We start from the raw sequence: 57,671 nt of genomic DNA, 5'->3' as shown, positions 1-57,671 counted from the left end.
CTTGACTTTGTCCAAACGCATTGTTGGATTTACTACTATTTAACCTTGTATCAAAGTTACTTTGTGCAGTTGTTTTTCTTGCAGTACCCTGACTTCACTTCTAGTCCTATATTTCTTCCTGAAGGACTTACTGCAACTCCATCATAAACCCTTAATTGACCGGTAGCATCTCGAACACAAACACGCCACTTAATTTTGATTCCCAATAAAAAACCTTGAAAGGCATTTAGCCAATCAAGGTTGATAAATCTTATTATTTCAAAAATACGAAAGTCAGGTACTTAAGTAAACGATATAAAAGCATCATTCTTAATATAATAATGAAATGCTTGAAACAACTCTAATTCTGAGCATTCTAAAAGTTGTTGCTGTGCATTATCAACAATATCTTGAACATCTGCTATAGATAGCACATACTTAAAACCATTATCTAATGCAAATTTAGGAAGTTCTTCATCATCCTCTAAATCATCTAAGTTAAATAAAAAGACTGAGAGCTTAGAGACCATTCTTCACTACTAGAAAGAAATAGTGAATCTTCCCAATTGAAATCCGTCGTATTCAATAAAACCTCTCTCAATTCTATTAATTTTCCCATAATTAATTCCTCCAATAAATTATCGTCCACCACCCCAGTTTTCCATTCCACCACGTCCGCCTGGATGGAGAATTTGCTGTATTGGACCTTTTGCTTGATGTTGGTTCCTAGGTACTAATTGTAACACTCCTTCACGGTCTGCATAATGGTGCCAAGTTACCTCTTTTGTAGGTGCATTACGTGAAAATTTCCCTCTGCTACCTGGTTGTACCCCTTTATTAATTCCTGGGTATAATCCTTCCATTGGTTGTGCAAATTTTGAATCCTTCTGAAATGCATTATAAAGTTGCTCATTAGCATTTTGAAAGTGTCTTGGCGAACTTAAATTAGGGTACATATCTTTTGGTAAATTCACTTCATACGCAACAGAGTATACCGCTTTATCAGAAGACCACTTACTACCCTTCGCCAACATCTTCGCACCTTTGGCGGCATCTCCCCAAAAAGGGACCATCGCAATGGCGTTGATTCCTGCATTTGTATAGTCGCCATCAGACAGATAAATTAAGGCGTTGATTCCGTCCGCGACTGTTCCAATGGCAGGTGCAAAACCTAGGTAATCCAAGCCAGTTTGAATCCAGGATTTGACAGAAGATTTTTTCTTCTTATTGTCCGTCTTCGCTGCTGGTTGTTTTGTTGAGCCTTTATCTATGGTGTCTTTATTAATATAGCTAGTAGGGCCTCCACCAGGACCTGCCATGAAGTGAGCCACATGTCCAGTTGGATCAATAAAATTAGTAGGGCTGTTCATGGTGTAGGTGTACAGGTGCTGGGTCCATGGGTCGTGGGCCTCGCCTTTGTACGAGTCTTGCGAGATGAATCTGCCTGTTTCCGGCTGGTAGTAACGTGCATACATGTAGAACAGGCCGGATGAGCTGTCGTGAACGGCACCTGTGAACTTCACATCATTTAGGAAGCTTGAGGAACCGACTTCCTTGGTGTTTCCGAACTCGTCATAGGTGTATCCTTTGACGCGGGTTGCTTCGGAATCAATGATGCTGGTTACGCTGTTTCTGTTATCGTAATGATAGAAGAAATAGTTGTTGTCGTATACCCCGTCAAAGCGCTTGGAGGCAACGATGGTTCCGTTTGGTGTTAGGATGTTCTCTGTTCCCTTGCTGTTGTTGGTATAAGTGGAATAGAGAAGGTCAACGCTATCGTAATAATATTTCGTCTTAAGACCATTTACCTCTTGTTAAACACGCTGCCCGGCACCATTATAATAATTTTTTGAGATGGATTTGGTGCCGCCGGAAACATCTCTGATGACTTTTTCCAGATGGTTTGCAAGGTCGTAGGTGTAGGTAGTTGTTACGTCTTTTGCTTGGACGTTGTTGGTTTCTTATTTTCACATTCCATTTAGTAGCTCCTATCTCCTCTTTTTCTCGGATAAACAATTGGAAAAATGTTCATACTATCCTTTCGTAATCACAAGTTTCAAAGGTAACAAACACCATTTCACCCAATATTATTAAAATTTTCTGCATATTTCTTTTTATTTAGTCGATTATTTATTATAATTACAATGTAAGAATTGATGTTGTCTCATTTTGTAGATTCGTACGTTGTAAGGCAGGTTTGTGTGCTATTGACTCTTCTAAAACAGAAAGGGGAAAAGATGTATGGACAATGAGAACGTTGGAAAGTGCCCGTTTACGGGGGAAAGTAGTTCTGAGAAACCGATTAGAGGAACGAAGAACAAGGACTGGTGGCCGAATCAGCTAGATATAAATGTGCTTCACCAGCATGACACGAAGACAAACCCACTTGGGGAAGATTTTAATTATGCAGAGGAATTTCAAAAGATTGATTATGCAGCCCTGAAAGAGGACCTACATAATCTAATGACAGATAGCCAGGATTGGTGGCCGGCGGACTATGGTCATTATGGACCGTTCTTCATCCGCATGAGCTGGCACGCGGCTGGTACATACCGACAAGCAGACGGACGCGGGGGCGGCGGAAGTGGCTCGCAGCGCTTTGCTCCGTTAAACAGCTGGCCGGATAACGGAAACTTGGACAAGGCGCGCCGCTTGCTTTGGCCGATTAAAAAGAAATATGGCAACAAGCTGTCTTGGGCTGACCTGCTCGTTTTTGCAGGGAATGTTGCGATTGAATCGATGGGTGGCAAGACGATTGGATTTGGTGGAGGCCGTGAAGATATTTGGCAGCCTGAGGAAGACGTGAACTGGGGTCCAGAGAAAGAGTGGCTTGGTGACAACCGCTATTCTGGTGAGCGTGACCTTGAAAATCCGCTTGCTGCTGTGCAAATGGGATTAATCTATGTGAATCCGGAAGGACCGAATGGTGAGCCAGATCCGAAGAAGAGTGCCTTTGATATTCGTGATACCTTCAAACGAATGGGAATGAACGATGAGGAAACCGTGGCACTAACTGCTGGTGGACATACCTTCGGGAAAGCCCATGGTGCAGGTGACCCATCTCATGTGACAGAAGAGCCAGAAGGTGCAGGCCTTGAGCACCAAGGTTTCGGCTGGAAGAGCAGCCATGAAACTGGTCATGGTGCATTTACGATTACTAGTGGAATTGAAGGTGCATGGACACCAACACCAACAAAATGGGATATGAGCTATTTTGACATGCTGTTTGGGTATGAGTGGGAGCTTACCAAGAGTCCGGCTGGCGCTTACCAGTGGGCACCAATCAATCCAGATGACGAGCATTTAGCTCCGGATGCCGCTGATTCCTCTAAAAAAGTGAAAACAATGATGACGACTGCGGACATGGCGATGCGCATGGACCCAGAATACGAAAAGATTTCTCGCCGCTTCCATCAGAATCCGGACGAGTTTGCTGATGCCTTTGCACGCGCCTGGTTTAAGCTACTTCACCGTGACATGGGGCCGCGCGACCGCTATTTAGGACCTGAAGTGCCAGAGGAGGAATTCATTTGGCAGGATCCAATTCCAAAGGTTGACTACACCTTAACCGATGCGGATATTGAGGACCTAAAAGGGAAACTTCTGAACTGCGGACTCTCTGTTAGCGAGCTTGTAAAAACAGCTTGGGCTTCTGCCAGCACCTACCGTCATTCGGACAAGCGTGGTGGCGCAAATGGTGCCCGCGTTCGCCTCTCCCCGCAAAAGGACTGGGAAGCAAACGAACCAGAGCAGCTTGCAAAAGCACTAAATGTTTTAGAAGACTTGCAGCATAGCCTGGATAAACAAGTCAGCCTCGCTGATTTGATTGTGCTTGGCGGAAGTGCAGCGGTTGAAAAAGCAGCTAAGGATGCGGGCTTTGACGTGAAAGTTCCATTTACGCCAGGTCGCGGGGATGCCACTCAGGACCAAACCGACGAAGAAAACTTCGAAGTGCTAGAGCCAGTGTCGGACGCATTCCGCAACTACCATAAGAAGGATTACTCCTTGAAACCAGAAGAGTTCATGGTCGACAAAGCGCAGCTCATGGATCTTTCTGCAAAGGAATTGACTGTTCTTATTGGAGGCTTACGTGTTCTTGGCGCCAACTACGGCGACACTAAGCACGGTGTCTTCACAGAACGAGTAGGTACACTCACAAATGACTTCTTCTTAACCCTGCTTGATATGGGTGTAGAATGGAAGCCGGTTGAAGGAGAAGGCTACTACGAAGCACGTGATCGCCAATCAGGTGAACTCGTTCGCACAGGTACAAGAGTAGACCTTGTCTTCGGTTCTCACTCCGTCCTTCGTGCCCTTGTTGAAGTGTACGCACAAGATGACAGCCAGGAGAAGTTTGTGAACGACTTTGTGGCTGCTTGGGTGAAGGTGATGAACGCAGATCGCTATGATGTGAAAATGAAAAAGTAAGACCTCATAAAAAATCCGGATGAAGCTCCACACTTCATCCGGATTTTCTCTTATTTAGCGGTCTTTTTTTCATACAGCTTGATGGAATCACCACCAACACCATATACGATTCCACTATGTTTCCAGCCGTATTGCTCATAATAGTTTTCTAGATCTGTCGTTAGATACAGATTTTCATAGCCATTTTCGGCCGCCACGCTTAATCCGTGTTCCAATAGCTTAGCGCCTATGCCCTTCCCTCTATACTCTTCAGCCACATAAAGGCAAGCTAACCATGGACATAAATCCTGCCGACTATTCAAGTCATTTCTCAAAATCGCATAGGTACCAATGATATTTCCTTCTTTGACAGCCACATAAAACCTCGGGATATCTGAAGACGTTGTTGTAGAATGACGTATCGCATCTTCATAAAACGTAACATTCTCCTCACTCCCCCACTGCTGCCAAAATACTTGTATTGCCTGATCAAGAAGTTGATCTTGCCCTCTTAGTTCGATGATTTCCATTGTTTTGCTCCATTCTCTCTTAAGATATAATACTATTTCAATGTAACAGGGCGGAATCCTGCCTAAATATGGTACATAATCTCTTATAACAACAAAAAAACACACGTTGTTCAAAATCTAAAACAACGTGTGTGTATTTCTATCATTTAGTTTTTTGCTTCCTCATTATTTTAAGAATGCATGGTAATACCTAGTCATCGCGACTGCGAAATCTCCTCGCTTAACCATTGCATTTGGCTCAAATGATGCCTTCACAACAGGTTGAAGGTCGTATGGACCTTGCTCGGTAGTAAAGTAGGCATTCAATATGTTTAAATCTAGCGCTAGTTGTACATATCCTTTTAAGTCGGACGGAACATTGGATGCATCAGCAATCGCTACTCTTTCGTCTTTATATTGTACTGTTAATTCTCCTTCAAACTGTTCCGCTTCTTCTTGTAGTCCAAGTGCTTGAACAAGAGAATAGGCTAGCTCCGCACGAGTGACCCCAGCGTTAGGGAGGAATTTTTTATTCTCTCCACCTGCTCGCATGACTCCGTTTTGATGATGGGTGACATCAGCGAAGGCTCCTCCTTTGGCAGTTGCCGCTTCGACAAAGGCTCTATCCGCACTTTTGACATCACTAAATGTGCTTGTAGTTCCAGTTGGTAAGGATTGGCGAACTTCAGCCCCCATCACCAAGTACCTTGCAAGATGTTTTCTTTCCAGTTTGGCATCGGGACGGAAATCTCCACTGGAGAGTCCATCGAATAGACGCTCGTTAATTCCTAACTGAATAGCAGATGCGGCTGGGTGGCCGTTAATATCATTAAGTCCTGTAAATCCGCTAACTTTTGTATAAGCTAAAGACCCCTTCACCATCTCAGGAAAACTTATGCCAAGTGGATTCGCACTATTCCCTTTTAGACCTCTTAGCTCCGCCTTCCAAACACCAGGCTGAGGAGAGTTAACAGAAACAGTACGATCAGTATAAAGAGGAAAAAGCAAGCTGATTCCTGAGCTGTATTCTTCCCCGTCTGGTGAAATCAAGACGAGATTGACAGGGTTTCCTGTTTCTTCTAAAATTCCTTTTGCGTTTACCTTAGCTGTAAGAGTGGAGATTCCTTCTTCGACAGTAAATTCATGCTGATTTTTCGATACAAGGGTTGTAGAATCATAGTCAATTTCAAAATCTTCTCTCGTTGTTTCTGATTCTACACTACTGTTGAACGCTTGGTTCGCTAGTAGAGTCTTCCCGTATTCCTTGTTATGGTAAATTGCATCGAGAGCCGCATACGCATTTACATATCCAGCGCCGACTTCCCATGTCTCATAACCAGGCATATTGGTTGCTGTCTGTTCTAGAAGAGCCTTGATTTCATCTGGTGCCAATGTTGAATTTGCTTCTAGCATTAGGGCTACAATCCCCGCTACGTGAGGGGTGGCCATAGAGGTACCACTCATGTTTGTATAATATGGGATATGGGCAGGGTCAATTGTTTCCGCATCCTGATCCACTCCTAGGCTTGAAACGGGAGCCAATACTCTCGTGGAGACAATATCGACTCCAGGAGCGGTGATGGTTGGCTCATCTTTCCATGTCCACTCTTTTCCATCCATTGAAAATGTGCCGCCAACTCCCTTTGTTCCTCTGGAGGAGAAATCCGCAAGTGTGCCGTCTTTCACACCAGCAGCTACGGATATAACCCAAGGTGCCTTAGCGTAAGGATTATGCGTGTTTTCCCCAGGCCCCTCATTTCCTGCAGCAAATAAAACAGTGATTCCTCTATCATAGGCTTTTTTACTGGCAATATTAATGGGATGGTTCGGATCAAAGTCACCGGAAGATCCCCAGGAGTTTGTGATAACTTTGATACCATATTGCTGTTGATGGATAATGGCATAATCAAAGCCACCGATGCCATCTAACACAAAGAGTGCTGCTCCTGATCCATACCCAATTAAGTCCGCTCCTGGTGCTGCACCTTCATACTTCCCAGATGACATCGCACCTGTTCCCCCAACTGTTCCTGCCACGTGTGTTCCATGACCAGAGTTTGTATCGGTGTTCGGGACATTTTCTTGGTAAGTAATCGGTAATAATGATGGCTCCAAAGCATTTAAATTTAAAGAAGCCATTACATTTTGAACTAGATTTCTTCCTAATTCATGATCTTTGTGCGTACCATCCACACCACTATCATTTACAACAACACCCACTCCTTCTCCTGTTACAGGAAATCCTCCATTTGATTTTTGGAAGGATTGGTCGGCTCTTGCTTTATCTACACCTGTAATAGCAGTAGCGTCCGCATTATAATATTCTAGCTTTTCATTTAAGTAGATGGACTGAACTCCTGAAATGTCTGCTAATTTTGTGATGGCAGATTGGTTTGCAATTACTCCTGCCATAGGTAAGGATTTCATTGTCACACCAGTCGTTACACCCGAAGCTTGCAGAAGGTTTAGCTGATCCGCATTTAATGGACCGTCTCCTTCAAATGTAACGATGACTTCCACTGTAGCTTTGTTTTCCAGAGCTTTCTCTATGGACGGATCAATAGACGCTTTGGAAACTGTGGGGCTTTGAGCAACCGCACCACCATTAAAGCTGGAGGAAATGACTAGCAACAACGCCATTAACATAAACATGATTTTCTTCATGAGTTTCTCCTCTCGTTTTTCCATTTTTTAATTTTGTGCATGTTGGAACGCTTTTTCTACGGAACGGAACGCGTCGATATAGCCCGCACCCGTTTCCCATACTTCGTAATCTTGCATGGACTTTGCTGTCGTTTCTAAAATATTTTTTACCTCTAAAGGGGTAAGAGTTGGATTTGCATCAAGCATCAGTGCAATTACACCAGCAGCATGTGGGGCAGCCATCGACGTGCCACTCATCGTGGTATAATATGGAATATGTCCAGGGTCAATAGCCGCTGCATCCTTGGTTGCACCAAGAAGTGGTAATGGGGATAATACCCTAGTAGAAATAATATCCACGCCAGGAGCGGTAATGGTCGGTTGGTCATTCCACGTCCATTCTTTTCCGTCCACCATCACCGTGCCTCCCTTCCCTTTTTCTCCTCTTGAGGAAAAGTCAGCAAGCTGATAGCTATCATCACCAGCAGCTACTGTAATGACCCAAGGTGCTTTTTTGTAATTACCGGAAATGGTCGCTGCATCAGGTCCGGAATTCCCAGCTGAAAAGACCGTAATAATTCCTCTGTCATATAGTTTCTTTGTAGCGATATTGATAGGATCGAAGGGATCAAATTCTTTTCCAGCTTGACTCGTATCTCCCCAAGAATTGGTGATTATGCGAATGTTGTACTCTCTCTGATGAGTTAAGGCATAATCAAATCCTCCAAGGGTATCTAGAATAGCGAGTGATGCACCTGAACCATATCCAATTAAGTCCGCTCCTGGTGCTACCCCTTCGTACTTACCACCTGACATTGCGCCTGTACCTCCAACAATTCCTGCAACATGGGTCCCGTGCCCTGAGTTATTATCGGTATTTGGAACATTCTCGATATAGGTAATAGGAAGAATAGCATCTATAGCATGAAGGTTGGTTGAACTGAGGACGTTTTGAACAAGATGATTGCCATATTCTAAATCCTGATGCGTTCCATCTACTCCGCTATCATTGATGACGACTCCAATTCCTGCCCCAGAAACGGGTAATCCACCATTTTGCTTTGTCATTTGGGAATTGGTTCGCACCTCATCCACTCTAGTGTTAGAAGTAGCATCTTCATTTTCGTACTGAAGCTGTTTATTAAGATAAATGGAAACAACATCTGGAGCTTGTGAAAGTGTTTTTACTTGATCATGAGTGGCAAGAACACCTGCCATTGGCAAGCTGTTTAAGAAAAGACCTTTCTGAATTCCAGCATCGTGTAGAATGTCTTTTCGACTGTCCATGGTTCCATCTTGGAAGGTAACAATGACCTCCACGGGTTCTAATGAGGTGGAAAATGCTTCTAGCAAGCTTTCGTCTACCATTGCCTTTTTTTCCGTGGAACTACCTGATGCGATATTCATGAAAAAAGAGGAGGAAAACATCGCCATAATTAAAAAACCTGAAACAAGGATCGCTTTTAGCTTCATAGGTTCATCTCCTTTCTATTTATTTCATTTTCTCACGTTCTTAATTTTCGAACTATTAAGCAAGCGTATTAAATGTAAAAGTCAGGAGTAATATTTTGCTACGACTTTGGTAGTATGACGGAGTAGTACCCAAAAAAAAGAGCTCCCCTAAAGGAACTCTTTCTTTTCCATATTTCCCCCCTCCCATCAAGAGCTAGGAGGTAAAGGAACTAGCTTATGTTGCACTGCGTAGATGACAACTTGTGACCGGCTCTTAACGTTTAGCTTTTTAAAGATTTTACTCACATGGATCTTGACGGTTTTGTCACTAACAAACAATCGCTCCCCTATTTCTTTATTGGTAAGACCTTCAACTAGACAACTAAGGACTTCTTTCTCTCTTTCTGTCAGGGAATTTTCATCCTTCTCTTGCTGTTGATGAAAAGTTAACAATTTTCTAGTCAAGGATGGATGGATGACCGCTTCTCCATGATAAACAGTCCTCACAGCATCTACAACTTGATTAGAAGGAGCATCCTTTAATAAATATCCATCTGCGCCCTCCTTAATTGCCGCCATAAAATATTCTTCATGGCTATGCATCGTTAACATCAACACTTTGATGTGAGGATATTCCTGTTTTAGAATCCTTGTGACCTCCACGCCATTCATATCTGGCATATTAATATCCATTAAAATGATGTCAGGCTGCAATTCTGCTACTTTTTTCAACGCTTCTTTACCTGATACCGCTTCTCCTACTATTAAAATATCTTCTTCCGACTCAATAATTGTTTTCAACCCATCACGTAGTACGGCATGGTCATCCACTAGTAACAATTTGATCATGTTGATTTCCTCCTTCCAATCCCTTCTTAGGGACGATAATGGTTACTTCTGTCCCTTCCCCTTCTTTACTATCAATTTGAAGAGATGCCTGAATTTTTTCCGCTGAATCATTGATTTGCAGAATACCAAAATGAGGGCGGTCCCTTGCCTCCAGCATCGCTTGGAAAAGGGAAAAGCCTACTCCGTTATCTCTAATCCTTAGCAATATATTCTCTGATTGATAGCTTAATAGGACATCTACTTTAGAAGCTTTCGCATGTTTAATGACGTTTTGTAAGCATTCCTGAAAAATATCAAACAATTCCTTTTCTACTATAGAATTTAACTCAATTTCTTGTCCTCTCAATTCAAAGGAAATAGGAAGGGAGAATTCTTTCCTGACAGTCTCCACTTTTACTGCAATTGCTTTTGACAAGCCAACTCTTTCTGTTGGATACGGTCGCAATGCATAAATAGATTCTCTTACTTCACGTAAGCTTTCTCGCAACCTACCTACACTCTCGTCCAAGAGCTTTAGGGTTTCTTCCGGTTTCTTATTGAATCTCTTCCCAGCTGTTTCTAATTTCATAACTGCTCCAGCCAGCGTTTGTGCAATTCCATCATGAATATCCCTAGCGATACGATTTCGCTCTTCAAGCAAGATTCGTTTTTCCTTCTCTTTAAAAAGCATTCTCGTCTTTATGGTGACCGCCAGCTGATTAGATAGGGTCGCGATCGATTGAACATCTTCATCTGTAAAGCTTTTGGTTCGGTTTTTCGCAGCTACCAGCATCCCGACCGTTTCATTCTCTACCCGAAGAGGCGAATAGACAAATGCCTTTAACCGCCCTTTAAATAAAGAAGTTGACTTTAATTCCCTTGACCGTATATCAGGATAGCAAATGGGTTCCTTCACATTTTCAAATTCCTCAATCATTTCTGGTTCCAATTCTTCACTTGAGCCATTACTTTGGAACTGCCTATACCACTTTCCATCTTCCTTAATCCATAACGAAAAAGCATCGGCGATAATATAGCTGTCGAGACTAGGCTTTAAGTCATTCATCCACTTTTCTCCAGGAACTAACTGATTTAGTTGCGAGGTAATGTAAAAGAGGTATTTTAACCGTTTCTTTTCTGAACGCAGTCGGACAATTGCGGAGCTTAGAAGCGACAGCCCCACCAAGGGAGAAAAGAAAAAGAAATAAGAAAACACATCTATTTCGCCTCTGTTCTGGCTTCCAAGTATGTACAACATTCCTCCATAAAGAAACGAGATTAACATACAATTTAATTCGGTCATCGTTTTCATTGCCCACGATTTGAGCGTATAAGCCTGTGGTCTAAGTAACAGCACGATATCTACAATGACATTGTTTATAATGAGAAAACATAGCTGGAGAAAGCAATACTGAATAATTCCTTGTAAAAAGGGAGCTTCTACTGCTTGCTGGATATAGGGGTCCACCATCTTGAGAAAATAGGCAGACACAAACAAACTCATGACTAGCTGAGCAGGATTAAATATGATAGCCCTAATTGGCCGGTGATGCTTAATATTCACTAATAGAACAGCCGCTGCATAAACAATAGCTGTGACCGAAAAGTCATATAAAAGAAAGATAACATAAACAATAGGAAAGGAAATGGCAGTAAACCCCCGCCAAACAGGCATGGGATAATATTCACTGACAATTAACAATACGAATAACAGGAAAAGTACATAAAGGTTGTCAACCGATTTAATTGATAGGAAAGCTGAAAAAATTGTAAACCAGCCAAGGAATGAAATAACAGACAAATAAACCTTCGAATACCATTCCCTCTTAGTTGGTAATGAGATTGCCATCTTATCACCTCTATTATTTGTAATATTCTATTAATTTTACCTTCAAATCATACAGAATACAATCCGTACACAGGACATGGAGATGCTTTCCAATGCTAATCTTCCGTTATTTTTTGAATGAACGAAAAGCTACTTCCTGAATCACATACCCTACATTATACCTAGAAAATGTAATAATCCTGTTATCCTCTTGTAAATCAATCTTAACTTCGTCTTAAGGGTAGCTTAATAGTTTCTCTATATAATTACTTCTGAAAGATTCATAAACTTATCATTCAGGAGGTTATTATGTTTTCTAAAAAACTATTAACTGTGACCATGGCTGCTACTCTTGCAGTTAGCGGTGTTGCTATAAATCAAGCTTCTGCTGACAAAGAAGATGATCGTAACAAAAAAGGAGAAATTCGAAACGTTATCTTCCTAATTGGAGATGGAATGGGTAATTCTTACACATCTGCGTACCGTTCCCTTAAAGATGACCCGAACACTCCAGAGGTGGAAGACACTGCGTTCGATCGTTATCTTGTAGGCATGCAGTCCACTCATTCTTCTGATGAAGAGGAAAGCGTAACTGACTCCGCAGCAGCTGCAACTTCCATGTCTGCTGGTATCAAAACGTATAACGGCGCAATTGCTGTGGATATGGAAAAGAAAGACGTAAAAACCGTACTGGAGCAAGCAAAAGAAAACGGCAAATCTACTGGTCTAGTAGCAACCTCCCAAATCAACCATGCCACTCCGGCAGCATTCGGAGCGCATGATGAATCTCGTAACAACTACAATCAAATCGCCGATGATTACTATGACGACCTAATCAACGGTAAACATAAAGTCGACGTTCTTCTCGGCGGTGGAACAAGCTATTTTGTCCGTGAAGATCGTGACCTTACAAAAGAATTCAAACAAGATGACTATTCTTACGTAACCTCTCGTGAGGATATGCTAAATGATGATAACGAGCAAGTTCTTGGACTATTTGCACCAAAAGGGTTAGATAAAATGATCGACCGTACGGAAGATCAACCTTCCCTTAAAGAAATGACCAACTCTGCACTAGGCCGTCTTGATAACAACAAAAAAGGCTTCTTCCTAATGGTAGAAGGAAGCCAAATTGACTGGGCTGGCCATGATAATGACGTTGTAGGTGCCATGAGTGACATGCAAGACTTTGAGGAAGCATTCCAAGCTGCAATTGACTTTGCGAAAAAGGACAAGCACACCCTAGTCATCGCGACAGCCGACCACTCTACTGGTGGAATGGCAATGGGGCGTGACGGAGAATACAAATGGGATCCAACTGCCATCAAAGCTGCCAAGAAAACACCTGACTTCATCGCTAAGAAAATTGCAGAAGGTGCACCTGTTGAAGAAACATTAAAGGAATACATTGACCTTGAATTGACGCAAGAAGAAATTCAATCTGTAAAAGAGGCAAAAGAATCAAGTGGCGAGGTTACTGAAATCGACAACGCCATCGAGAAAATTTTCGACCTTCGTACCGGAACTGGCTGGACAACAGACGGTCACACTGGGGAAGACGTTTCCGTGTATGCATACGGACCTGGAATGGAGAACTTCACAGGGAAAATTGATAACACCGACACGGCAAAAGAAATTTTCAGCATCCTGAAAAAAGCGCGAAAAGGGCATGACGACCACGAACGCGAAGACGACTAAACCCAAAAAGCATTCCGATCTCCTCGGAATGCTTGATTTTTAGGAGGGAATGTAGATGGTCTACAAACGTTATTTTATCTTAGGAATGACGGCCTTGCTTTTAAGCGGCTGCTCGATAGAAAATACAGCAAAAGAACAGAACGCACAAGAAACCGTTTCAGCATCAGAACACTCAACTAAGGGAGAGTCCACTAAGCCCTCTCCCAAAACCTTCCTAGATAGCCCACAAGCACCTGACGATTTAACGCTTAAAAAGGTGGGCGAAACACTCGAGGATGAGGACGGCATTATCACACTTAAGCAATATGCTGAACCTAACGAAACGAAACAACTAGGAGATATCACGATGACCATTGCCGAAGTGAAGGTAATGAACTACCGCCCATCTCCCGATCTTGTGGACTATTTTCACGGACTTACCCATGAGGAAGTCGAGTTTCCATATGTAAGAGTGAATGTAAAGCTGAAAAATAACAGCGATGAGCCTCTTCACTTTGCTCCTGTCGCCAAGCTTTCTACCGACCAAGGAGAATCCGTGACCTGGGAAGACGATTTCTATCTTGAAGAGCTAAACGGCGAAATAAAGCCAGGTGAAGAAAAAGTGGGCAGCCTTGGCCTAATTATCGACGAAAGCAATCCAGAAGAACTGAAGAACCTGAAGATCCAAACGAGTGAAGTAATCAATGGCGAGAAAAAGAAGGTGGAAGAGGCACAAGAGTTTTCTATTGATTTTAAGTAACAAGGAATAGGTTAAAACGGAAAAACCCTGTTGTATGATTATACAACGGGTTTTTTTCATCTATGTACATCTACATTCATTCTGCTATAGTATAACTAAAGGTAAATATTAACTATTCGAGGTGACCTTGATGAGAAAAATAAATTGGGCCATCATGATATTTTTTTTCATTTTAGTATCATGTGATACCAGTGAAAAATTAGATAGTGGTATCTCTGAGAACAGCCATTCAGTCATGCAAGAAAACGTCCCTGATGGTTATGCTCGATTCTCTACAGCAGAAACTTCACTTATAACGGGAACATATTCTTGGATTGATATTGAAGCTGATAGCGGTTCACCTAAAGAATTGACCGATCAAGTGGAGCCTCTAGAAGTTAAGCCAAATGGAGAAGTTCAAATTTATTTTAAGGGTAACAAAAGAAAACCCATTGATGTTAAATTATTCAGATGGGAAGAATTAGATAAAGGGAACCAAATAGAATTACAAGAAAACCATACATTTATAGCACCGAGTGAACAGGGCGAGTATGTATTTGGTTTGGTAACTAAATGGGTAGAAGGAAATGTATATTACGCATTGAAAGTGAAGGTGAATTAACTTTTCTTATAGATAAAGCCAGACAGCACTTAGATTTCAGCCACTCATAAAAAAGATTGAGTTAAAATTTCCACTCAATCTTCTTAATTGGTCATGTGCCTATTTGGTTCTCCTTTAGATTCATCCAATAAAAACCTTTCGCCGTTCATAGGCACAGAGAATCATCACCACACCTAAAATAGCACATATCTGATACATCGTTGAATATGAGAAGATGTCAGCTATCGGCCCCATTATGACACCACCAAGTGATACACCTAAATCAGCCATTGCGATAAATAACCCGAGTAGCACATTGCGGTTCAATTTAGGTAGGACAAAACTTAAATATGTGGTTAATGTTGGGTAGAGAATTGCCTGAGCTACTCCCAATAAGATTGCACCAACGTAGAAAAAAACGGATCCCCCGGTTATGGAATAGCTTACACATTGTGCCCCCAATGCTAATAGAAGCATCGTCCCCATCATAAAGTTTGCGTGCCATTTGCCATCAGAGGGAATCCTTTTTCTTAACGTAAATCGAGAGATTACAACAGTTGCCGCCATAAGCATCAAATAAATTCCGGCGTTCCCGTTTTGCATCTGTTCAGCATAAAGAGGGATGAAGACAGTAATGGCTCCAAATACAATCGAACCAACTAACATCAGTACACTGCATTTAAATAAATGTGGGTTTTTCACTAATTGACCAAATGAATGAAACATATTTACACCCTGCTCAGCACTTTTTGTACGATGCTCGGCTTCGGATTTGTCCATTTTGGCACTATAGCCAACCACCCCAGTAAAAATGGCAATTGCTATCATGAAAATTGCAAAGTATTCCATTCCCCCTTGCCAGATGCCTAACGCTAATAAAGGTCCAATAATGCCTGGTATATACGAAAATAAGGAATAAAGTGAAATTCCCTGAGAACGGTCTTTTTCTGGTAGTGCATCAATAATGCCAATCTGTAAAGCCATTGAAAAGAAAGCTGTTGATACCCCTTGTAACATACGAGCAACGAGGTATCCTCCTAGCCCAGTTACCGTATATAAGATTAAAGCGAAACCATTAATAATAAGAATAATGCGTAACACTTTTATCGGTCCATGCTTTTGAATAATCTGACCTGCCCATGGTCTAAAAAACATGGTTGTAAACAAATATGCCCCCATTATTAAACCTATCGTTGTATTGGTGGCTCCCAACGCTCCCCCTTGCAATGGGATAATAACATTTAGTATAGCGTTGGCACTGAAATAAAGTAGTACTAATAGATACAAACGTAGAAAAGGCCAGGACAAAGCTCCACTCACATGTTTTCCTCCATAAAAATTAATTCTATTACTTTAAGAGTTTAGTTAAAACGTTATCAATGATTGTAGTAATTTTCTTGCATAAGCAGACTGAACATCCTTTAATTGTTCCAATTCAACCATCTCTTCCATTTGTCCATCCCTAAAAATAATGATTCTATCGCAAATATAGGCAGCAGCCTGTATATCATGTGTGATAAAAATGTAACTCATGTTGTAGATTCTTTTTAACTCCTTAAGTAAATCAAGCACTTGCGTTTGCACAGATACATCTAATGAACTGATTGCTTCATCTAATATGATACATTTTGGTTCAGTTGAAATGGCCCTTGCAATACACACTCTTTGAACCTCTCCCCCTGATAACTCATGAGGATATTTCTTTCGATAAGAAGCTGGCAACCCTACTTGAGTTAACAGTTTTAAAACCTTGTCTTTATTTTCTTTTCTACTCTTTTTCTGTATTTTCATTGGTTCCAAGATTGCATCTTCAACAGTATAGAAAGGATTAATGGAAGATTTATAGTCTTGAAAAACAGCACTAATGCTACCTAATCTTATTTTTCTATCGTCTACATTCTTTCCCTCAAATAAAACCATTCCACTATCCGGCTTTTCAATTCCTAATAACAAACGTCCTAACGTTGATTTTCCACTTCCACTTTCTCCGATAATGCCCAGACATTCTCCATTCTTGCATTCAAAACTAACATTTTTTAAGACGTTCTGTCTCTCTGAAGAAAACAATCCACCTTTTTTATAAGCTTTCCCAACACTATCAACCTTTAGCAACTAGTAGCCCCTCCCCCATTACTTTCTTGAAATGATCACTCAGCGCAAGTCTAGTGGATACTAAATATTTTGTGTACTCGTGTTGCGCCTCTGAAAAAATGGCTTCCGTTTTCCCTTGTTCTATTATCTTCCCGTCCTTCATCACCAGGACTTCCTCTGCAATCTTTCTTACCACACCTAAATCATGGGAAATAAAAATCATCGAACATCCCATTCTTTCTCGCAACTTAATAAATTGCTCGACAACTTCATATTGTGAGATAGTATCAAGTGCTGTTGTCGGTTCATCCGCAATAATAATATCAGGCTCTAAGACAATGGCCAATGCTATCATTACTCGTTGCAACATTCCACCTGATAACTGATGAGGATATTTGTTCATAATATCTGTGGGATTTTTCAACATGACACTCTCCATCGCACTTGTCATTCTTAATGAGATTTCGTTTCTACTCCAATCGAAGTGCTCAGCAAGTGTTTCTCTTAAATGAACACCAACCACACAGGAGGGATCGAAGGCACTCATCCCATTTTGAAGAATCATGCAGAGGTTTTTCCCCCTCTTCTTTCTCATCTCTTTTCTAGAAAGTTTGCTAATGTTTTCCCCTTTAAAAAATATATCTCCTGATTGGTGAAGAGTGGGCCTGTTTAACCTCATGAGCGCTCTACATGTGACAGACTTTCCACTTCCACTTTCTCCTACAATCGCAAGACAGCTCCCTGCCTTTAAATGAAATGAATTATCATGAATAATTTCTTTTCCAGAATGGCTATCCCACACCTTTAAATTTTTGACTTCTAATATATTCATCATCTAATTGGCCACCTCTTTTTCTTGCACCCTTGTTTTCGAAAGTGGGAAATTATCCTTATGCTTGTTTTTAGAGCTTGCAAGTTTAGGATCTAGAGCAACTTGAAGCGAATCCGATAAAAAGTTGAATGCTGATACCACGATAATAATGGCTAAGCCGGGAGCTAACATTAACTCTGGTCTTGTAAACATTACTTCCCTTGCTTCATTTAACATCATCCCCCATTCAGCATTTGGGGCTTGAATTCCTAAGCCTAAAAATGAAAACCCTGAAATTTGCAATATCATCGATCCAATAGAGCCGCTAGAAATGACTGCAATATCAGAAAAGGTGACGGGAACAATGTGATTATAAATTATTTTCATATCACTAATACCTGATGCTTTTGAGAACTTCACATAATCTAATTCAGCATACTGCATGACAGAAGTCCTGATTACTCGAGCAAACCATGCCCATTTTATCAAGGCAAATGCAAGGAGAATGTTTTCAAGACCAACACCTAAAACCCCAATAATCGCTAGCGCCATAACGTATCCTGGAAAAGATAGCATCGTATCACACATTCTCATGATGACCGCATCTACTTTCCCTCGAAAATAGCCAGCAAAAAACCCTAAGATAGCTCCTATGAGAACAGAGATTAAAAGAACAACTAATACCCATAATACACTTGGTCGAATTCCATAGATGATTCTGGATAAAATACATCTACCAAGATGATCATTACCTAATAAGTATTCCCACGAAGGAGAAGCATATCGAAGACTCATCTTGACTTCATTAGGATCAGATGGGGCAAATAATGGCGCGAAGATTCCAACGATAATTGTGACAACAATGATTAATAAAGATATAGTACCTATTTTATCTTTACTTAAGTTTTTCCATATTCTCATTTAAAGATCATTCCTTAACTTAGGATTCATCGCAGCATTTATAATGTCGGAAATCATATTAAACAAAACAAAGGCTGCTGCTAATATAAGAACGTAGGCCTGTATAATTGGAAAGTCTCTGCTTAGAATTGCTTTAACACTTAAAGTACCTAACCCTGGCCATGCAAAAACGTTTTCTATAACAACGGTGCTTCCCAATATGATGGGTATAGACATACCAAATATCGAAATGGCAACCTGTAATGAATTTCTTAGGATATGCTTCGTAATTTTTAATTCTGATAATCCAGATGCCCTTCCATATAAAACATAATCCTCATGTAAATTGTTTATCATAGAGGTTCTAACATTTCTAAAATATAGACCAGCATAACTAACCGTGATGATAATAACCGGTAAGATATAACTTCTATACGACTCCATCCCACTTGTTGGTAATAAATCTAATTTAACCGATATGTACCAAATCATAATTGATGCCAACCAGTATGATGGCATTGCGGTTAAGAAAAACGAAATTCCTCTTACCGATCTATCCAATATTTTTCCTTCATTTAACGCACAAATTACCCCTAATAATATCGATATAAAGATAATAGAAAGCGATGAAACCAACGTTAACTTGAATGTATTCAAAAATGCCGGACCTATTAACGACCACACTGGTTTGCCATTAATATATGATTCTCCAAAATCCAACTGCAAGGTAGCATAAAGCCAGTCAAAGTATTGTAAAATAAATGGCTTATCCATCCCAAGCTGCTCTTTTGTTTGTTCTAATAAATCTTCTGTTATCTCTGGGACACCTTGAGCTTGTAATACCACTTCTGCTGGGTCTAAGGGAGACAGATTTATTAAGATAAAGGTCAAAAATGAGATGGTTAATAGTAAAGGGACTGAAATTAATATTCTTCTAATGATATAACTTCCCATAGATATTCTCCTTCCATTGCCATATCAAGTCTTTAGACGTTTATACTTCCTCAAAAGAACAAAAGCGCAATGCGCCCGTTTTGCGACGTACAAACTTTGTCTAGTTGCAGCGGCTAGCTCCTCGAGTCATAAGCCCTCTTTCCTCCGGAGGCAAGAACAGCCTCCTACAGAAAGCTGTCTTATGCTTGTCGGAGCTAAACGAGCCGCTTCACTTTTCGTGGCACTGAGCCGTATGAGATAAAGAAAACACGAAGAGCGATAGCGATTCGATGTTGCCTTATCGTAAGGAGGCGAGGGAAGTTTGCTAGTCGCTGGCGCATGGAGCTGGACGTTGCTACTTTTGTTCCAGATATCCACAGACATATTATTTATAATTTCCTAAACAAATAAAAAGGGGAAGATTCCCCTTTTTATTTTGTTTCTATTTGAAGTTCATTAATTCAAATGGCAGCTCAAATTGAGTTTGTTTGAATGATATTTCGTTTACATTTTTGGAGGCTACTACAGTAACACTTCCATTTGTAATTGGAATAAAAACCGCTTCTTCATGAACCATCGTCAGAATATCAGCGTACAAAGCTTTTCTTTTTTGCTCATCTGTAGATACCATCACTTGCTCAATTTTATTGTATAGTTCATCTGCTTTGTCCATGCCTTTTGTCGTATGCAAATAAGAAGCCTCTGATGTAAAAGCAGCAATGGTGCTCTGTGGATCATACGCTAGACCCCATGTTTGGTTGAATAATAAATCATAGTCACCCGTTGATCTTCTATTAGCGATGGAAGTTGACTCCTCACCAATAATGTCCAGTTGAAGACCAATCTCTTTTACTGAAGCTTGAATAAATTCAGCCTGTGTTTTTTGAGAAGAGGAATTGCTATCATAATAAAGCTCCATGGCTAATGTTTTGCCACCTTTAGTTCTAACTTTATTACCCTTCTCTAATTTCCAGCCATTCTTTTCTAGAATTTTCTTCGCTTTTTCTACATCATAACCTCTCTTCTTTAAGTCAACATCTGCATAATTTACATTAGGTGAAAATAGTGTATGAGCAACCGATTCTGTCCCACTAAAAATATCTTTACTAATTGTTTCTCTATCAATCGAGTACCAAATGGCTTCACGAACAGCTGTTTCACTTATTGGATTTTCAGCACTACTACTATTAGCTACTATCATTTTGGTGTTCATCGGTTCACTTCTTACAAGTTTGTAGTCTCCGGAATCTACCAATTGATTCATCGCCTCGACATTGAGGCTATCTGCGCCACGATCATCCGTAAATACAAAGTTTACTTCTCCTTTTTGTAAAGCTAACAATGTCGTTTCCCCAGCAGGAAGTACCTTAGTGGTAATCTTCTTAATTTTAGGCGATCCATTCCAGTAGTCTTCATTTGCTGTAAAAGTGGCAAACTCATCGGTTTTATGTTCATTCAGCTTATACGGGCCTGTACCGTTAAAACCACTTACGCCATCTTTAGTCTCCCCATTTTTAAAATCTTTTGGTGATAGAAATACAAAAGGTCTGGTCATGGACAACTCAACCAAAGTTGGATAATATGTATCGGATAAGACTAATTCAACTGTATGCTCATCTACAACATTCACACTTTTTATTTTTGTAGATAATTTAATCCAAGCATGCTTTTCTGCATTACTTAATACAGCTTCTATGTTTTTCTTCACTGCTTCCGCATTAAACGACTCACCATCATGAAATTTCACATCTTTTCTTAAAAAGAACGTGTATACTTTTCCATCTTCTGAAACTTCCCACGACTCAGCAAGTAAAGGCTTAATTCCGTCTTCCGTGTTCTCAACTAATGATTCATACACCATCCCTTGTGCCGGCATGGAGCCTGTGTAAAGATGAGGATTCATATCATTGATATCTTTAGCTGATGCATAAATCAACTCGTTTTCTCTTTTAGCTGCATCATCTTCCTTTTTATCATCAGTAGAACTTTCTGCAGAGCAGGCAACTAGTATTGATATAACCAAAAATATCAAACCCACTAACTTCCATTTTTTCATTAACAATCTACTTCTCTCCCTTTAGTTCTAACTTATTTTGAGGCCCTTTTTCAGGTCTATTGCTATATTTTAAAACAATGAACCTTACGTAAAACGTAATCATTACTATTTATATAGTATAATAAACTGTTAGATTAATACAAGTTCTATTTCATTGCTTTCCTGTGTCATACAAATGTTATGAATAGGTGCCTTTATTCCACCGTTCCAGCACATCCAAATCCATCTTCAACTTTTCTTTATCTAAATTACTTCCGATTAGCACTAAGTTTTTAGGGAAATTAACTGGCTGTTTATGCATGTAGGGTAATCCATAAGAATATTGAATTAAAAAGGTATGGGAATCCCCCTCAAATTGAACAAATCCTTTAACCCTGAAAATGGTAGGGGGAAGAGCAGTCAGCCACTTTTCAAATGCGGATTTTGAAATCTCTGATTGAAATTGATATGTCATCGTTTGAATGTGTAAGTGTTTGTGAACATGCAACTCTTCTTTGCCAGTGACTTCTATCTCATCACGGCTGATTCTGAGTTTCGACAAAGGGATATCCGCGAAAGATGTCATGAACTGTGGAGCTCTCGGATTTATCTCTGCGACTTCTGACTGGATTCTAGCTTGTTCTTCTGTTGATATGAGATCTGTTTTATTCAATAGAATCTGATCTCCATATCTGACCTGCTCTTCTAGTAATTTTTGAAGCTGATCGTTTAAATGGCTACGCTCTATCCATCTTTTTGAGTCCACGAGACTGATAATGGATTTCACATCAACATAAGGAGCAATGACCGGTGACAAACATGCATCAAGTATTTCTACAGGATGCGCAACACCTGTAGCTTCAATGTATATAACGTCCGGCTGCTCTTGTTGGTATAACATCAGAAGTTCAATCTCTACTTCATCTTTTATGGTACAACAAATACACCCATTTAAAAGCTCCTTTAGGGCAACATATGTCCCAACAATTCCGGTGTCAACAGAATATTCCCCAAGCTCATTCATTAACACAGCGACTTTTCGACCTTTTTCCTGCTCTTCTAGTAATAAATTCTTTAGCAATGTAGATTTTCCGCTCCCTAGAAAGCCAGCCAAGATATAGATTTCAACCTTTTTTTGCATACAATTCCTTCTTTCGTACATGAAAAATCATTCGTCCTATATAGTAAAAACCCTTATCAGGGTTTTTACTAGGCTCTTGACGGTATATTCCAGTCAAAAGGGTCTTTTAACGATTTCCAATCTAAGTCGAACTCTTCGCTTGTCAATAAGCAAGCATCAAGTTGCTTCGTTACTTCTTTTTCATTCAACTCTGTCCCAATGAATACCATTTGAGTGATTCGATCTCCGAATTCTGGATCCCACTTTTGTTGAATTTGGGGATTCTCCCGTAGGATGGATTCTTGTTCAAGCTTAGGCATGGTCGCCACCCAATAAGAGACTGGTTCTATCGTGATAGACGGACCTGCTTGAGACACAGAGAGAGCGAACTCATTTCTAGTCGCACACCAGGCAATTCCTTTTACTCTCACGACATTCTTAGAAAGAGAATGCATTAGCTCGTAGAAGCGTTGGCTATGAAAAGGGAGCCTTCTCATATAAACAAAAGAGCTTATGCCATACTCCTCTGTTTCCGGCTGATGACCCGCTGTTAACTCTTTAATCCATCCAGCAGACTCACTTGCTTTGTCAAAATCAAAAAGACCAGTATTAAGAATGTCACTTGATTGAATTTGGCCTTTACTTGTACGAATTATTCGTGCTGCAGGCTGGAGCTTACGAAGAACCTGTTCTAAATGGGCTAAGGCTTCTTCACTTACAAGATCGCATTTGTTTATGATTAATACGTCGCAAAATTCGATTTGATCTAGTAATAAATCCGCAATCTCGCGGTCGTCTTCCTCGCTTAAAGCCTCTTTCCTGTCAAGAAGGCTATCACCTGATCTAAAATCATGCCAAAAACGATTAGCATCTACTACGGTAACCATAGTATCGAGCGTGCAAAAACGCGTTAGATCAATTCCTAGTTCTTCGTCAATATAAGAAAAGGTTTGAGCGACCGGAACAGGCTCGCTTATCCCTGTAGATTCAATAACAATGTATTCAATGTTTCCTTCAACTGCTAGCTTTTCAACCTCGATAAGCAAGTCTTCTCGAAGTGTGCAGCAAATACAGCCGTTCGACATTTCCACTAATTTTTCTTCCGTTCTTTTTAAACCTCCACCTTGCTTTATGGTTTCCGCATCAATATTCACTTCACTCATGTCATTAACGATAACGGCTACCTTTAAACCTTCTCTGTTATTTAAAATATGATTAAGTATGGTGGTTTTCCCTGCGCCTAAATAGCCACTCAAAACTGTAACGGGTATTTTCTTCATCCAACAAAACCTCCTAAATCGTAATAATTACGATTTAATGATAATATAATTTTTATGTTGTGAAAAGTTTTACCTAAGTTATCATTGCTTTAATAAGAAAATATCACATTCATCCCCTTTCTTTTCAATCACTCACATCGCTTTATGACTGCAAAAAAAAATTAGCAACGTTGCTCTTTCTTTTCAGGCAGACCTGTCCATAAACCATTGTCTACGTTAACACGTCCTAATCCAGGATAAGTGGGTAATGTCCCTATCTGTAAAAACACAGGGCATACCTCTAAAGTTGTACTTCCTCATAATTATTTCTCTTAATACCTTGTGATAATGGAAATAAACTGTTAGATTATATTCATCATTATAAATCGTAATAATTACGTTTTGCAAGAAAGGGACTTTTTTTACTTTTCTCATCATTCTTTTGGAGGTCTTAATTATGATTCTATCGCTTGCATCCATTCAAAAAAAAATAGCTGAAAACGAACTAAAAATCCAACCAATTACTCAAAGTCAATATCAGCCAGCTTCTGTTGATTTACGTCTTGGCAACCACTTCTTAGCTATTGATGAAACATCCGTTCCCTACCTTTCATTAGAAAAGGCTGCACAATACAAAGAGTTTATGGAGGAAAAGATCCTTATTCCCCCACATGGTTTTGTTCTAGGCACAACCATAGAATGGGTCAAGCTACCTAACGACATAACCGCTTTCGTGGAAGGAAGAAGCTCTATTGGAAGGTTAGGGCTCTTTATTCAGAATGCAGGATGGGTAGATCCAGGATTTGAAGGACGCATTACACTTGAACTTTACAATGCAAATTCCGTTCCGATTGAACTTCATGCTGGCAGACGAATTTGTCAGCTTGTATTCGCCAATCTCGATCAAGCAGGTCCTGCTTATTCCGGTAAATACAATGGACAGGAACGAGCCTTTCAAAGTCGCATTTATCTGGATGAAGAATGCAACCACTCCTTATCTGCTCCTGAAAAGTTTTATAGTAGAGGGAAATAGAGACGTGTTAGTCAACATACTAAAAAAGATAAATTAAATGGTGATAATGTGGGAGAGTTTTTTTCTATTTTTATTTCCTCTTTAACCTTCTCCAACAAACGAGTGTTTTTATTCTAATTCTCATGCAAGAAAACACTTGTATCTTGATTTCACCTCGCAATAAGAACATAATAAATAAGAATTATTACGTTTTAACAAAAGGAGTTTTAGCTATTTATGAATAAACTAAACATCCCCTCTAAAAAAGAAAGACATCGCTACTTTGGTTCTGTTGAGCCTCTTATAGGAGACAAGCCTACCAATAAAGAAGATATGAAGGATTTACAAAATACAGAGCAAGATTACTTCTTTAAAATTGATCAAGTTGGCGTAAAAAATTTAACATACCCGGTTAAGATTACTTCCAGCATAGCCCCGTTTGAACAGCATTCAGTTGGAAACTTTACCCTTACCACCGGCTTATACCGGGAGCATAAGGGCATAAATATGAGCAGATTACCTGAAATACTTCATGAGTGTTATCAAGAAGGACTGCAAATGGAGTTCTCTTCTTTAAAAGATCTCACAAAACGCCTTGCTGAAAAGATGAAGCAAGAAAGCTCCACTATCCAAGTAGCTTTTCCGTGGTTCTTTGAAAGAAAAAGCCCGCAAATGCAGCTCTCCGGATTAATGAAGGCAGATGTAGAATTGGAATTGCGTTTTGATGTAAAAGCCGGATGGACAGAGAAAGTAAAAATGACTGCACTTACCACTACCCTTTGTCCTTGTTCCAAGGAAATTAGTGAATATAGCGCGCACAACCAGAGAGGTGTCGTTACGGTGGAAGTTGAAACAGCACCCGGTGAATATTTTCCTCAAAACTTTAAAGAAATACTCCTTGATATCATGGAATCCAATGCAAGTGCGAAGCTTCATCCTGTTCTGAAAAGACCTGACGAAAAGAAAGTAACAGAACAAGCTTATGAGAACCCTAGATTTGTCGAGGATTTAATTCGTTTAATTGCTGCCGACTTGTATCTTACAGACTGGGTGAAAGCTTTTACTATTGAATGCAGAAGCGAAGAATCTATTCATCAGCATGATGCTTATGCAAAGCTTAAGTATCAAAAATAGAAAATGATAAGATAGAATGGCTTCCCTTGTTATTAAAATTTATAATTTTTTTGAAGGTGACTATATGAAAATCCAAAAATTAGTAGACTCTATTCATTATTGGGACTCGAAGGTCTTAGCATTTGACATGAAGTATTTTGCAGATGAATTAATTTTAAAATGTGAACCAGGGATTTATATTTTTAAGGGGTGTTATAATTTAGAACTGAAACATACCCCTAAATTTGAAAAAGCTATCCCTCCTGAAAAATGGACATATGCTCAATTACCCTATACGATTCATGACATATCAATTCATGAAAATAATCGCGATTCAACTAGTAAATATAGTGTTACTATTACTATGCCTCCTATGTTTGTTGAACTTAGTTGTAATGAGATTATAGTAAATTCTACTTCCAATTAATCTATTTAAGGGAGCGCTGTTCTAATAACCTGAATAGCACCCCTTTTTTTCCTAATCACACTATCAACTTCCCAATAGCTTCCTTGCCCCTTTTGGTCTTGTCCTAAGAAATCTAGCTTCATCCATCCAATCCACATTGGCAATCAACGTTTTAGGCAATATACACCCAAAAATTATCCCCCATTTATATCCTTGCAAAGCACAGCCTCTCCATCTAAACCAACTCTATTGTCCGCTTAGATTAATTAGATACAGGCTTTACCGTTCCCTATCGCATACTTTGTTGAAGAACAATAAAGACTATAAGACAAAAATAAAAACCCCTGCATTAAGCAGGGGTTTGAAAAAATGTTTGATTCTTTTTTAAAATTATTCCACCGTCACACTCTTCGCCAAGTTACGTGGCTTATCTACATCACAATCTCTGTGAAGGGCTGCGTAGTAAGAGATCAGCTGTAACGGAATTACAGAAACTAGTGGAGATAGCAGTTCGTTTACTTGTGGTACAACGAAGCTGTCTTCTTCTGTTTCTAGGCCTTTCATGGAGATGATACAAGGGTTGGCACCGCGTGCTACTACCTCTTTGACGTTACCGCGGATGCTTAGGTCTACGTGTTCTTGCGTAGAGATGGCGATAACTGGTGTACCATTTTCGATGAGGGCGATGGTTCCGTGTTTTAGTTCTCCTCCAGCAAATCCTTCTGCTTGGATGTAGGAGATTTCTTTTAGCTTCAGGGCACCTTCAAGGCCAACATAGTAGTCCATAGTACGGCCGATGAAGAAGCAGTTTCTTGTAGTAGACAAGAATTTGCGAGCGATGTCTTCTAGCTCTTCTTTTGCATTACATAGTACTTCCATTGCGTTTGCTACGATACCAAGGTCTTGAACAAGGTCAAATTCTAGGTTGTAGCCTTTTGCTTCTGCTAGCACAGCTGCAAAGATAGATAGCACGCCAAGCTGGGCTGTGTATGCTTTTGTGGAAGCAACGGCAATTTCTGGGCCAGCGTGAAGAAGAAGTGTGTAGTCTGCTTCACGAGATAGCGTGGATCCTTGTACGTTTGTGATCGTTAGTGCTGGGTGACCTAGTTCTTTTACTTGAACAAGTACTGCACGGCTGTCCGCTGTTTCCCCACTTTGCGAAATGAAGATGAATAGTGGGTTTTCAGACAGAATTGGCATGTTGTAGTTGAATTCACTTGCTACGTGTACTTCTACAGGTACTTTTGCAAGCTTTTCGATCATTTGCGCTCCAACAAGACCTGCATGGTAGCTTGTTCCTGCTGCAACGATGTAAAGGCGGTCAGATTGTTTTACGGCGTTGATAATGTCCGCGTCAATCGTTAGGTCGCCCGTTTGGTTTTGGTATTTTTGGATGAGCTTACGGATTACTAGTGGTTGCTCATCGATTTCTTTTAACATGTAATGTGGGTATGTGCCTTTTTCGATATCGCTTGCGTCAAGCTCTGCTGTGTATGGCGCGCGCTCCACGATTTCTCCGTTAAGCTTTTTGATGGTAACCGATTCTTTTTTCACGATTACCATTTCTTTGTCCATTAGCTCAACGAACTGGTCGGTTACTTGAATCATCGCCATTGCGTCACTCGCCACGACGTTGAAGTCGCCTTTCCCTACGCCAACAAGTAATGGGCTTTTATTTTTTCCAACATAAATTGTGTCAGCATCTTCGTTGTCTAGTAGAGCAATTGCGTAAGACCCTTTTAGAATAGCAAGTGTGTTGCGCAATGCTTCCTCCACATGCTGGCCTTCGTTAGCAAACTTCTCGATGATTTGTACCACAATTTCTGTGTCTGTTTCACTTACAAGCTCTACGCCTTGTAGGTATTCACGCTTCAGTTGTGAATAGTTCTCGATTACACCGTTGTGTACGAGCGTAAAACGACCAGATGTACTTTGATGAGGATGCGCATTGACTTTGCTTGGCACACCATGCGTTGCCCAGCGTGTGTGACCGATTCCTGTTGAGGCAGCTACATCATGGTCCACCACGTCGCGAAGGTCTGCAATACGGCCTTTTTCCTTGAATACGTGGACGCCATTTTCGTTCATTACTGCAATACCAGCTGAGTCATAGCCGCGATATTCAAGCTTTTCTAGTCCTCTTAACAAAATTTCTTTTGTATCTTGTGTTCCGATATAACCTACGATTCCGCACATAGTTAATAATCCTCCCTAGGGTTGCAGGGACAAGAAAGCACATCTATTTGGGGACGTGTTCCTGCCCCCACATTACGTTTTGTTTTTTGTCCTCATAGTATCAGTTTTTGTACATAAAGTTGCCTTTATGCTTTGAACTGTTACTGTATCGGTTGTGAGTGGCAACCGGGAGGCATCCGCCGATAGATCGATAAACCTCCTCCTCGTCAACTAAGCATAGTGTCGTCCGTTGCTTAGTTCAGGCGCTTTAAGTTTTGTTGTTTTGTGGATTGATTAGTACTCCTTCCCATTTTATTAACAACAAATAATATCTTACCTTCCATGTTGAGTTTCGTCAATTAATTTGTGGTATTATGGGATTGTTTGGGATTTCTCGGTGTTGGGGTGCGGGAATTTCCTGGGGAATTTTGCTGAGATTTGTCGAATGGCAAAATTATTAGTGGAAGTGGCAAAATAAATGAAAACTTGGCAAAAAAATTGGTCCAAGTAGCAAAATCCACCACGCACTTTGCAAAATTAACACCAAAAGTAGCAAAATCCCTGCACATACCAATCCAAGCTACCAAAAAAATACACCAACCAACCTCAACAAAGAACGTAAATATAATAAAAGATATGCAAACACCGCAACAATCGTGCGATGTATGCATATCTTCCGCATTTTGCCTTACCTTTATTCCATTCCCATTTCTGCACGTACGACTGCAACGATTCTTTCCACGTATTCCGCACAAAGCTCTTGTGTTGGTGCTTCTGCCATAACACGAACTAGTGGCTCGGTACCAGAAGGACGAACAAGGATACGGCCATTGCCGTTCATTTCCGCTTCCACTTCTTCAATAACAGATTTCACTTTTTCATTGTCCGTCACACCATGCTTGTCTGTTACTTTGACATTCACAAGTAATTGCGGGAACTTTTGCATCTCACTCGCTAGCTCAGACAGGCTCTTCTTCGTTAACTTCATGATGTTCACAAGCTGAAGGCCTGTTAGCATGCCGTCACCAGTTGTGTTGTAGTCAAGGAAGATAATGTGTCCGGATTGTTCGCCACCAAGCAAGTAGTTGCCATTTTTCATTTCTTCTACCACATAGCGGTCGCCAACAGCCGTTTGCTTTGTTTCCACGTTGCTTGCTTCAAGCGCTTTATAGAAACCAAGGTTACTCATGACCGTAGATACGACTGTGTTGTGACGTAGGCGGCCTTGTTCACTTAAGTATTTTGCGCAAATGAACATAATTTGGTCACCATCAACGATATGGCCTTTCTCATCCACAGCGATGATTCGGTCGCCATCCCCATCAAACGCAAGACCAATATCGGCCCCTTTTTCAAGGACAAATTCAGCTAGCGCCTCCGGGTGAGTGGAGCCTACACCTTCATTGATGTTCAAGCCGTTTGGCGAGGAACCCATTGTGGAGATATCCGCGTCTAAGTCGGCAAAAAGATGTGTCGCATGAGAGGATGTTGCACCATGTGCGCAATCCAGGGCAATATGTATGCCAGTAAAGTCTTCATCTACTGTTTGTTTTAAGAACTGAAGGTACTTTTGGCCACCCTCGAAGTAGTCGTTCACTTGTCCAAGATCCGCTCCGACTGGGCGTGGTAGGGAATCTGTTGCTTCATCCATTAATGCTTCAATTTCTGCTTCTTGTTCATCAGAAAGCTTAAAGCCGTCTGGACCGAAGAACTTAATGCCGTTATCTGGCACAGGATTGTGGGAAGCAGAGATCATCACGCCCGCTTGCGCGCCAAGAGCCTTTGTCAAATAGGCAACTCCTGGTGTAGAGATAACGCCAAGTCGCATGACTTCTGCACCTATGGAGAGAAGTCCAGCAACAAGCGCACCTTCAAGCATATGTCCAGAAATACGAGTATCACGCCCGATTAACACTTTAGGACGAGTTTGATCCTTTGTTAACACATAACCACCAAAACGGCCTACTCTAAACGCTAATTCTGGTGTTAGCTCCGTGTTTGCAACTCCACGTACTCCATCCGTTCCAAAATACTTACCCATAAATAAATCTCTCCTTCACTACTCTTCATTAGTATCTTCTTCGTTCGTATCTATCAGTCTGATCTTGACATTTCGTTTTGGTAAATCCCATGAGACATTTTGTGGACCATTTATTTCAATCGGAACCTCGTGCTCTCCTGCTTTTAAATCGGTGATATTGACAAACATTTCCATGTCTTCACTTGTGATTTTTTCTAAAACACTGGGAGATCCGAGAACCGTTAAATCCATTAAGCCTGTTTCTGGATCAACAAACTCCATTTCCAGACCTTCTGATAGGCCGATATTGTTAATTGGCACATTCGTAAAGGTGACTTGCTCTTCTTTTTCTACTTCGACTTTGATTTTGACCTTCTCTGGTACGACCCGTTTCACTCCATCCGGAACAGGGACATCTACCTCCACTGTGGTGCTTTCGGTAATCTTCGTTAAGTCTAAATCAACTTTATCAATAAAATCTATCTCATCCAAAACATCTTTCGGTCCATAAATCGTGACCTCATTTGGTTCTGCAGTGACATTCGTAATGCTCAAGTTTTCCTTTAAGGAGCCTTTTCTGTTAATTCTCAGTGGAATTGATTTGTTTGGACTTGTAACAGGAACACTCACATCCACCACCGCAGGCTCGACTTCTACATTCAGGGCATTCCCTTCCCTATCATAGACGGTTACTTTAGATTGCTGTTCAATGGATTCATTGGCATCCTTCAGATCGACACGCGCCTTTACAAGAGCGATACTATCTATCAATTCACGAGCACCGGTTACTTTTACAATATTCGGTTTCACGATAGGTTTTTCTGCCTGATAGCCATTTTCCATTTGCCCTTGATTGATAAAATCAACATCCACAGGGAAGTCCTTTGTGATTCTTTCATGTATCGTCACACTTGCCTCAGATGGCTCAATGTTTACCTCAAGCTTTTCAGATAAATTACGATATTGCAGGGGCACCTGATGAGTCCCCACGCCAAGCTCAGACAAATCTGCAAACACCTCAAAGTCCTTTTGAAGCGCAGCTGGCTTCACAGACGCGGTTGGTCCTTCTAATGTTACTTTAACAGCTTGTGGAATACCTGAAACAACAAAGTTGTCTCTATCATAAATGGTTTCCACTGGTACATCAGTTACTGTTGCTGCATCATTGGACCCAGAAAACGGTGGAGGGCTAGTGGTTTCCCGCTGCTGCGTGGATGTATTTTCTATACTCACAGACATGTAGAGCATAAATGCCAAAAGCAAGGCAATAATTTTCATCACCCAACGATTGTTAATAAACTTATCCATCCTTTTTCCCCCTCCACTGCCAGCGCGTTGTTGAAGTCGTTTTGATACTAGAATCCAATTCTTTCATCAACAAATCACTGAATAGATCAGGTTCCAAATCACGGTGTAACTCGCCGTTTTTGGTCACAGAAATATTTCCTGTTTCCTCTGAAACTACAATTGTGATACTATCTGTTACTTCACTTATCCCCAATGCTGCCCGATGCCTTGTTCCAAGCTCCTTTGAGATAAAAGGGCTTTCTGAGAGCGGCAAATAACATGCTGCTGCAGACACCTGACTTTTTTGCAAAATAACAGCACCATCATGAAGTGGTGTATTAGGGATAAAAATATTAATGAGAAGCTCAGATGATACTTTTGCATGTAACGGAATGCCCGTTTCTATGTAATCGCCCATCCCTGTTTCTCTTTCAATAGAAATAAGTGCACCAATTCTTCGCTTGGCCATGTATTGGACGGATTTCACGACCGCCTCTACCATTTTTGCATGTTCCTCTTCATCATCAATGCCGCTCCTTGAGAACAGCTTTCCTCGGCCCAATTGCTCCAAGGCACGGCGTAGCTCTGGCTGGAAAATAATAATTATTGCCAAGAACCCCCATGTCAAAGCCTGGTCCATCAACCATTGCAAGGTGCTTAAGCCCAAAAAGCTGCTTATGATCCTTACAACAACAATCACTGTTATTCCCTTTAACAGCTGGACCGCCTTTGTACCGCGGATGACCATGATAAGCTTATAAATAACAAACCATACGAGTAAAATATCTACAATATTTGCTAAGTAACTTAAATATGGCATGTCTCCAAAAGGTATTTCAAAAGGCATCCTCACACTTCCTTTAACAGTACAAGATTCTTCTATCTAGTACGATAACCGTAACCATGCTATTATATCACAAATTGTCTTAATATGCGGTAGGCCTACATTCACCAGATTTCTGTCATAGATTTCCCTTTCATATAGAAAAGGATGCCTGACTTTACGTCAGACACCCTCGTTATTCTTTGGCTCTGTTAAAACTCAACAATCACCTTTATGAAGCCTATTCTTTAAAAATATCAATCGCGCTTTTAAAGCCATCTTTCATCGTAAACCAAATCCACTCAAACACTTGATTGATCTCTTCAATTTCACCTGTGACCTGACCGGCAGAAGCGAGATAATTCTCTCCATGAATTACTTCTCCATTAATCACCGTCACATTTCCTCTAACTTCCCCTTCAACCCGAAGGTTCCCGTTTTTCACAACCACATCGCCATCTACAACTTCGCCACTTGGGACAATGACGGTATTATTTTCAACTACCAAATTTGGTTGATTAGTAAACGCGAATTTATCCTCCTGCCAGCCGCCAAACAAGCTTCCTGTCATTAAGATAAAGAAAATTGCTGCCGCAACCAACATCGGATGCGTGTTTATCCATCTCTTCCACCCAACTGTCTTTTTCTCTTTAGGTAAGCGATTCATCACATTTTGCGTGAAATCTTTTGGTGCTGATATATGAGATGTGCTCTGTACCAAGGCTATTGCCTTCTCCATTTCATGAAACTGCTCATAGCATTCCTTGCATTCTTGGAGATGAGTCTTGAACTCTTGTACAAGTTCTTTATCTAAATCACCATCTAAATATTCATGCATATACTGGACGATATGTTCCGGACATTTCTTCAATTATTACACCTCCAGAATTAAACATGGCGCAACTGCTGCCTAAGTGCTTCTCGCCCTCTGTGTATGCGGGTTTTCACGGTACCAACCGGGATCTCCAGTATCTCACTAATCTCAAGTAGTGATAGCTCATCAATGTATTTGAGAACAATCACAGAACGGTACTTATCCGGCAAATTCAATATTTTTCGCTGAATTTCCTCCTGCAGCTCCATATTCTCCACGTCTTCCTCTGGTAGAGATACATCTGCCGCTACTTGTGAATACATGGTCAACCCTTCTGTACCCGCAACCTCCGCATCTAAATAATAATCCGGCTTCTTCTTGCGAATGCGATCAATGGTAAGATTTGTTGCGATCCGGTACAACCAAGTAGAAAATTTCCTGTTCACATCAAAGCTATTGATATTTACATAAGCTCTAATAAAAGCCTCCTGTGCAATATCCTCTGCTTCATGGGAGTTTCCAATCATCCGGTATACCAACTGATAAATCTTATCTTTAAAAAGCTCCACAATCTCCGCAAACGCGTCTTGATCACCTTTTTTTATCTGTTTTATTCTTTTTCTGATTATCTCTTCCATTCCGTTCCCCCGTTGTATGGCGGTCGACTAGTAATACGTGCCTTCGCCTGAAAGGTTTCATATTCCTAAAAAAAATATTAAAATAATCATTATTTTTTCTCTCTCTACTATTTTAACAAAAATTTACTGAAATTAGTTTAAAAAAGGGTGAATCAGGGTAAAAACCACTAGAAGTCTCGAAAAGGGGTGTAGTTTATGGGGATCTACGCATCCACTACATTGCAAGAAGCTATTGAAAGAAAAAGAGAAGAGATGATTCGGTTATCCCACACAAACCATTTACTATCAAAAGAAGTAATTGATGCAAGCACCACCCTGGATTCCTTAATTAATCAGCACTTGTACCAACAAACACAACGAAAACCAGCATCTTCTTCCTAAAAGAAGTGCTGGTTATTTTTATGGTTTAAAGTAATTTCTCTCCAAACAATGAGCCTATTAACGCAACAGCTACGGTCGCCGTTTTGTTTCTCTCATCTAATATTGGGTTTACCTCGACAAACTCTGCCGAAGTTAAGATATTAGCTTCCTCTAGCATCTCCATCGCCAAATGACTCTCTCGGTATGAAATACCTCCTAATACCGGTGTACCCACACCAGGTGCATCATGTGGATCCAACCCATCTAGGTCAAGGGATAGATGCACGCCATCGACGCCTCTTTCATTTAAATAGGAGATTGCCTCCTCCATTACCGCTGTCATTCCCATACGATCGATTTCATGCATGGTGAATACTTTAATGCCTTTTTCCTTAATCAGCACTTTTTCTCCTTCATCTAAAGAGCGTGCACCAATAATAACAATATTTTCTGCCTTAATTTTATTTTCATAACCACCAATACCCGTTAAGGTTGGATCTCCTAAACCTAGGCTAACAGCCAGTGGCATTCCATGGATGTTACCAGAAGGAGAGGTTTCTCCTGTATTTAAATCTCCATGCGCATCATACCAAATAACACCCATGTTCGGATAATGCTTTCCGAGTCCCGCAAGTGTGCCTATCGCAATACTATGGTCGCCTCCAAGAACTAAAGGAAAGTTCCCCTTCCCTACCACATTATCTACTTGCCCGGCTAGCGTCTCGCTCGCCTCTGCAACCGCTTTCAAATTCTTTAGGTTACTTTCGGTGGAAGCTGTTTTTTCCCTGCTGCCAATTTCAATATCACCAAGGTCTTCTATCGAGTGATTTAGATTTTCTAACCTTTCCACAACTCCCGCATAGCGAATGGCGCTTGGTCCCATATCGACTCCGCGTCGAGTTTGTCCTAAATCCATTGGAACACCAATAATGCTTATATTCTTTTTCATATCCTATGTCCCCCTTTTTTCGTCTATCTCTATTGTATAGGGAAATCCAAGAATGACTCAACTCGACATGGTTTTGAATATATATGCAAGGGTTAGCTGGGAGATTTTAGGTTATGAGGTATGGCGGAAAACGGGGAAAATTTCAGCGGAAGAAGGAGCGAGAGGCGGTATCTCAAAACATTTCATATTTTGCTCGTAAGGTCATCTATTTATCTCTAAAGCCTTCCTCATTTGCTAAAAACCTTCTCAAAAATGCTCACAAGGGATGCCTTTTCCCTCGAAAGCTTGGAACAGTGGGGACTTTTGTTAAGGAATTCATCTAAAAAAGCTTAAACAGAGGGGAGTTCGTTCCAAAATAGGTGAAGTTGATGCCAAAACAACCTGAGTTGATGCTAAAATGCATCGAGTTCGTGCGGAAATACGCCAAGTTCATGCCACACGACCATATCTTACTCCCCTACACCACTTAGAAAAAACAAAAAAGCCATAAACCCGAAAGTTTATGACTTATCTCAAATTTTGAATGGAGCCTAGCGGGATCGAACCGCTGACCTCCTGCGTGCAAAGCAGGCGCTCTCCCAGCTGAGCTAAGGCCCCTTAACAAAAAAAAATGGTGTGCCATGAAGGACTCGAACCTTCGACCCTCTGATTAAAAGTCAGATGCTCTACCGACTGAGCTAATGGCACATATGGCTGGGCTAGCTGGATTCGAACCAACGCATGTCGCAGTCAAAGTGCGATGCCTTACCGCTTGGCTATAGCCCATTGATGTGTTCATGCAACAACTTTTGTTTGCATGAGCTTACTTTCATTTCATACCCTATGTAAACCATTTGCTAACTTCACTTAGTATAACTTTTCTTAAAAAGAATATACATCATTTCAAACAAAAACTTCGGAATATATCATTTCGAAGTTAAAATGGTGGAGGGGGGCAGATTCGAACTGCCGAACCCGAAGGAGCGGATTTACAGTCCGCCGCGTTTAGCCACTTCGCTACCCCTCCAAGGTATATAATGTTCATTTTTTGTGATAAAAATGGTGGAGGATGACGGGATCGAACCGCCGACCCCCTGCTTGTAAGGCAGGTGCTCTCCCAGCTGAGCTAATCCTCCGTTATATTTCACTTATGTGAAAAATGGACAATTATTTTCACTAGCGTGAAAAAAGGATAACTATTTTCGCTCGCGCGAAAAAGTTTTGGTGACCCGTACGGGATTCGAACCCGTGTTACCGCCGTGAAAGGGCGGTGTCTTAACCGCTTGACCAACGGGCCAATTTTTACTATCTAAGCTTCCAACCGGGCTCGAACCGGTGACCTCTTCCTTACCATGGAAGTGCTCTACCTAACTGAGCTATGGAAGCAAGAATGGCTCCACCAGTAGGATTCGAACCTACGACCCTTCGGTTAACAGCCGAATGCTCTACCGCTGAGCTATGGTGGAATAGGCAAAAAAATAATATCTGCCTGGCAACGTCCTACTCTCACAGGGGGACAGCCCCCAACTACCATCGGCGCTGAAGAGCTTAACTTCCGTGTTCGGTATGGGAACGGGTGTGACCTCTTCGCTATCGCCACCAGACAAATTATATTATACGGTTTTTCAAAGGAAAATCAAGCTGTTTTTCAAGCTTTTTTGTTCCTTCAAAACTAGATAATGTGTTCATATCAAGATTTTCATATCGTGTCATCATGTAAATCATATTGGGTTAAGTCCTCGATCGATTAGTATTCGTCAGCTGCACGTGTCGCCACGCTTCCACCTCGAACCTATCTACCTGATCATCTTTCAGGGATCTTACTTACCGAAGTAAAAGGAAATCTCATCTTGAGGGGGGCTTCATGCTTAGATGCTTTCAGCACTTATCCCGTCCGCACGTAGCTACCCAGCTATGCCTTTGGCAAGACAACTGGTACACCAGCGGTGCGTCCATCCCGGTCCTCTCGTACTAAGGACAGCTCCTCTCAAATTTCCTGCGCCCACGACGGATAGGGACCGAACTGTCTCACGACGTTCTGAACCCAGCTCGCGTACCGCTTTAATGGGCGAACAGCCCAACCCTTGGGACCGACTACAGCCCCAGGATGCGATGAGCCGACATCGAGGTGCCAAACCTCCCCGTCGATGTGGACTCTTGGGGGAGATAAGCCTGTTATCCCCGGGGTAGCTTTTATCCGTTGAGCGATGGCCCTTCCATGCGGAACCACCGGATCACTAAGCCCGACTTTCGTCCCTGCTCGACTTGTAGGTCTCGCAGTCAAGCTCCCTTGTGCCTTTACACTCTGCGAATGATTTCCAACCATTCTGAGGGAACCTTTGGGCGCCTCCGTTACTCTTTAGGAGGCGACCGCCCCAGTCAAACTGCCCACCTGACACTGTCTCCCAGCCCGATAAGGGCTGCGGGTTAGAATTTCAATACAGCCAGGGTAGTATCCCACCGACGCCTCCACCGAAGCTAGCGCTCCGGCTTCCAAGGCTCCTACCTATCCTGTACAAGCTGTACCAAAATTCAATATCAGGCTACAGTAAAGCTCCACGGGGTCTTTCCGTCCTGTCGCGGGTAACCTGCATCTTCACAGGTACTATAATTTCACCGAGTCTCTGGTTGAGACAGTGCCCAGATCGTTACGCCTTTCGTGCGGGTCGGAACTTACCCGACAAGGAATTTCGCTACCTTAGGACCGTTATAGTTACGGCCGCCGTTTACTGGGGCTTCGGTTCAAAGCTTCGCTTGCGCTAACCTCTCCCCTTAACCTTCCAGCACCGGGCAGGCGTCAGCCCCTATACTTCGCCTTACGGCTTCGCAGAGACCTGTGTTTTTGCTAAACAGTCGCCTGGGCCTATTCACTGCGGCTCTCTCGGGCTTTAACACCCTAACAGAGCACCCCTTCTCCCGAAGTTACGGGGTCATTTTGCCGAGTTCCTTAACCAGAGTTCTCTCGCTCACCTTAGGATTCTCTCCTCGCCTACCTGTGTCGGTTTGCGGTACGGGCACCTCACTCCTCGCTAGAGGCTTTTCTTGGCAGTGTGAAATCAGGAACTTCGGTACTATATTTCCCTCGCTATCACAGCTCAGCCTTATAGGAGAAGCGGATTTGCCTACTTCTCAGCCTTACTGCTTAGACGCGCATATCCAACAGCGCGCTTACCCTATCCTTCTGCGTCCCCCCGTTGCTCAAACGGAGTGGAGGTGGTACAGGAATATCAACCTGTTATCCATCGCCTACGCCTTTCGGCCTCGGCTTAGGTCCCGACTAACCCTGAGCGGACGAGCCTTCCTCAGGAAACCTTAGGCATTCGGTGGAAGGGATTCTCACCCTTCTTTCGCTACTCATACCGGCATTCTCACTTCTAAGCGCTCCACCAGTCCTTCCGGTCTAGCTTCAACGCCCTTAGAACGCTCTCCTACCACTGTTCGTAAGAACAGTCCGCAGCTTCGGTGATACGTTTAGCCCCGGTACATTTTCGGCGCAGAGTCACTCGACCAGTGAGCTATTACGCACTCTTTAAATGGTGGCTGCTTCTAAGCCAACATCCTGGTTGTCTAAGCAACTCCACATCCTTTTCCACTTAACGTATACTTGGGGACCTTAGCTGGCGGTCTGGGCTGTTTCCCTCTTGACTACGGATCTTATCACTCGCAGTCTGACTCCCATGGATAAGTCTTTGGCATTCGGAGTTTGACTGAATTCGGTAATCCGATGAGGACCCCTAGTCCAATCAGTGCTCTACCTCCAAGACTCTTACTACATGAGGCTAGCCCTAAAGCTATTTCGGAGAGAACCAGCTATCTCCAGGTTCGATTGGCATTTCACCCCTACCCACACCTCATCCGCTCACTTTTCAACGTGAGTCGGTTCGGGCCTCCATTCAGTGTTACCTGAACTTCACCCTGGACATGGGTAGATCACCTGGTTTCGGGTCTACGACCACGTACTCATGCGCCCTATTCAGACTCGCTTTCGCTACGGCTCCGTCTCTTCGACTTAACCTTGCACGGGATCGTAACTCGCCGGTTCATTCTACAAAAGGCACGCTATCACCCATTAACGGGCTCTAACTACTTGTAGGCACACGGTTTCAGGATCTATTTCACTCCCCTTCCGGGGTGCTTTTCACCTTTCCCTCACGGTACTGGTTCACTATCGGTCACTAGGGAGTATTTAGCCTTGGGAGATGGTCCTCCCTGCTTCCGACGGGATTTCTCGTGTCCCGCCGTACTCAGGATCCACTCAGGAGGGAACGAAGTTTCAACTACAGGGTTTTTACCTTCTATGACGGACCTTTCCAGGTCGCTTCATCTACCCCGTTCCTTTGTAACTCCATGTTGAGTGTCCTACAACCCCAAGAGGCAAGCCTCTTGGTTTGGGCTAATTCCGTTTCGCTCGCCGCTACTCAGGAAATCGCATTTGCTTTCTCTTCCTCCGGGTACTAAGATGTTTCAGTTCCCCGGGTCTGCCTTCCATACCCTATGTATTCAGATAAGGATACTGCTCCATTACGAGCAGTGGGTTTCCCCATTCGGAAATCTCCGGATCAACGCTTACTTACAGCTCCCCGAAGCATATCGGTGTTAGTCCCGTCCTTCATCAGCTCCTAGTGCCAAGGCATCCACCGTGCGCCCTTAATAACTTAACCGTTGACCAAAATTGGTCTGTGTCGATATCAGCGATGATATCTATTAGAAAATTACTAAGATGAACGATATTTTGTGAATATCTTGATATTAGTTACATTATCTAGTTTTCAAGGAACAAATGAGACAAATCGACAGATTTGCCATTCATAATAGAGAGAATGCTCTCTCAAAACTAAACAAAACAACAAGCGTCTTTATCCTTAGAAAGGAGGTGATCCAGCCGCACCTTCCGATACGGCTACCTTGTTACGACTTCACCCCAATCATCTGTCCCACCTTAGGCGGCTGGCTCCAAAAGGTTACCCCACCGACTTCGGGTGTTACAAACTCTCGTGGTGTGACGGGCGGTGTGTACAAGGCCCGGGAACGTATTCACCGCGGCATGCTGATCCGCGATTACTAGCGATTCCGGCTTCATGCAGGCGAGTTGCAGCCTGCAATCCGAACTGAGAACGGTTTTATGGGATTGGCTCGACCTCGCGGTTTTGCTGCCCTTTGTACCGTCCATTGTAGCACGTGTGTAGCCCAGGTCATAAGGGGCATGATGATTTGACGTCATCCCCACCTTCCTCCGGTTTGTCACCGGCAGTCACCTTAGAGTGCCCAACTGAATGCTGGCAACTAAGATCAAGGGTTGCGCTCGTTGCGGGACTTAACCCAACATCTCACGACACGAGCTGACGACAACCATGCACCACCTGTCACTCTGTCCCCCGAAGGGGAAGGCTCTATCTCTAGAGTGGTCAGAGGATGTCAAGACCTGGTAAGGTTCTTCGCGTTGCTTCGAATTAAACCACATGCTCCACCGCTTGTGCGGGCCCCCGTCAATTCCTTTGAGTTTCAGTCTTGCGACCGTACTCCCCAGGCGGAGTGCTTAATGCGTTAGCTGCAGCACTAAAGGGCGGAAACCCTCTAACACTTAGCACTCATCGTTTACGGCGTGGACTACCAGGGTATCTAATCCTGTTTGCTCCCCACGCTTTCGCGCCTCAGCGTCAGTTACAGACCAGAGAGTCGCCTTCGCCACTGGTGTTCCTCCACATCTCTACGCATTTCACCGCTACACGTGGAATTCCACTCTCCTCTTCTGCACTCAAGTTCCCCAGTTTCCAATGACCCTCCACGGTTGAGCCGTGGGCTTTCACATCAGACTTAAGAAACCGCCTGCGCGCGCTTTACGCCCAATAATTCCGGACAACGCTTGCCACCTACGTATTACCGCGGCTGCTGGCACGTAGTTAGCCGTGGCTTTCTGGTTAGGTACCGTCAAGGTGCGAGCAGTTACTCTCGCACTTGTTCTTCCCTAACAACAGAGCTTTACGACCCGAAGGCCTTCATCGCTCACGCGGCGTTGCTCCATCAGACTTTCGTCCATTGTGGAAGATTCCCTACTGCTGCCTCCCGTAGGAGTCTGGGCCGTGTCTCAGTCCCAGTGTGGCCGATCACCCTCTCAGGTCGGCTACGCATCGTCGCCTTGGTGAGCCGTTACCTCACCAACTAGCTAATGCGCCGCGGGCCCATCTGTAAGTGATAGCCGAAACCATCTTTCAACAAGAAACCAGGAGGTTTCTTGTATTATCCGGTATTAGCTCCGGTTTCCCGAAGTTATCCCAGTCTTACAGGCAGGTTGCCCACGTGTTACTCACCCGTCCGCCGCTAACTTCTATAAAAGCAAGCTTTTAAGAAGTTCGCTCGACTTGCATGTATTAGGCACGCCGCCAGCGTTCGTCCTGAGCCAGGATCAAACTCTCCAATAAAGAGTTTGAGCTGTTGCTCAAAATTTGTTGCTAGCTTGTTACTTAAATTCGTTCATGTTAACCCCGTAAGGTCAACGTGGACGCTGTTGTTTTGTTTAGTTTTCAAAGAGCATTTTGTTTTCAAAATCGCTCAGAAGCGACTTTTCTAATTTACCACATTGACGCGTTCAATGTCAACATGTTTTTTTATTTTTTCGACTGCAAATTGTTGTGTGTCTTGCAGCGACGAATAATAATATACCATGCAGTTTCTTTTTCCGTCAACTGTTTTTTTCATTTATTTTTTAAACTTTTTTTCATAGGAAAACCGTAGCGATGATTCGCTACGGTTCAATAGGATTCTTTCTCTCTATACACTGCTTTAGAACGAATATATTTCATGCATTCGGTGGGAGGTGCGATACGGGTGAACATTTTATATAGGATTTGATAGCGTTCCTCCATTGCGTGCTTTACTACTCTGTCTATACGTTGATCCTCAAAGTCGTGGAGCAGCTCCTCCAACTCTCTTTTGAGAAGGTATTCCATTTCTTTTACTTCCTTGTTATTTAAAAGCATTCCTAACATTTCTTCACCTCTAAACATTACTTTATAATGTAGTTTTTCCACCAAAGTTCAATTTATGAAACATTTCCCTAAATATTTTTTGCATAAGATTTGTCCTTTAGAATATTTATGAAAGTAGAGACTGTGGACAAGGAGGCAAAGTATGAATGGTTTTTATGTGATAAATGGAAAAAAGCTTAAGCACTATTCCATCATTATTTTAGTGGCATTCTTTACTGCAGGTATCTTATATATTGAGAATTTTTCAAACATGCCAGTGTTTTCAACAAAGGACGGCCCAAGGGCAATTTATAAAGGCGAGGGAAATAATAAAGAGGTTGCTCTCTCCTTTGATATTAGCTGGGGAGATGAAAAAGCCGTGCCTATTCTTGATTTGCTAAAGAATAACGGCGTGAAAGGGGTCACTTTTTTCCTCTCTGCGTCCTGGGCAGAAAGACATCCGGATATCGTCAAGCGGATTGTGGAGGATGGGCATGAAATTGGGAGCATGGGATATACGTACGAGAATTACCGGGATTTAGAGGACTTAAAGGTTAAACGAGATATTTTACGCGCGGTGGATGTGTTTAATAAGCTTGGCATTCAAAAAGTTTCCTTGCTCCGTCCGCCAAAAGGGGCTTTTGATAAAAGAGTATTGGAAATCGCCAACTCCCTTGGATTTACAGTGGTGCATTGGAGTGTAGATTCTCATGATTTGATTAATCCTGGAAAGGACATCATCGTGGAGAACGTCACAAGCAAGCTGAGTAATGGAGATATTGTGCTGTTGCATGCTTCTGATTCGGCTAAGCAAACAAGTGAAGCCTTGCCAGATATCCTCCAGTACATTAAAAGCAAGGGGTATGAAATTAGCAGTGTAACGGAGCTCATTAACAATACAAAAGCGAAAAGCAAGGAAATTCAATAGAAAAAGGCGCTTCTCACCACTAAAGGTGAAGCGCCTTTTTCTATTTTGCTGCAGAGCTTTTATTCAGTCTGTGTAATAACAAGAGTTGATAGGAGTTACATGCGAGCAGTGGGAACAGCATGAACAAGAGCCATTCTGGTTGGTTTTCACGAAGCACCGGAAACCATTCCACCGTTGTCACGACTACCATAAAGAAAAGGGCTGGCACAAAGGCGTGTTTATTGGTTTGTGCGCTCTTAACGTAGGCTACTAGCAATCCGTATAGTAACAGAAATACAGGGTAAGCAAAGTACGGCAACAAGGAGTCGCCGTCATTGGCAAATGCAATGTAGCGGAAGTAGACTAAATCAAACAGAACAAAAATAATAAGAACCATTTGCACCGCGCTCCAAAGCGATTTGAAGATACCAAGTCCGAAGCGATGAATGGTGAGGTATGCGAAGAAACCCATTTGACTAATGATACTAAAGATCAAGCCAACACCGATATACCAAGCAATAACTGAGAAGAAATCCAAGTATTCTCCATTTGCGAATTCTGTAATATGTTGATCCCAACGAACTATAAACGCAACAATAACCGTACTTACTGCTCCGACTAGTAACGTGGAAAGAAATAATCGAACCCAATTACGACTGTTCACTGTTTCTTTTCCTCCATTATGACAGATTAAAGACACTATTACTGATTGTACCAATCCAGCCGGTAAAAATCCATATTAGGGCACTCGTAAATTTGTATATTTCCTTAACTTTGTCACATATTAAACGTATGCAAACCTGTTGGAAGGAGTTATTTTTGATGAAAAAAGTTACAATACCGCTTCTCCTTCTTTTCCTGTTGCTCACTGGATGTGCACAGGGCGAAAAAGGCGGACAAATGGATTATGAAGAAACCAAGAAAATGGTTGTTGATATATTAAAAACGGATGATGGAAAGAAAGCCATTGAAGAAATAATGGCTGATGATAAGATGAAGGCTAATTTTGTCCTTGATCAAGAGGTGGTCACAAAGTCCATTGAGCAAACCCTAGACAGCAAAAAAGGCGCAGAGTTTTGGAAAAAGGCGTTTGAGGATCCGAAATTTGCTGAAACCTTTGCTAAAAGTATGCAAAAGGAACATGAAAAGCTGTTGAAGGAGCTTATGAAAGATCCGGAATACCAAGGGATGATGGTGCAGATTTTGAAAGACCCTGAGATGGAAAAGCAAATGATTACTGTCATGAGCAGTCAGGAGTATAAAAAGCATCTTCAAAAAGTCATTACAGAGACCTTTGAAAGTCCGTTATTTAAGGCAAAACTACAGGATTTACTGTTAAAGGGCGCTGCTGAAATGCAAGGAGGACAAGGCGGCGGTCAAGGTGGCGGTGAGTCCGGTGGCGGCGGCGGTGGTTCAGAAGGTGGACAAGAAGGATCTGGTGGAGAAGGTGGAGCATAAAAAGAAAAGCAGGCACATCAAATGTCGATGGCCTGCTTTTTTTTATGTTAATTCTACAACCTTAGTTGCTATCTGCTGATAGATTTTCCCTAAATCATGGTCTGCTTGATAGACTGATGGCGCAAAGTCCTCGTCGTTCCAATCTGGCTGCTGCAAAGGTAGCTTCCCGAGTAACGGGGTTTGCAGCTCTTCAGCAAGCTTTTCCCCTCCGCCTTTTCCAAAAACGTATTCTTTTTCGCCAGTTAGCTTGCTTTCAAAATAGGCCATGTTTTCAATAACACCAATCACTTCATGATCTGTTCTGATAGCCATTGCCCCTGCTCTTGCAGCAACAAAAGCTGCTGTTGGGTGTGGTGTAGTGACAATTAGCTCCTTACAGGAAGGCAGCATAGAATGCACATCTAGTGCCACATCTCCTGTTCCTGGTGGCAGGTCCAGTAAGAGATAATCGAGATCGCCCCACTCTACTTCGTTAAAGAAGCTGTTAAGCATTTTCCCAAGCATCGGTCCTCTCCAAATAACAGGGGAGTTATCCTCTACAAAAAAGCCCATTGAAATGACCTGTACACCAAAGCGTTCTACGGGAATAATTTTCTCGCCGCGAACAACAGGTCTCTTCGTAATCCCCATCATATCCGGAACACTGAAGCCGTAAATATCCGCATCAATTAAGCCTACTTTTTTGCCAAGCCTTGCTAAGGAAACAGCAAGGTTAACCGATACCGTTGATTTCCCTACTCCGCCTTTTCCACTTGCAATAGCAAGGAATGTCGTTTTGTTGCTAGATAAAAGCGTTTCTTCTTCCTTCGGTGCTGCCGCTCCAAAGCGTTCGATCACTTCTTGTGGTAGCTCTGTAAAACGCAAGCCCACAGTTGCAGCACCTGCCTCCTTTAACAGGTTCACAATCGTGCTTTGTAGTTGCATCTGTTCAGCCGTGCCAGTTTTCGCAAGCGCGACCTTCACGCTGACGTGGTTTTTTTCTTCTTTTATCGAAATTTCCTGAACTGCGTTTGTTTCTTCAAATGTTTTATGTAAAAACGGATCGTGCAGATCTTTTAATAGCTGTAATACCTTTGCTTCTGTTAACAAAATGACCCCCACCTTTATCTATTATTCAAAATATATAATGTATTCGTTTACAATATCAGTATAACATAAAACCGAACAAACCTCCCTATTATAGGAAGGTTATTGAGGAGGATCGGGAAGTTCGCCTTCCTCCGTATAATGGCGCATAATTCCGTTGTAGATCGATGCTGCGATAGACTTTTGGTATTCCTCCGTGTTTAAAAGGCTCCTTTCAGCAGGGTTAGAAAGAAATCCAACCTCAACGAGAGCACCTGGTATGTCTGCGTTCTTTAAGATAAACAAACTGTTCATTGGTTTGGCATACCGATCGGTGTTCTCCAAATTCCCTCTGAACTCCTCTTGAATGAACTTGGCCAAACGTGCATTATCCTCATGCTTGCTTCGATGATAAAAGGTTTGCGCCCCCCTCCAGCGCGGAGATGGAATGGCGTTTAAATGAACACTGATAAATAAATCTCCATCCGATTCGTTTATCATCTCGATACGTTTTCGTAGATCCTCTACTTTTCTGCGACTGTAGCCTTTCGTGGCAGGATCTGCAAGGTCCTTGTCCTCCTCACGAGTCATTAATACTAACGCGCCTTGCTCTTGAAGGTAGTCTCTTACAAAAAGGGACACCTGAAGGGCAACATCCTTTTCTAAAACATCTCCTCCAACCGCTCCACCATCAGGTCCGCCATGCCCCGGATCAAGGATGATTATTTTTCCGCTTAGTGGCAAATTCCATTGTTCCCATGTATCTTCCGAAAACAGCTGATACTGAAATATCGCTGTCATTGCAAGGATTATTGTTAAGAAGCCCCAAAATTTCCACCTTCGCATAAAAAATATCCCTCCCGCATGTCCATTCCTTACACTATATGGGACAAGGGGAGGGATTATGATAATTAGTGCAGGCGCATTCGGTATCTTTTTTCGCCCTTTTGGAAGCCTTCACGCCACCAGTAATCGGTAAATGCTTCACATGTCATAAAAAAGGACTCATGTGCCAGGTCATTTTCTGGGATCAAGCCCCAGTAGAGAAAATAATTATATAGCGTATCAACTAAGTATTTTTCTTCTATATGACAGCGAGTTTTTACTTTTTCCACTGTTTCACCGTGATAGCCAAACTTACTATAGGATGCACCTAGTAAATATGCCTCAATCGCAACATCCAGGGAGCCTTCTTCTATAACGCTCACCTGTTGACGTTTATTTTTTAAATAAGGGGAGAAGAATTCCTTCACCTTATTGCGTAATACTTCTAATGAAATCTCACGGAGCATTTTGCGCTCATACTTCATTTGCTTTTCTAAGCGCTTCTCCTTGAAGGTGGTAACCACATTCATCTCTTTCACGCCCTTTCTCCCTTAGTTTCCTAATGGGGGAAGCCTTTCATGCGCAGAAAGAATGAGTACGTTTTTCCAAGTAAGAAAATGGCTTGGATGGTTATAAACTCGCTACTTTTTTGGCAAAATAAAGCGTATCAACGCCTTCCCCATGATGATGATCGAGTTTGGTCACTGTTTCAAAGCCAAACTGATGGAGAATCGACAAATGGCTATGATTCGTAGACCATGTTCTCGTGGTAAGGAATTTTTCTTGTTTGTGGGCAGGCAAGTTTCCATCAAGAATATAGCGGTAAAACTCTTTCGTGATCCCGTTTCCTCTATAGCTTTTTGGCACACAAACTGTAGTAACATAATTGCTTTTCGTTTTTAAATTGGCAAGTTCCTCACATTGGTAGCCATGCATAAAGGTCATAAAGCCCGCAACTTCCTCACTGTCCTCGTTAAACGCAACAATAAAGTCCTGTTTGATCATTTCTTCAAAATAAGCATGTGGCTTCACATCTGTAGTTACTTTTCGTGGTAGCAACTGACTTTTAACAGACAACTCTCGTGAAGACAAGGGAGGAAAGAACTCACTGTCCACTTCGCAGAGAATGTCCCAAATTTGATGCTTCACCGATTCTGTTATTGCACTAAGGTAAATCAGCTTCAAGTTTTTCATCCGTTTGATCGCTCCTTTTTATTTCGACAAAGGCAAAATGACGGCGCGTTCCTTTTCTTCTGCCAGACGGAAATGCATTTTCATTAATTTTCACGCAAGCCCTTTTCAAAAATCATTCCTATACCCTTCTGGATATATACTCAGACACCTTTAACAAAGCCCTTTTCTAAAAGATTATTGCAAAAACCTGGAAAAAGTTGTCTTTATGACTTTTTCCAATCAAGAAAAATTGCCACATGTTTAAAACTACCTCCAAGAAAAGAGACGACAGCAACGTTGTTCTTAGAAGTCTTAAATATCCACAGTTGTAACAAAGTTTGCGAAAACAAATCTTTTACAAAAGGTTGACCAATTCTCGTTAATAATCCTGCAAAGTCATATGTCGATTCACTATACGATTTAGAAACAATTCATACGTGTATGCAAAGAACAATAGAACTGCAATAACCTTTTCCATTACAAAGGGATAAAATCTATTAAATAATCTATCATTTATATCATAAATTTAACTATCACTATGATAATAATCTATACATTATTAATGCCTCCTCATATAATAATATATCTTGAAATTAGGGGGTGAATATTTATGAATAATAAGACTTACTATAGAAACAATAGTTCTCATGATAGTAAAGAATTGACTATCTGTAACTGCTGTGTGAAAGGGCTAGCAAAAACTATTTTAAGCCGCTTTCGTTGCGGTGATACAATCGGCATAACATTTTTCGGCGAAGAAAGTGCAGGTATTTTTATAGGTAGATTTAGAGGACTGGAAAATAATGTCGTTGAAATTGACGATTTACTCGTGCCTGGGACAACTAGTTTTGTTCCATTGTGTGGAATTGGCAGTGTCGAAAAAGGTCTTCCACTTCAGGTAGAACCTTTGCAAATTAGCAGGAAAAAATAGTAGCCGAGAGAGAGTCTTGATTTTGTAAAGTAATGAATTAGCATTATCTCCAAAATGACTACTTGCAACAAATAATATTCTTTATAGGGGGCCCACAGCATAAGTGATCCCCTTAATCATTACATATTATTACTATAGCTTCATTGTAGCAAGCAAATACAGACAAACACCCTATAATATGAAAATTTTAGCTAGGGGTATTTTAGAGGGGATTCTATTCTTAATTTGAATATAAAAAAACCCTCCCTGCTCCATTAGAGCAAAGAGGGCTAACCTTTGATATATAAGGTTTATTAACGTTTTGAGAACTGAGGTGCACGACGAGCGCCCTTAAGTCCGTATTTTTTACGCTCTTTCATACGCGCGTCACGAGTCAATAGACCAGCACGCTTTAAAGAAGCACGGAACTCAGGATCAGCTTGTAGTAACGCACGAGCGATACCGTGACGGATTGCACCAGCTTGACCAGTGTATCCTCCACCATTTACGTTTACTAATACATCGTAGTTACCTTCTGTTTCCGTAACTGCCAATGGTTGTTTCACTACGTTACGTAGCGCTTCGAATGGAATATAGTTTTCGATTTCACGGTCGTTGATTACGATTTGTCCGTTTCCAGGAACTAGACGTACACGTGCAACGGAGCTTTTACGACGACCTGTACCGTAATATTGTACTTGTGCCAAAGTTATACCCTCCCTATTAATTAACCGCGAAGTTCGTAAACTTCAGGTTGTTGTGCTTGATGTGGATGCTCGCTTCCAGCATACACATTAAGTTTTTTGATTTGTTGACGTCCAAGACTACCTTTTGGAAGCATGCCTTTGATTGCTAGTTCTAACATCTTTGTAGGATAGTTAGTACGCATTTCAAGAGCTGTTCTTTGTTTCAATCCACCTGGGTGCATTGTGTGACGGTAGTAGATCTTGCCGTTCAATTTGTTACCAGTTAAATGGATTTTCTCTGCATTAATAATGATTACATGATCTCCAGTGTCTACGTTTGGAGTAAAAGTTGGTTTATGTTTACCACGTAAAATGGATGCAACTTCACTTGCAAGACGACCTAAAGTTTGACCTTCAGCGTCAACCACGTACCATTTACGATTAATTTCGCTAGCTTTCGCCATAAACGTTGTACGCATTAAATTTCCCTCCTAAAAAAAATAAAGCTTTTATTTTTCATTTCTTCATATATTTTATTCAACACGATGAAACTCTTCCGGGGCTTAATCGTGGGGTTAAAATACATACCATGTGATATCTTATAACTTTTCTACGCGATTGTCAAGAAAATGTTACACCAGGATTAGTTGTCATCATATTCGACATTCCATAAGTACAAACCGTGTGCTGGCGCTGTTTTTCCGGCAAAGCTACGGTCATGTGCGGAAAGAATGGTTGGAATGTCTGTTGGTAATTTTTTACCTTGTCCTATTTCTAACAGCGTACCAACAATAATGCGGACCATATTGTATAAAAAGCCATTACCCACAATGCGGAATTCAAGACTATCGCCTTCTACTACCGCTTGTAAGGAATAGATGGTACGTACTTTATCTACTATTTCTGTTTTGGCCGAACAGAAGCTAGTAAAATCATGATCACCTAAAAAGAAGGAACAGGCTTCTTGGATAGCTTGATAATCAAGGGAATAGGGATAGTGATAGACTTGATTTCGGCGAAACACGTCAAAATCCTCCGCCAAATCAATATTATAACGATACTCCTTTTTGACCACATCGAAGCGTGCGTGAAAGCTATTCTCCACTCTCTCCACTTTTTTTACCCAAACATCCTTTGGCAGGTTTACGTTTAGCGCCTTCTGCCAGGACTCCTCTGCAATGTTAAGTGGGGAATCAAAGTGGAACACCTGTCCTACCGCATGCACTCTAGCATCTGTTCGACCTGAGGCAGAAATTTTCACCTCTTGGCCTTTATGAATCCGCGAGAGTGCCTTTTGAACCTCAAGCTGGACCGTTCGCTTTTCTTTTTGAATTTGATAGCCTTCAAAGCCTGCTCCATCATATGCAAGCGTACATTTGAATCGATTCATCACATCTAACTCCATTATGTTCGAGTAAGCAGTAGTATGATCGTTAATACTGCCATAGAAAGCATTAGCAGAGTGTCTTTTAGCTGCCAGTTTAGCTGGCGGAATTTAGTTCGGCCTTCTCCGCCTCTATACCCACGTGCCTCCATCGCTGTAGCAAGCTCTTCCGCGCGTTTAAAGGCACTGATGAACAATGGGACAAGTAAAGGCACTAAAGCCTTCACACGCTCTTTCAGGGGCCCTGTAGTGAAGTCTGCTCCGCGTGCACTCTGCGCCTTCATGATTTTATCTGTCTCCTGCATCAAGGTTGGAATGAAGCGGAGAGAAATGGACATCATCAGGGCAAGCTCATGAACTGGTACACCTATCTTCTTAAATGGGCCAAACAACGTTTCCATCCCATCTGTCACCTGAATAGGTGTGGTGGTTAACGTTAGGATAGTCGTAATCGTAATTAAAAATAAGAAACGCAAGGAGATAAAAATCGCTTGCTCTACTCCCTCTTCATATACCTGGATGAAACCTGCTTCAAAAAGCAACGTTCCATCCTTGGTGAGAAACACATGGAAAATCATCGTGAATAAGATAATCCATATTATTGGTTTCAGCCCTTTAAGGATGAAAGGAATAGGAATCTTCGTTAACAAGACCACCGCTATCGTAAAAATAGCTAGCGCAACATTTCCCCATACATTGTTGGCAAGAAAAACAATAAGAACAAAAATAAATACCATTAACAGTTTGGTTCTAGGATCCATTCTGTGTACAAGGGAAGTACCTGGGACATATCTGCCGATGATAAGGTTATTCATCTGTCTTCCCCCTTTTGCAGCTGAAAGACGATTTGTTCCACTAATTCATCTATGTTGAGACTCACTTCTGCACTTTCTGTCCCTGTTCTATCTTTGAGCTCTTGCATAAAAACAACCGTCTCTGGAACATCAAGTCCCAAACGTTGAAGCTTCTTTGCTTGAGAGAAAACTTCTTTTGGTGTGCCTTTCATTTCAATCGTACCTTTATTAAACACTACAATGGAGTCTGCGTATTTAGCCGCGTCATCCATGCTATGTGTTACTAGAATGGTGGTTAAGCCCTGCTCCTTATGCAAGGAATAGAATAGGTCCATGATTTCTTTGCGACCTCTTGGATCGAGACCTGCTGTTGGCTCATCTAAAACAATGACTTCTGGCTTCATCGCAAGCACTCCTGCAATCGCCACTCGTCGCATTTGTCCTCCGCTTAAATCAAATGGAGAGGATTCGAAGTAACGCTCCGGCAATCCAACCTTTTGCAAGGCTTCTCGTGCCCGCTTGTTTGCTTCGTCCTCCGGCACACCGAAATTGATTGGACCAAAGCAAACATCCTTCAATACGGTTTCTTCAAATAGTTGATGCTCAGGGAATTGAAAGACGATCCCTACGCGCTTACGGAGGGACTTGATATTTTTTTCCTTTTTGTTTGCTTCCAGCGTAATATCACCAAGCTGTAGCGAGCCTTTCGTCGGTCGGAGCAGACCATTAAGATGCTGTAGAAAGGTAGATTTTCCTGAGCCTGTGTGACCAATAACGGCTGTATAAGACTTGTCAGGGATGATAAGATTTACATCAAACAAGGCCATTCTCTCAAATGGCGTGTTGGCCTGATAGCGGTGTTCTAACTCTTTGATTGTAATTTGCATAGCTCATCCAACAGCCTTTCCTTGTTTGTGGGAATCGAAGGAAACTCTATCCCCTTTTCTATTAATTTATGGGCAAGCACAATCGGGAACGGTAAATCCAGCCCAATTTCCACAAGCTTATCTCCTAACAGAAACACTTGGTCTGGAGTGCCTTCTGCAAAAATTTCCCCACCATTTAACACAATCATACGGTCAGCTCTTGCTGCCTCTTCTAAATCATGGGTAATGGAAACAACCGTCACACCTTCATTTTTTCTGAGGTCCTCCATGGTTTCCATGACTTCCTTCCGCCCAATCGGATCTAACATACTTGTTGCTTCATCGAGGATAATGATAGATGGTCTTAGAGCAATTAAACCTGCGATGGCGACCCGTTGTTTTTGTCCACCTGAGAGCTGATGTGGCTCTTGGGTTAAAAAAGATTCCATCCCTACTTTTCGGATTCCTTCCTCGACGCGGGATACCATTTCTGTTCTTGGGACGCCAATATTTTCTAAACCAAACGCAACATCGTCCTCCACCGTAGAACCGACAAACTGGTTATCAGGATTTTGAAAGACCATTCCAACTTGTCTTCTAATATCCCATATGGATTCTTCAGTAAGCTTTATCCCCTGCACAGTCACTTCCCCTTCTGTAGGAAGCTGTAGACCATTAAGAATGCGAGCCAAGGTTGATTTTCCTGAGCCGTTATGACCTACAATGGCTGTCCATTGTCCATGCTCTATCGTAAAGCTTAAGTTTTTTAAGGTGTCTTCTTCTTGGTTCGCATAGCGGAAGTGCAAGTCTTTTACCTCTAAGATGCTCATACACCAACATACTCCTCTCTACTCAACTACATTCTCTTCTGATTTTTGAAATTATGATAATAATGAAATGTTGAAAATGAGTTTCTAGCTGTGGATTGTAGCAAAAGGCGTAGACTCCTTGAAAATGCGAGCATTTTCTGCGTGCGAGGTATCGCTGCCGCAGCTTTCCTTGTCCTGCGGGAATAGAGCGACAATCTTGATACCCCACAGGCGAAGCCGAGGAGGCTCAAGATCGCCCCGCGGAAAGTTTAGCCTTTTGCGGAAATCAACAGCGGTGTTATACAAGTTTTAAGCAAAAAAATAAAGGGCAAAGATCAGTCATTACAACTGTCCGCCCTTATTTGACTGATTGAAAGTTTCAAAAGACGATACCGTACTTTTAAACAACTATCTCAACAGATTAAAATTATACAAGTTCAATAATTACCATTGGAGCTCCGTCACCACGACGAGGTCCAACCTTCATGATACGAGTGTATCCACCTTGACGCTCTTCGTAACGTGGAGCGATGTCAGCGAATAATTTTTGAACTGCGTCTTGACCATTTTCTTCGTTCGCAACTTCATGACGAACATAAGAAGCAGCTTGACGACGTGCGTGTAAGTCACCACGTTTACCAAGAGTAATCATTTTTTCTACTAAAGAACGTAATTCTTTCGCACGTGCTTCTGTAGTTTCAATGCGCTCGCTGATGATCAAGTCAGTTGTTAAGTCACGTAACATTGCTTTACGTTGCGCGCTAGTACGACCTAATTTTCTGTATCCCATGTTGATGTTCCCTCCTTCTGTAGAAAGTCATGAAACGTTCAAACACATAAAGATGCCTAGTTTTCCTTATAAAAACTAGTCATCTTTACGCAGGCCAAGTCCAAGCTCTTCTAATTTATGCTTGACTTCTTCAAGAGATTTACGGCCTAAGTTACGAACTTTCATCATATCTTCTTCTGTTTTATTTGCTAGTTCTTGAACAGTGTTGATGCCAGCACGCTTCAGGCAGTTGTAAGAACGAACAGATAAGTCTAGTTCTTCGATAGTCATCTCAAGAACTTTTTCCTTCTGATCTTCTTCTTTTTCTACCATGATTTCCGCGTTTTGTGCCTCATCTGTTAAACCTACAAATATATTTAAGTGCTCAGTTAAAATCTTTGCCCCAAGTGCTACCGCTTCTTGTGGGCCGTTACTGCCGTCTGTCCATACATCCAATGTAAGCTTGTCATAGTTCGTCACTTGGCCTACACGAGTATTTTCAACATAATAAGAAACGCGGGAAACTGGAGTAAAGATGGAATCAATCGGAATCACACCAATTGGTTGATCTTCACGCTTGTTTCCGACTGCTGGTACATATCCGCGACCGCGCTTAGCAGTGAAACGGATACGGAGATGAGCATCTTTCGCTAACGTTGCGATATGAAGGTCAGGGTTTAGGATTTCAACATCACTGTCATGTGTAATGTCAGCAGCTGTTACAGCACCTTCGCCTTGTACATCAATCTCTAACGTTTTCTCATCATCTGAGTAAATCTTTAAAGCTAGCTTCTTAACGTTCAAAATAACTGTTGTAACATCTTCTACGACGCCTTCAATTGTTGAGAACTCATGCAGTACACCATCTATTTGGATAGATGTAACAGCGGCACCAGGAAGTGAGGATAAAAGAATACGACGTAAGGAGTTACCCAAAGTTGTTCCATATCCACGCTCAAGTGGCTCGACGACGAATTTACCGTAGTTGGCGTCATCGCTGATTTCAACCGTTTCGATTTTTGGTTTTTCAATTTCTAACATTCATAACCCTCCTTCAAAACGTCGAAACCCCGGATAGACAATGAATGTCTAACCGAAATTCCCCATAGGTATGTCCCGATTGTGCACAACAACAACATTTAACTTATCTGTATAAATTATACTGTATCATCAGCCATTATTGACATGTATACAATTTCTATACAGACAAATTAAACACGGCGACGTTTTGGTGGACGGCAACCGTTGTGAGGTACTGGGGTTACGTCTCTGATTGCTGTTACTTCAAGACCAGCTGCTTGTAAAGCACGAATTGCTGCTTCACGACCAGCACCAGGGCCTTTTACTGTAACTTCAAGAGTTTTCAAACCATGCTCCATACCAGATTTAGCTGCAGTTTCAGCTGCCATTTGCGCTGCGAAAGGAGTAGATTTACGAGAACCTTTGAATCCTAGAGCACCTGCACTTGACCATCCAAGAGCATTTCCGTGAGAGTCAGTAATCGTTACGATCGTGTTGTTGAAAGTAGAACGGATATGCGCGATACCAGTTTCTACATTCTTTTTCACACGGCGTTTACGTGTATTAGTTTTGCGTGCCATATTTCTTACCTCCTTACCTACTTAAATTATTTCTTCTTGTTCGCTACAGTACGACGAGGTCCTTTACGTGTACGTGCGTTGTTTTTAGTATTTTGACCGCGAACCGGTAAACCACGACGGTGACGAAGACCACGGTAGCATCCGATTTCGATAAGACGTTTAATGTTAAGAGATACTTCACGACGAAGGTCACCCTCAACTTTAACTTTATCTACGATATCACGAATTTTTCCTAATTCTTCTTCCGTTAAGTCGCGAACGCGAGTATCTTCAGAAACACCAGCTTCTGCTAAGATTTTCTCAGCTGTTGGACGACCAATACCGAAAATGTATGTTAATGAAATTACAACGCGCTTGTCGCGAGGAACATCAACACCAGCAATACGTGCCATATATGCGCACCTCCCTCAAGTTATCCTTGTTTTTGTTTGTGTTTCGGGTTTTCACAAATAACCATTACTTTACCTTTTCTACGAATAACTTTACATTTTTCGCAAATCGGTTTAACCGATGGTCTCACTTTCATCTTATATTACCTCCCTAGTAGTACGGAGTGCTAAAATAGGTTTATTTAAAACGATACGTAATTCTACCGCGTGTTAGATCGTATGGAGATAACTCCACTGTTACTTTGTCTCCAGGTAGGATTCGGATAAAGTGCATACGGATTTTCCCAGATACATGGGCTAATACTGTATGACCATTTTCCAATTCTACTTTAAACATAGCATTTGGTAAAGTCTCAACGACCGTACCTTCTACTTCAATTACATCGTCCTTCGCCATTATTAAGTTCTCCCTTCTTCAAATCAGTAACAAGCTGAATAGACAAACTTTGTCAGTGTATAACGCTGCTTTTTATTTGTCACACGGCCTGTTTCCTTCAACTGCTCTGAACTTCTGGAGACACGTTATCATAACATTAGCAATTAGACTTTTGTTAAGATCTCGTAGCCTGTATCTGTAATAGCGACCGTATGTTCAAAATGAGCACACATTTTTCCGTCAACAGTGACAACAGTCCAGTCATCTGCCAACGTTTTTACATAGCGGGTGCCTGCATTGACCATAGGTTCAATCGCAAGGACCATGCCAGGTTTTAAACGTGGACCTTTGTTTGGAGGTCCATAATGTGGAATTTGCGGGTCTTCATGTAAGTCTTGACCAATTCCATGCCCTACATACTCTCTTACAATTGAAAAATTGAGACCTTCCGCATACGTTTGAATCGCATGGGAAACATCAGAGAGACGAGCGCCAGGTTTTACTTGTTTAATGCCTTCATATAATGACTTTTCCGTAACATCCAGCAACGCTTGAGTTTCTTCAGAAATTGTACCAACGGCATACGTCCAAGCGGAGTCACCATGGTAGCCATTATATTTAGCACCGATATCTATGCTAATGATATCACCGTCTTTCAATACACGATCGCCGGGGATACCATGAACAAGTTCTTCGTTAACGGATGCACAGATACTTCCGCGAAAACCATTATACCCTTTAAACGAAGGAATTGCATCATGTTTGCGGATGAATTTCTCTGCAATATCATCCAATTGCTTCGTTGTTACACCAGGTACAATATGTTTCTTTAACTCTTGATGTGTCAGAGCGACAATCTTACCTGCTTCTCTCATGATGTCAATTTCACGTGGAGTTTTACAGATAATCATTTCGCATAACCTCCAAGTAGCTCTTCAATATCTGCGAATACTGTTTCAATAGCTTGTTGGCCATTGATGTTGCGAAGATAGCCTTTGGACTCATAGAAGTCTAGTAAAGGTTTGGATTGCTTCATGTTTACCTCAAGGCGGTTACCAACTGTTTCTTCGTTGTCATCTGCACGTTGATACAATTCGCCGCCACACTTGTCACATACACCCTCTTTAGCTGGTGGATTAAACACAAGGTGGTAAGTTGCTCCACAATCCTTACAAATACGGCGCCCTGTTAAACGTTCCATAAGAATACCTTGGTCCACATTCACGTTGATGACGTAATCAATGCTTCTTCCCATATCCGCAAGCATCTCTTCAAGAGCTTCTGCTTGAGGAACTGTTCTTGGAAA

54 protein-coding genes, 8 tRNA genes and 3 rRNA genes (1 of these 65 cut by a window edge) are annotated in these 57,671 nt (G+C 41.8%); 11 read left to right on the top strand and 54 right to left on the bottom strand.

The genetic code is table 11. The annotated features are described in order from the left end of the window. Positions 1-281: 281 nt before the first annotated feature. A complete protein-coding gene (locus FIU87_RS01145; RefSeq protein ID WP_152442897.1) occupies positions 282-509 on the bottom strand; it encodes a DUF7716 domain-containing protein in 228 nt (75 codons plus the stop codon). Positions 510-617: 108 nt separating this feature from the next. Continuing rightward, complete coding sequence (locus tag FIU87_RS01140) at positions 618-1,592, bottom strand: RHS repeat-associated core domain-containing protein (protein ID WP_301538665.1); 975 nt, start codon at positions 1,590-1,592, stop codon at positions 618-620. Between the two features lie 628 nt (positions 1,593-2,220). Here FIU87_RS01140 and katG point away from each other — a divergent pair. Beyond that, positions 2,221-4,407 carry a catalase/peroxidase HPI gene (katG, locus tag FIU87_RS01135; protein WP_152442896.1) on the top strand — a complete coding sequence of 729 codons (2,187 nt, stop codon included), beginning with the start codon at positions 2,221-2,223 and terminating at the stop codon, positions 4,405-4,407. A 50-nt stretch (positions 4,408-4,457) separates the two neighbouring features. Here katG and FIU87_RS01130 read toward each other — a convergent pair whose 3' ends face one another. The 5 genes from FIU87_RS01130 to FIU87_RS01110 all read right to left on the bottom strand — a co-directional run bounded on the left by FIU87_RS01130 (position 4,458) and on the right by FIU87_RS01110 (position 11,667). Then, positions 4,458-4,916 carry a GNAT family N-acetyltransferase gene (locus FIU87_RS01130; protein WP_152442895.1) on the bottom strand — a complete coding sequence of 153 codons (459 nt, stop codon included), beginning with the start codon at positions 4,914-4,916 and terminating at the stop codon, positions 4,458-4,460. 165 nt (positions 4,917-5,081) lie between these two features. Continuing rightward, the gene (locus FIU87_RS01125) at positions 5,082-7,559 is read right to left on the bottom strand and encodes a S8 family serine peptidase (protein WP_152442894.1); all 2,478 of its coding nucleotides are present in this window, start codon (positions 7,557-7,559) and stop codon (positions 5,082-5,084) included. A gap of 27 nt (positions 7,560-7,586) precedes the next feature. After that, positions 7,587-9,011: a S8 family serine peptidase gene (locus FIU87_RS01120; RefSeq protein WP_152442893.1), complete on the bottom strand. Its 1,425-nt coding sequence runs from the start codon at positions 9,009-9,011 to the stop codon at positions 7,587-7,589. Positions 9,012-9,197: 186 nt separating this feature from the next. Beyond that, positions 9,198-9,839, bottom strand: a complete 642-nt coding sequence (locus FIU87_RS01115) for a response regulator (RefSeq protein WP_152442892.1) — start codon at positions 9,837-9,839, stop codon at positions 9,198-9,200. Then, positions 9,814-11,667, bottom strand: a complete 1,854-nt coding sequence (locus tag FIU87_RS01110) for a GAF domain-containing sensor histidine kinase (protein WP_152442891.1) — start codon at positions 11,665-11,667, stop codon at positions 9,814-9,816. The genes FIU87_RS01115 and FIU87_RS01110 overlap by 26 nt, the downstream gene beginning before the upstream one ends. 288 nt (positions 11,668-11,955) lie before the next feature. On the opposite strand from FIU87_RS01110, the gene FIU87_RS01105 reads away from it, so the two are divergent. The 3 genes from FIU87_RS01105 (at position 11,956) to FIU87_RS01095 (ending at position 14,684) form a co-directional block, all read left to right on the top strand. Further along, complete coding sequence (locus tag FIU87_RS01105; protein ID WP_152442890.1) at positions 11,956-13,344, top strand: alkaline phosphatase; 1,389 nt, start codon at positions 11,956-11,958, stop codon at positions 13,342-13,344. A gap of 55 nt (positions 13,345-13,399) precedes the next feature. Further along, positions 13,400-14,083, top strand: a complete 684-nt coding sequence (locus FIU87_RS01100) for a DUF4352 domain-containing protein (protein ID WP_152442889.1) — start codon at positions 13,400-13,402, stop codon at positions 14,081-14,083. A gap of 130 nt (positions 14,084-14,213) precedes the next feature. Next, on the top strand, positions 14,214-14,684 hold the full coding sequence (locus FIU87_RS01095; protein ID WP_152442888.1) for a hypothetical protein: 471 nt from the start codon (positions 14,214-14,216) through the stop codon (positions 14,682-14,684). Positions 14,685-14,804: 120 nt separating this feature from the next. Here the strand turns inward: FIU87_RS01095 and FIU87_RS01090 are convergent, their stop codons facing one another. From FIU87_RS01090 to FIU87_RS01055, 8 genes are all read right to left on the bottom strand, one after another. Beyond that, the gene (locus tag FIU87_RS01090) at positions 14,805-15,983 is read right to left on the bottom strand and encodes a staphylopine family metallophore export MFS transporter CntE (protein WP_152442887.1); all 1,179 of its coding nucleotides are present in this window, start codon (positions 15,981-15,983) and stop codon (positions 14,805-14,807) included. A gap of 45 nt (positions 15,984-16,028) precedes the next feature. Continuing rightward, positions 16,029-16,775: an ABC transporter ATP-binding protein gene (locus FIU87_RS01085; RefSeq protein WP_152442886.1), complete on the bottom strand. Its 747-nt coding sequence runs from the start codon at positions 16,773-16,775 to the stop codon at positions 16,029-16,031. Continuing rightward, positions 16,762-17,586, bottom strand: coding sequence for a staphylopine uptake ABC transporter ATP-binding protein CntD (locus tag FIU87_RS01080; RefSeq protein ID WP_152446361.1), 825 nt, complete (start codon positions 17,584-17,586; stop codon positions 16,762-16,764). The genes FIU87_RS01085 and FIU87_RS01080 overlap by 14 nt, the downstream gene beginning before the upstream one ends. A gap of 3 nt (positions 17,587-17,589) precedes the next feature. After that, positions 17,590-18,486, bottom strand: a complete 897-nt coding sequence (gene opp1C, locus FIU87_RS01075; protein ID WP_152442885.1) for a staphylopine uptake ABC transporter permease subunit CntC — start codon at positions 18,484-18,486, stop codon at positions 17,590-17,592. Beyond that, entirely contained in the window at positions 18,487-19,419 is a 933-nt protein-coding gene (opp1B, locus tag FIU87_RS01070) for a nickel/cobalt ABC transporter permease (protein ID WP_152442884.1), read from the bottom strand. 421 nt (positions 19,420-19,840) lie between these two features. Further along, positions 19,841-21,454, bottom strand: coding sequence for a staphylopine-dependent metal ABC transporter substrate-binding lipoprotein (nikA, locus tag FIU87_RS01065; protein ID WP_152446360.1), 1,614 nt, complete (start codon positions 21,452-21,454; stop codon positions 19,841-19,843). A gap of 178 nt (positions 21,455-21,632) precedes the next feature. After that, positions 21,633-22,574 carry a CobW family GTP-binding protein gene (locus FIU87_RS01060; RefSeq protein ID WP_152442883.1) on the bottom strand — a complete coding sequence of 314 codons (942 nt, stop codon included), beginning with the start codon at positions 22,572-22,574 and terminating at the stop codon, positions 21,633-21,635. 68 nt (positions 22,575-22,642) lie between these two features. Further along, positions 22,643-23,833 carry a GTP-binding protein gene (locus FIU87_RS01055; protein ID WP_152442882.1) on the bottom strand — a complete coding sequence of 397 codons (1,191 nt, stop codon included), beginning with the start codon at positions 23,831-23,833 and terminating at the stop codon, positions 22,643-22,645. A gap of 436 nt (positions 23,834-24,269) precedes the next feature. Between FIU87_RS01055 and dcd the strand changes: the two genes are divergently transcribed. From dcd to FIU87_RS01040, 3 genes are all read left to right on the top strand, one after another. Further along, positions 24,270-24,845, top strand: coding sequence for a dCTP deaminase (gene dcd, locus FIU87_RS01050; RefSeq protein WP_152442881.1), 576 nt, complete (start codon positions 24,270-24,272; stop codon positions 24,843-24,845). Between the two features lie 216 nt (positions 24,846-25,061). Continuing rightward, positions 25,062-25,958 carry a GTP cyclohydrolase FolE2 gene (folE2, locus tag FIU87_RS01045; RefSeq protein WP_152442880.1) on the top strand — a complete coding sequence of 299 codons (897 nt, stop codon included), beginning with the start codon at positions 25,062-25,064 and terminating at the stop codon, positions 25,956-25,958. A gap of 64 nt (positions 25,959-26,022) precedes the next feature. Then, on the top strand, positions 26,023-26,364 hold the full coding sequence (locus FIU87_RS01040) for a hypothetical protein (protein ID WP_152442879.1): 342 nt from the start codon (positions 26,023-26,025) through the stop codon (positions 26,362-26,364). A 369-nt stretch (positions 26,365-26,733) separates the two neighbouring features. On the opposite strand, the gene glmS is transcribed toward FIU87_RS01040, so the two are convergent. The 6 genes from glmS to sigW all read right to left on the bottom strand — a co-directional run bounded on the left by glmS (position 26,734) and on the right by sigW (position 34,100). After that, on the bottom strand, positions 26,734-28,539 hold the full coding sequence (glmS, locus tag FIU87_RS01035) for a glutamine--fructose-6-phosphate transaminase (isomerizing) (protein ID WP_152442878.1): 1,806 nt from the start codon (positions 28,537-28,539) through the stop codon (positions 26,734-26,736). Positions 28,540-29,212: 673 nt separating this feature from the next. Beyond that, positions 29,213-30,559: a phosphoglucosamine mutase gene (gene glmM / locus FIU87_RS01030; RefSeq protein WP_152442877.1), complete on the bottom strand. Its 1,347-nt coding sequence runs from the start codon at positions 30,557-30,559 to the stop codon at positions 29,213-29,215. An 18-nt stretch (positions 30,560-30,577) separates the two neighbouring features. Then, positions 30,578-31,846: a CdaR family protein gene (locus tag FIU87_RS01025; RefSeq protein ID WP_152442876.1), complete on the bottom strand. Its 1,269-nt coding sequence runs from the start codon at positions 31,844-31,846 to the stop codon at positions 30,578-30,580. Further along, the gene (gene cdaA / locus FIU87_RS01020) at positions 31,839-32,660 is read right to left on the bottom strand and encodes a diadenylate cyclase CdaA (protein WP_152446359.1); all 822 of its coding nucleotides are present in this window, start codon (positions 32,658-32,660) and stop codon (positions 31,839-31,841) included. The genes FIU87_RS01025 and cdaA overlap by 8 nt, the downstream gene beginning before the upstream one ends. Before the next feature lie 229 nt (positions 32,661-32,889). Continuing rightward, on the bottom strand, positions 32,890-33,519 hold the full coding sequence (locus FIU87_RS01015) for an anti-sigma factor family protein (RefSeq protein WP_152442875.1): 630 nt from the start codon (positions 33,517-33,519) through the stop codon (positions 32,890-32,892). 17 nt (positions 33,520-33,536) lie between these two features. Further along, positions 33,537-34,100, bottom strand: a complete 564-nt coding sequence (sigW, locus tag FIU87_RS01010; protein ID WP_152442874.1) for an RNA polymerase sigma factor SigW — start codon at positions 34,098-34,100, stop codon at positions 33,537-33,539. A gap of 195 nt (positions 34,101-34,295) precedes the next feature. Between sigW and FIU87_RS01005 the strand changes: the two genes are divergently transcribed. Continuing rightward, complete coding sequence (locus FIU87_RS01005; RefSeq protein ID WP_152442873.1) at positions 34,296-34,481, top strand: aspartyl-phosphate phosphatase Spo0E family protein; 186 nt, start codon at positions 34,296-34,298, stop codon at positions 34,479-34,481. 25 nt (positions 34,482-34,506) lie between these two features. Here FIU87_RS01005 and rocF read toward each other — a convergent pair whose 3' ends face one another. From rocF to FIU87_RS00940, 13 genes are all read right to left on the bottom strand, one after another. Continuing rightward, on the bottom strand, positions 34,507-35,409 hold the full coding sequence (rocF, locus tag FIU87_RS01000; RefSeq protein WP_152442872.1) for an arginase: 903 nt from the start codon (positions 35,407-35,409) through the stop codon (positions 34,507-34,509). A gap of 524 nt (positions 35,410-35,933) precedes the next feature. Beyond that, positions 35,934-36,006, bottom strand: a tRNA-Ala gene (locus tag FIU87_RS00995). Positions 36,007-36,020: 14 nt separating this feature from the next. Next, a tRNA-Lys gene (locus FIU87_RS00990) sits at positions 36,021-36,096 on the bottom strand. A gap of 3 nt (positions 36,097-36,099) precedes the next feature. Further along, positions 36,100-36,174: transfer RNA gene (locus tag FIU87_RS00985), tRNA-Gln, on the bottom strand. 157 nt (positions 36,175-36,331) lie between these two features. Continuing rightward, a tRNA-Tyr gene (locus FIU87_RS00980) sits at positions 36,332-36,415 on the bottom strand. A 33-nt stretch (positions 36,416-36,448) separates the two neighbouring features. Next, positions 36,449-36,524 (bottom strand) — tRNA-Val (locus FIU87_RS00975). A gap of 86 nt (positions 36,525-36,610) precedes the next feature. After that, positions 36,611-36,685, bottom strand: a tRNA-Glu gene (locus FIU87_RS00970). Between the two features lie 15 nt (positions 36,686-36,700). Then, a tRNA-Thr gene (locus FIU87_RS00965) sits at positions 36,701-36,774 on the bottom strand. Between the two features lie 5 nt (positions 36,775-36,779). Further along, positions 36,780-36,854, bottom strand: a tRNA-Asn gene (locus FIU87_RS00960). Positions 36,855-36,875: 21 nt separating this feature from the next. Then, positions 36,876-36,992, bottom strand: a 5S ribosomal RNA gene (gene rrf / locus FIU87_RS00955). Positions 36,993-37,115: 123 nt separating this feature from the next. Continuing rightward, positions 37,116-40,049 (bottom strand): 23S ribosomal RNA (locus FIU87_RS00950). A 205-nt stretch (positions 40,050-40,254) separates the two neighbouring features. After that, a 16S ribosomal RNA gene (locus FIU87_RS00945) occupies positions 40,255-41,807 on the bottom strand. Together the 16S, 23S and 5S rRNA genes with 8 tRNA genes alongside form the textbook arrangement of a ribosomal RNA operon. A gap of 330 nt (positions 41,808-42,137) precedes the next feature. Next, positions 42,138-42,374, bottom strand: coding sequence for a hypothetical protein (locus FIU87_RS00940; RefSeq protein ID WP_152442871.1), 237 nt, complete (start codon positions 42,372-42,374; stop codon positions 42,138-42,140). 142 nt (positions 42,375-42,516) lie between these two features. On the opposite strand from FIU87_RS00940, the gene pdaB reads away from it, so the two are divergent. Then, on the top strand, positions 42,517-43,281 hold the full coding sequence (gene pdaB / locus FIU87_RS00935) for a polysaccharide deacetylase family sporulation protein PdaB (RefSeq protein ID WP_152442870.1): 765 nt from the start codon (positions 42,517-42,519) through the stop codon (positions 43,279-43,281). A gap of 40 nt (positions 43,282-43,321) precedes the next feature. Here pdaB and FIU87_RS00930 read toward each other — a convergent pair whose 3' ends face one another. After that, a complete protein-coding gene (locus tag FIU87_RS00930) occupies positions 43,322-43,924 on the bottom strand; it encodes a KinB-signaling pathway activation protein (protein WP_152442869.1) in 603 nt (200 codons plus the stop codon). A 158-nt stretch (positions 43,925-44,082) separates the two neighbouring features. Here FIU87_RS00930 and gerD point away from each other — a divergent pair, with 158 nt between their 5' ends. Further along, positions 44,083-44,718, top strand: coding sequence for a spore germination lipoprotein GerD (gene gerD / locus FIU87_RS00925; protein ID WP_152442868.1), 636 nt, complete (start codon positions 44,083-44,085; stop codon positions 44,716-44,718). A gap of 42 nt (positions 44,719-44,760) precedes the next feature. On the opposite strand, the gene FIU87_RS00920 is transcribed toward gerD, so the two are convergent. The 5 genes from FIU87_RS00920 to FIU87_RS21500 form a co-directional block, all read right to left on the bottom strand. Continuing rightward, positions 44,761-45,807 carry an Mrp/NBP35 family ATP-binding protein gene (locus FIU87_RS00920; RefSeq protein ID WP_152442867.1) on the bottom strand — a complete coding sequence of 349 codons (1,047 nt, stop codon included), beginning with the start codon at positions 45,805-45,807 and terminating at the stop codon, positions 44,761-44,763. Between the two features lie 99 nt (positions 45,808-45,906). Then, entirely contained in the window at positions 45,907-46,629 is a 723-nt protein-coding gene (gene cwlD / locus FIU87_RS00915) for an N-acetylmuramoyl-L-alanine amidase CwlD (RefSeq protein WP_152442866.1), read from the bottom strand. A gap of 65 nt (positions 46,630-46,694) precedes the next feature. Beyond that, positions 46,695-47,138, bottom strand: a complete 444-nt coding sequence (locus tag FIU87_RS00910) for a YbaK family protein (protein WP_152446358.1) — start codon at positions 47,136-47,138, stop codon at positions 46,695-46,697. 100 nt (positions 47,139-47,238) lie between these two features. Beyond that, the gene (locus FIU87_RS00905; protein WP_152442865.1) at positions 47,239-47,802 is read right to left on the bottom strand and encodes a GNAT family N-acetyltransferase; all 564 of its coding nucleotides are present in this window, start codon (positions 47,800-47,802) and stop codon (positions 47,239-47,241) included. After that, positions 47,774-47,896 carry a hypothetical protein gene (locus FIU87_RS21500; RefSeq protein ID WP_301538647.1) on the bottom strand — a complete coding sequence of 41 codons (123 nt, stop codon included), beginning with the start codon at positions 47,894-47,896 and terminating at the stop codon, positions 47,774-47,776. Before FIU87_RS21500 ends, FIU87_RS00905 begins: the two co-directional genes overlap by 29 nt. Before the next feature lie 495 nt (positions 47,897-48,391). Between FIU87_RS21500 and FIU87_RS00900 the strand changes: the two genes are divergently transcribed. Further along, positions 48,392-48,712 carry a hypothetical protein gene (locus FIU87_RS00900; RefSeq protein ID WP_152442864.1) on the top strand — a complete coding sequence of 107 codons (321 nt, stop codon included), beginning with the start codon at positions 48,392-48,394 and terminating at the stop codon, positions 48,710-48,712. Between the two features lie 293 nt (positions 48,713-49,005). On the opposite strand, the gene rpsI is transcribed toward FIU87_RS00900, so the two are convergent. The 14 genes from rpsI to FIU87_RS00830 form a co-directional block, all read right to left on the bottom strand. Beyond that, a complete protein-coding gene (gene rpsI / locus FIU87_RS00895; protein WP_152442863.1) occupies positions 49,006-49,398 on the bottom strand; it encodes a 30S ribosomal protein S9 in 393 nt (130 codons plus the stop codon). A gap of 20 nt (positions 49,399-49,418) precedes the next feature. Next, positions 49,419-49,856 (bottom strand): 50S ribosomal protein L13, encoded by a 438-nt coding sequence (gene rplM, locus FIU87_RS00890; protein WP_152442862.1) that lies wholly within the window; start codon positions 49,854-49,856, stop codon positions 49,419-49,421. Positions 49,857-50,020: 164 nt separating this feature from the next. Next, positions 50,021-50,767, bottom strand: coding sequence for a tRNA pseudouridine(38-40) synthase TruA (gene truA, locus FIU87_RS00885; protein WP_152442861.1), 747 nt, complete (start codon positions 50,765-50,767; stop codon positions 50,021-50,023). Positions 50,768-50,781: 14 nt separating this feature from the next. Beyond that, positions 50,782-51,576, bottom strand: a complete 795-nt coding sequence (locus tag FIU87_RS00880) for an energy-coupling factor transporter transmembrane component T family protein (RefSeq protein WP_152442860.1) — start codon at positions 51,574-51,576, stop codon at positions 50,782-50,784. Further along, on the bottom strand, positions 51,573-52,442 hold the full coding sequence (locus FIU87_RS00875; protein WP_152442859.1) for an energy-coupling factor ABC transporter ATP-binding protein: 870 nt from the start codon (positions 52,440-52,442) through the stop codon (positions 51,573-51,575). The genes FIU87_RS00880 and FIU87_RS00875 overlap by 4 nt, the downstream gene beginning before the upstream one ends. After that, complete coding sequence (locus tag FIU87_RS00870) at positions 52,418-53,251, bottom strand: energy-coupling factor ABC transporter ATP-binding protein (RefSeq protein WP_152442858.1); 834 nt, start codon at positions 53,249-53,251, stop codon at positions 52,418-52,420. The genes FIU87_RS00875 and FIU87_RS00870 overlap by 25 nt, the downstream gene beginning before the upstream one ends. A gap of 406 nt (positions 53,252-53,657) precedes the next feature. Next, the gene (gene rplQ / locus FIU87_RS00865) at positions 53,658-54,020 is read right to left on the bottom strand and encodes a 50S ribosomal protein L17 (RefSeq protein WP_152442857.1); all 363 of its coding nucleotides are present in this window, start codon (positions 54,018-54,020) and stop codon (positions 53,658-53,660) included. 75 nt (positions 54,021-54,095) lie between these two features. Beyond that, on the bottom strand, positions 54,096-55,040 hold the full coding sequence (locus FIU87_RS00860; RefSeq protein WP_152442856.1) for a DNA-directed RNA polymerase subunit alpha: 945 nt from the start codon (positions 55,038-55,040) through the stop codon (positions 54,096-54,098). A 170-nt stretch (positions 55,041-55,210) separates the two neighbouring features. Then, a complete protein-coding gene (gene rpsK, locus FIU87_RS00855; protein ID WP_152442855.1) occupies positions 55,211-55,600 on the bottom strand; it encodes a 30S ribosomal protein S11 in 390 nt (129 codons plus the stop codon). A gap of 26 nt (positions 55,601-55,626) precedes the next feature. Next, complete coding sequence (rpsM, locus tag FIU87_RS00850; RefSeq protein ID WP_152442854.1) at positions 55,627-55,992, bottom strand: 30S ribosomal protein S13; 366 nt, start codon at positions 55,990-55,992, stop codon at positions 55,627-55,629. Positions 55,993-56,012: 20 nt separating this feature from the next. After that, positions 56,013-56,126 (bottom strand): 50S ribosomal protein L36, encoded by a 114-nt coding sequence (gene rpmJ, locus FIU87_RS00845; RefSeq protein ID WP_003156543.1) that lies wholly within the window; start codon positions 56,124-56,126, stop codon positions 56,013-56,015. 41 nt (positions 56,127-56,167) lie between these two features. After that, positions 56,168-56,386, bottom strand: a complete 219-nt coding sequence (gene infA / locus FIU87_RS00840) for a translation initiation factor IF-1 (protein ID WP_003348578.1) — start codon at positions 56,384-56,386, stop codon at positions 56,168-56,170. Positions 56,387-56,529: 143 nt separating this feature from the next. Next, a complete protein-coding gene (gene map / locus FIU87_RS00835; RefSeq protein ID WP_152442853.1) occupies positions 56,530-57,276 on the bottom strand; it encodes a type I methionyl aminopeptidase in 747 nt (248 codons plus the stop codon). Next, positions 57,273-57,671, bottom strand: the 3' portion of a protein-coding gene (locus FIU87_RS00830; protein WP_152442852.1) for an adenylate kinase. It continues 255 nt past the right edge of the window; 399 of the gene's 654 nt are visible here — the last part of the coding sequence; the start codon falls outside the window, past its right edge; it ends in the stop codon at positions 57,273-57,275. The genes map and FIU87_RS00830 overlap by 4 nt, the downstream gene beginning before the upstream one ends.

The organism is Bacillus sp. THAF10 (assembly GCF_009363695.1).
In the GTDB taxonomy this organism is placed as follows: domain Bacteria; phylum Bacillota; class Bacilli; order Bacillales; family Bacillaceae_I; genus Sutcliffiella_A.
This window is presented reverse-complemented; position numbering and strand designations above follow the sequence as displayed.

Excerpts from the sequence above, each read along its gene's own strand:
- FIU87_RS01110 (WP_152442891.1), bottom strand. The coding sequence starts at position 11,667 with ATGGCAATCTCATTACCAACTAAGAGGGAATGGTATTCGAAGGTTTAT.
- gerD (WP_152442868.1), top strand. The coding sequence starts at position 44,083 with ATGAAAAAAGTTACAATACCGCTTCTCCTTCTTTTCCTGTTGCTCACT.
- FIU87_RS01125 (WP_152442894.1), bottom strand. The coding sequence starts at position 7,559 with ATGAAGAAAATCATGTTTATGTTAATGGCGTTGTTGCTAGTCATTTCC.
- rplQ (WP_152442857.1), bottom strand. The coding sequence starts at position 54,020 with ATGGGATACAGAAAATTAGGTCGTACTAGCGCGCAACGTAAAGCAATG.
- truA (WP_152442861.1), bottom strand. The coding sequence starts at position 50,767 with ATGAATCGATTCAAATGTACGCTTGCATATGATGGAGCAGGCTTTGAA.
- glmM (WP_152442877.1), bottom strand. The coding sequence starts at position 30,559 with ATGGGTAAGTATTTTGGAACGGATGGAGTACGTGGAGTTGCAAACACG.
- FIU87_RS01040 (WP_152442879.1), top strand. The coding sequence starts at position 26,023 with ATGAAAATCCAAAAATTAGTAGACTCTATTCATTATTGGGACTCGAAG.
- FIU87_RS00905 (WP_152442865.1), bottom strand. The coding sequence starts at position 47,802 with ATGAAAAACTTGAAGCTGATTTACCTTAGTGCAATAACAGAATCGGTG.
- FIU87_RS01005 (WP_152442873.1), top strand. The coding sequence starts at position 34,296 with ATGGGGATCTACGCATCCACTACATTGCAAGAAGCTATTGAAAGAAAA.
- FIU87_RS00875 (WP_152442859.1), bottom strand. The coding sequence starts at position 52,442 with ATGCAAATTACAATCAAAGAGTTAGAACACCGCTATCAGGCCAACACG.
- cwlD (WP_152442866.1), bottom strand. The coding sequence starts at position 46,629 with ATGCGAAGGTGGAAATTTTGGGGCTTCTTAACAATAATCCTTGCAATG.
- opp1C (WP_152442885.1), bottom strand. The coding sequence starts at position 18,486 with ATGAGAATATGGAAAAACTTAAGTAAAGATAAAATAGGTACTATATCT.
- map (WP_152442853.1), bottom strand. The coding sequence starts at position 57,276 with ATGATTATCTGTAAAACTCCACGTGAAATTGACATCATGAGAGAAGCA.
- FIU87_RS01130 (WP_152442895.1), bottom strand. The coding sequence starts at position 4,916 with ATGGAAATCATCGAACTAAGAGGGCAAGATCAACTTCTTGATCAGGCA.
- sigW (WP_152442874.1), bottom strand. The coding sequence starts at position 34,100 with ATGGAAGAGATAATCAGAAAAAGAATAAAACAGATAAAAAAAGGTGAT.
- FIU87_RS00910 (WP_152446358.1), bottom strand. The coding sequence starts at position 47,138 with ATGAATGTGGTTACCACCTTCAAGGAGAAGCGCTTAGAAAAGCAAATG.
- FIU87_RS00880 (WP_152442860.1), bottom strand. The coding sequence starts at position 51,576 with ATGAATAACCTTATCATCGGCAGATATGTCCCAGGTACTTCCCTTGTA.
- FIU87_RS01060 (WP_152442883.1), bottom strand. The coding sequence starts at position 22,574 with ATGCAAAAAAAGGTTGAAATCTATATCTTGGCTGGCTTTCTAGGGAGC.
- FIU87_RS01100 (WP_152442889.1), top strand. The coding sequence starts at position 13,400 with ATGGTCTACAAACGTTATTTTATCTTAGGAATGACGGCCTTGCTTTTA.
- rpmJ (WP_003156543.1), bottom strand. The coding sequence starts at position 56,126 with ATGAAAGTGAGACCATCGGTTAAACCGATTTGCGAAAAATGTAAAGTT.
- infA (WP_003348578.1), bottom strand. The coding sequence starts at position 56,386 with ATGGCGAAGGACGATGTAATTGAAGTAGAAGGTACGGTCGTTGAGACT.
- rpsM (WP_152442854.1), bottom strand. The coding sequence starts at position 55,992 with ATGGCACGTATTGCTGGTGTTGATGTTCCTCGCGACAAGCGCGTTGTA.
- nikA (WP_152446360.1), bottom strand. The coding sequence starts at position 21,454 with ATGAAAAAATGGAAGTTAGTGGGTTTGATATTTTTGGTTATATCAATA.
- rocF (WP_152442872.1), bottom strand. The coding sequence starts at position 35,409 with ATGAAAAAGAATATAAGCATTATTGGTGTTCCAATGGATTTAGGACAA.
- FIU87_RS01120 (WP_152442893.1), bottom strand. The coding sequence starts at position 9,011 with ATGAAGCTAAAAGCGATCCTTGTTTCAGGTTTTTTAATTATGGCGATG.
- FIU87_RS00900 (WP_152442864.1), top strand. The coding sequence starts at position 48,392 with ATGAATAATAAGACTTACTATAGAAACAATAGTTCTCATGATAGTAAA.
- folE2 (WP_152442880.1), top strand. The coding sequence starts at position 25,062 with ATGAATAAACTAAACATCCCCTCTAAAAAAGAAAGACATCGCTACTTT.
- pdaB (WP_152442870.1), top strand. The coding sequence starts at position 42,517 with ATGAATGGTTTTTATGTGATAAATGGAAAAAAGCTTAAGCACTATTCC.
- FIU87_RS00940 (WP_152442871.1), bottom strand. The coding sequence starts at position 42,374 with ATGTTAGGAATGCTTTTAAATAACAAGGAAGTAAAAGAAATGGAATAC.
- dcd (WP_152442881.1), top strand. The coding sequence starts at position 24,270 with ATGATTCTATCGCTTGCATCCATTCAAAAAAAAATAGCTGAAAACGAA.
- FIU87_RS01145 (WP_152442897.1), bottom strand. The coding sequence starts at position 509 with ATGGTCTCTAAGCTCTCAGTCTTTTTATTTAACTTAGATGATTTAGAG.
- katG (WP_152442896.1), top strand. The coding sequence starts at position 2,221 with ATGGACAATGAGAACGTTGGAAAGTGCCCGTTTACGGGGGAAAGTAGT.
- FIU87_RS00870 (WP_152442858.1), bottom strand. The coding sequence starts at position 53,251 with ATGAGCATCTTAGAGGTAAAAGACTTGCACTTCCGCTATGCGAACCAA.
- FIU87_RS01095 (WP_152442888.1), top strand. The coding sequence starts at position 14,214 with ATGAGAAAAATAAATTGGGCCATCATGATATTTTTTTTCATTTTAGTA.
- rpsK (WP_152442855.1), bottom strand. The coding sequence starts at position 55,600 with ATGGCACGCAAAACTAATACACGTAAACGCCGTGTGAAAAAGAATGTA.
- FIU87_RS00860 (WP_152442856.1), bottom strand. The coding sequence starts at position 55,040 with ATGTTAGAAATTGAAAAACCAAAAATCGAAACGGTTGAAATCAGCGAT.
- FIU87_RS01105 (WP_152442890.1), top strand. The coding sequence starts at position 11,956 with ATGTTTTCTAAAAAACTATTAACTGTGACCATGGCTGCTACTCTTGCA.
- glmS (WP_152442878.1), bottom strand. The coding sequence starts at position 28,539 with ATGTGCGGAATCGTAGGTTATATCGGAACACAAGATACAAAAGAAATT.
- FIU87_RS01115 (WP_152442892.1), bottom strand. The coding sequence starts at position 9,839 with ATGATCAAATTGTTACTAGTGGATGACCATGCCGTACTACGTGATGGG.
- FIU87_RS01025 (WP_152442876.1), bottom strand. The coding sequence starts at position 31,846 with ATGGATAAGTTTATTAACAATCGTTGGGTGATGAAAATTATTGCCTTG.
- FIU87_RS01055 (WP_152442882.1), bottom strand. The coding sequence starts at position 23,833 with ATGAAGAAAATACCCGTTACAGTTTTGAGTGGCTATTTAGGCGCAGGG.
- opp1B (WP_152442884.1), bottom strand. The coding sequence starts at position 19,419 with ATGGGAAGTTATATCATTAGAAGAATATTAATTTCAGTCCCTTTACTA.
- FIU87_RS01080 (WP_152446361.1), bottom strand. The coding sequence starts at position 17,586 with ATGAATATATTAGAAGTCAAAAATTTAAAGGTGTGGGATAGCCATTCT.
- rplM (WP_152442862.1), bottom strand. The coding sequence starts at position 49,856 with ATGCGTACAACGTTTATGGCGAAAGCTAGCGAAATTAATCGTAAATGG.